We start from the raw sequence: 57,671 nt of genomic DNA, 5'->3' as shown, positions 1-57,671 counted from the left end.
GGCCGGGCTGCAAGGCAGTATCGCCCAACACGGCAATAACCAGAATGTACTGCTTCGCCAGTATCACTGATATCCACGACGTTCATTTGTGATGTACACGATAAATATCCTTTGGAGGTAATACCATGTTTAACGTAGCCCAGTTTAAAATCACGCCGGTCGCCGCGGCCATGATGACCCTGCTCAGCGTTCAGGCACTGGCAGACAACAGCACATCCACCCAGACCCAGGACGGTGCCACCAACCAGGCCACAGTGATCCAGACCGCAGCCAGCTTGAGTACCGTCACCCAGACCCAAACCGGTGATGGCAACTCGGCTACTGCCGATCAGCTAGCAGATGCGGGCAGCAGTTCAACACAGACCCAAACAGGAAACGAAAACATAGCCACCAGTGTCCAGCATAATGGCAGTGATGTCACCGCCATTCAAACCCAGACCGGTAACGAAAACGATGCTCGCTCCACCCAAAACGGGGAAACTGGAAGCATCTCTTCAACCGTGCAGAACGGCAACACCCACGACGCTTCGGTCACCCAGCTGTCCGGCAGCGTAAACCAAGTGCACATCATCCAGAATGACGACGGCAACATTGCCGCCACCGTCCAGGACTCCGAAAGCAACAGTACCATCGACCTGCAGCAGTTTGTCGATGGTAACGATGCCTATGTCGACCAGGCTGGCGGTTCGGGTAATACCGCCACAGTGCTGCAGTCCGGTACCGGCAACTACTCGGGTACATGGCAGTGGGATCAGCTGGGCAGTAATTCCACCACCACCCAGTACGGCACCGGTAACGAGGCGATTGTCGACCAGCTTGTTGGTGAATACAACCAGGCGACGGTGTGGCAGGACGGCGGCACCAATGCCGTTCTGGTAGAGCAATACGACGCTTACGGAGTCACCGCCAGCGTTAGCCAAAGTGGCGGCGATAACAACCTCAGTTACCTCTATCAGGAGGGCGATGGCCACAGCCTGACCGTCACCTCGGTTGGCTCAGACAACAAAGTCTACGCTGGTACCGAGTACGGTGATTACAATGATGGTGGCCAGTTCGGTACCGGTCAGAGCGCCACCCTGACCCAGAGCGGCGGCGAAAACCTGGTTAACCTCCATCAGACCGGCAGCTATAACGAGCTGTATTTCGACCAGAGCGGCACCGGCAACACGCTGACCGCGGTGCAAAGCGATGGCGGCGGCCTCGATGTCGGTAACTATGCCATGGGCTACAGCCACGGCGACTACAATACCGTCACTCTGGATCAGTCCGGCAGCAGCAACTGGGCCGAGATCAAACAGGAAGCAGGCAGCAGTTACAACACGGCCACTGTCACCCAGTCCAGCCTCAGCCAGACGGCCTATATCACTCAGTACGGCACCGGAAACACCGCGACCACCACCCAGAACTGAGCAGACTCCCACTCAATGCCGCCCCCCGTGGGCGGCTTTTTTTGCAGCCGCATTATTGGTTGCAAGCATTTTATGGCGGCCACTCCATTACAAGTGCTTGCCTACACAAGGTCACACCCCATGTTAGTCATGCTGTTATCCGGAGTTATGTCGACCGCAGCGGCTACCTCGCCGCCTCCTCAAGACTTTCAGACAGGAGCGTGTAAGACAGCTGTGCCGTGCAAGGCGGCCCGCTACGGGTGGAAGTCGAGCCGAATGAAGACAGGGCTTAATCTGTGGGTAGAAGGCATAGAGCAAGCCCCCGAAAACACGCGCAATAAAAAGGACAGCCCCCGTTGCGGTACAGCTCTGTCCTGAACATATAACTGCAACCCCGGATAAAAAAGCTGATTAGCCACGCTCGGCATTACGCTGCGCTTCGTCGAGGTATTTCGGGAGAGATGAAGGTTCGGAGCTGCTGTCATCGGCCACCTGCCACAGTCTCTGCTCGATACCTTGTGCCACCAGGTGCGCCACCGCCGCTTCAATTGCCGACAATACACTGAGCTGGGCCGGCTCATTGGTGGTGTAGCCCGCCTCGGCTTCCAGCAGCTCCTTGAATTCGATGAACTTGAAGACCCCCGCCTTGTACCCCACCGAGTAGATGGTTTTGCTGGTCATGACGTTGGCCAGCACTCGCCCACTGCGCACATCCACCGCGCGCAAGTTAACCGTCACCTGATCGACCCGATACTCGTGCGAGAGACTGATCCCCAGATAGGCCGCGCCCTCTCCACCACTGCGCACATTGGTGTCGTAGGCGATAATGCCGCCTTCCAGCAGCAGGTTTGCCGCCTGCAGCGGTGGTAGCGCATCCTGAATGTTAACCGGCGTGTTGGGTTTGTTCTGGGAGGCACGGATGATCTTGCGTTCGGTCAGCACGTTCTGCAGCCCTTCACGCTCCAGCACATGGAACCAGCCACTGGCTTGCAACGCATCCACCAGCATGCTGGCGGCGCCCTGGGTCACGCTGGTAGAAAATGAACTGGCCGGTGTGGGTTTATACTGACCAGTCTGGTCACGAAAACCATAGACGGCGGCCACCAGTCGCCCCTTGGGCCGGGGCAGCGCCAGCAAATCATAATAGGTAGACGCCCGTGGCGTCAGGGTCGGGGTTTCGGGTTCTATCTCCGCCTGTACTGGCTCGCGCACCGCACAACCCGACAGCGCCATTGACACTAAAGTCAGCATGATTAATCTGTTCATTGTCTCGACATCCTTGTTAGACCTTGATACAGCGGTTTATTTATAATTGATTTTACAAGCCGTTAACGACCACTTCCGATACTTCACCGGTCACCCGGTCGGTAATCATGATACTCAGAATTCCCGCGTCATCTTCAAGATTAATAATAAACGCCTCCGTGGTCAGGCTGCCGGTATTGCCGTCCTGGATATTAGTCAGCAACTGTGACAGCAGGCGCGACTCCAGCTGGGAGGTAAAGCGCTCCAGTGCCGTTGGGGTATTTCTGAGCCGACTCTCCAGCTCCGGATCCTTATGTTTATTCTGAGCCTGAGCGCTACCCAGCAAAAAAGAGCCATTCAAGGGGCTGCCACCAAAGGTGGGATTAATGGGGGTATAGACCAGCTCTGTGGCCTGAGCCGCACCGGTAACACAACTGGCGGCCAGCCAGAAGCAGACCGGAGCAGACGCCATTTTTATCTTCATAGTTCATCCCTCTCCAAATCGAATGTGTCCTGAAACAGACTTTCCAACTTCTGCCGGGCAACTTCTTCACGCACCAGATCCGCCGCTTCATGAGCAACCGACTGCAGCTGCGAAGTATTGGGGGCGAGAAAGTTACGATAAAGCGTCTTCCTTTCATACTCTACCCACACCAGGCTACCCCAGCGGGCCGAGGGTCGTTCGCGTACCACCAGATTGAAGTCCATTTTGCTGGTATCGCGCAAACGTTCGGTGAAATAGCGATAGAATTCATGCCCCACGCGAGAAATGCTGTTATCGACGATGAACCCCATCATCTCGTCCTCGTTCGCGTTCACGCTCCCTGCCGTCAACAACAGCAGTAGCAACCCCATTAATAGTGAGCGCCCTCTCAAGCGGGAACTTTTTGCTGTTTTTACACACTCGGATACGGTGACCAATAGAGCGACATCACTGGATATACAAGCATACTCCGGATGACGGTTCGCCTGACGTTTCATCTCGCTACCCCTTATCATGATTGTAGACCCCATAGCGCGGCGGGCGGATACAGTCAGTTCATTAAAAAGGACTTTTCTGCCACAAACTGCCAGTCTCGGTAGCTGCCCATGTGCTCGAACTCCACCCACTGAGCCGGAAAGTTCGCCTGCTTTAACGGCTGCGCCTGCAAGCGGCTGTAAACGCCGGCAATGCGGCCATCAACGGACAGGATCAGCCCCCAGTCATGACTTCCGGTCATTGGATCCGGGTAGAGACGGCGCAGATGGCGACGAACCTGAGGGAAGCGGGGATCCTCCAGCAGTTCTTCCAGCCGTTGCGGATACCGGGCCACGCCCGGCGAGCTGCGGTAGTAGCTGCGCAACGCCTGGGCATATTGAGTCCCTACCCATAGCAGCTCCCGTTCCTTGGCGCGCAGACTACCCTGTGACCAGAGTTGCCCGGTTCCGGCCAGCGCCAACCCCATTAACACCACCAGGAACAGCACCCCGATATAGGTAAATCCCTGTTGCCCCGCGGCCACACCGCTACCACTGCGCATACCGGCTTCCATCCCGGGCCTGGCCTGGGGCTCCGCTTTTGATATCCCCTACCCCGTTACCATCCGGCGGTGGCACTATGACCCATGAGTCACTGCGCTCGATAATAGGGTCCTGCGGCACCTTGCGCAGATAGCGCTGTTCCACCAGCTGCTCAAGGGAGTCCGGGTAACGGCCACTATCACCATAATATTGATCGAGCGCCTCACGCATTACCGACAGGCTCTGGCGGAGTGTGGTCTCCTTCGCCTTTTCCAGGCTGGTGAAATAACGCGGTCCCGCCACCGTCAGCAGCATGGCGATAATGCCCATCACTACCAGCAGTTCAATCAGGGTAAAACCCAGGTTCCGTTTCATAAATCACCATGCCCGATAGGGAATACCGTTAAGCCCCGTGCCGGGAGCCAATGAATAAACATCGAAGACATCGTCCCCGGCTCTGGGCTCATCTGCCGGGCTAACGTAAGCTCTCAGCCCCCAGTGTTCTGTCGCCTCCCGTCGTTGATCGGCAAAAGGATCCCGTGGTATGCGGCGTAAGAAGTAGATTTTCCCCCCTTTGACATCTCGTACGTCGCGTACCCCTTCCACCAGCACCTGCAGGGAGGGCGGGTAGCCACTTTCATTGGCCGACGTTTGAATATACCCGGCCGTCGCCGCCATTTTGTAGGCATCTATGGCATCACGGATCTGGTACAAGGCCGTTTTAAGCTCCTGCTCGTGGCCGCGACGGATCACGGTTTCCGTCATGGGTAATGCCATGCTGGCAAGCAGCGCCACCAGCGCCATGGTGATCACCATTTCGATCAGTGAAAACCCCCGGGATCGCTGTAACATCCTGCCCCCCTCAATATACCGGCGCGTCTCTGTTCAGCCCTTCAGAGCCAAGCGAAGATAGCGGTACCGAAACAGGTTGCAGCTGCAAGTGACTCTCGGTACCGCTCGAAAACTCCATGTCGCTGGGGCTGCGGTATGGCAGGTTGCGAACGATACGTGGAGTAATGGACAACACCAGTTCCGATTTGCCGACCGTATTCTGATTACTGCCAAACAGTCGGCCCAAACCGGGAACGTCACCGAGCCCCGGGATCTTGTTACCGCTGGAAGAATGGTCATTACGCATCAGGCCGGCCAGCAACTGGGTTTCACCATCACGCAGCCGCAGTGTGGTCATCGCATTGCGAGTATCTATCTGTACCGGAATGGTTCCCGTACTGGTGGGGCGCTGTGGCGTAGCATTGCTCACCTCCAGAGAAATTTTGATCCCCACCTCATCGTTAAGATAGATGGTCGGCTCTACATCCAGTTTCAGACCTACATCCAGATAGGTGATGGTTTCGGTAATTACCGGACCCTGAGTGGAGGGCACCGAAGTGGCGCTGATAATGGGAACTCGCTGGCCAATATGGATCTTGGCTTTCTCCTTGTTGGTCACCCGGATCACCGGGCTGGCCAGGGTATTCACGTCATTGTCCTGGGCATTAACCCTGAGCTGGGGAGAGGGTGATATGGTGATGCGCCCCGAATCAATACCCCGCAACTGATCCAGAATGCCGATAGCAGATCCATCGGCGTTAATCACGCCAAAGGTGTTGGGCCATTGCAGCCCAAGGTCGAGAATTCGCTGCTGGGATACTTCCATCACCTCCAGCTCCAGCACCACTTCGGGGCTGGCTTGATCTTGCGACAACAGCAACATTTCGGCCATGCGCACCGCGTCCTGCGAATCTCTCATGGTCAGGGTGTTGAGCCGCTCGTCAATAAAGATATCTCGGGTTTTAAGCATGGTCTTAATCAGGTTAAGCGCCGAGTTGGCATCGGTATTGGTCAGGTAGAAAGTGCGCATCACCAGATCCTGATAATCCTTCAGTTTCTGTGGCGAGTCGGGATAAATAAGAATGGTATTGTCGTTGATCACCTTCTGATGCAACTGATTCTGTTGCAACAGCAGATCAACGGCGTCTTCGATGCTGACTTGACGCACAAATATCGACGCCTTGAGATCCGGCCTGATGTCTTTATCGAAGATAAAATTCAATCCGGCCGTACTGGCCAGCACCTCGAAGATTACTTTCAGGTTGGCGTCTCTGAATTCCAGGGTAACCGGACGGCTCAAGCGAGAACGTAACTGCGGATAGGGAGTGCGAGTACGCGCCCTGAGTGTTTCGATGCTGCGCTGTAACTGTCGCCCGCCTTCATGTTTCGGATCCAGGGCGAAAATGGAGCGTACCTGCTGCTCGGCGCCACTTAAATCACCCCGACGCAGCGCCGTCTGCCCGTGCCGAAGCATGTCGCTGATATAGTGCATCTCATCCAGTTGACGCAGCCCTTCCTGGGCTCTGGCGTTATAGCGATCAATGCCCAGTACCCGTTGATAACCGAGCCGGGCATTCACGAAGTCTCGTGAAGCTCTGGCCATGTCTGCCTGACTCAACAAGGTCGTCAATACCTTCTTGCGCTGCGTTGCCAAGGCAAGCTGCAGGGCCGTATTACGTGGTTTTTCCGCGGCGCTTTGCTCGAGTTTGGCCAGCCCTTCCTCGTAGTTCCCCGACTCGATGAGCGTCACCCCCTCATGCCGGCTCACACCGGCACACCCGGCCAGCAGAACCAACCCTGCTATCATGAGCAGCCAGCGGCTCCACGAATATCCAGTCACTCTTTTCCTTACCCAAGCCTTGCCGCCGGAAACAGATTTCACCGCCGGAAAAGGCAGGCAGGCTAACGTCATTCCGTCGTCATTAACCCGTGCCGCCACTATCATAGTTTGCTCCCTACATTTAGAGACTGAGTCGCTTGCAGAGGCAGATAGACCAACGTCATCCTGTCGTCGGTCACTCCATCTACCCGATAAGTGCCGTCGATCACATCACCGACACTAACAACATGAACCTCCTCTCCTCGTTGTAAAAACACCAGCATTTTCTGGCTGTCATCCAGTTTGCCAATAAAACGAAAAGGCAGAGGGGGCGCCACAGGGCGCCGCGGCGGCGGTGAATACACGGGAACCACGGTCACCGGTGCTCGCGGCGGTGCCACATACCAGCTATGAGGGGCAAACAGATCGGTACGGGTGGCTACTGCCTGCTCTTCCCCTCTGATACGGCCTGCCTGCTTGTTCATACTCACCGACTTTTGGCCAGAACGTAATGTCGCCAGCTGTCCTTGCTCCTGCGGTGAGAAGTCCGCCCTTGTCTGGACGGGCATACTTGCGCTCTCATCGGTAAAAAAGTATTCGGGAATAATGGCAAGAACGCCAGCCAGCCCCAAGAATATCCCCCAGTAAAGTCGTTTGCGGTGTTCCATCACAACCTCGACAAATATAATGTCATACGAATTCGGCCCTCGAGTTGAGCATCGGCAATCTGCTTACGCCGAAAGTCCACCTCCTCCAGTACCACTGCGGGTAACTCGGCCAGGAGTCCATGGAGAAAACGCCGCAACTGAGGGTAGCTGCCACGCACCGGCAACAGAATTTGATAACGTACCAGCTGCGTTTTTGGATCAACCCCCAGCGCATACTCGCCACGGGACAAAGAGATGTGCTCCTGTTCGGCCAACACATAAATACGATCGATGGCGGTCGTGGCATCCATCTGTGCCGGCAAAGCCTGATAAAAATCATCCACTTGCTGTCCCGGCGCCGCTGGCGGCACTTCCAGTCCCTGCTCCAGCCGTTCGCGGTATTCAACGGCCTGGCTGGTACGCTGCTTCAGCGTCGCCAAATGCTGCCGTTCCGGCAAGAGCACCAGCCCACCGTAACCCAGCGCCAACAGCAACAGCAGCCCTCCTGTCCAACCAGGCCAGCCCAATCGTTGCCACTGCTCCTGGAGGATCAGCTTAGGGATACTCATGGTTCACCTCCCAGGTCGCCAGCAGGGTGAAGCGAATCGGCCGTTCGGCCACACTCGCCACTATCTCGTGGCTCAGCAAGGACACATCGCTTAATTCATCGCTTTGCTCCAGCTGACGGTGAAAGGCCAGCATGGCCGGCAAATCACGAGACTCGGCCGAGATGCGTAGCTGCCGTTTGTGCGCATCCGGTGCCAGCAACAGCAGGGATACATCCTCCCGAGACATGGTTTCAAGCAGGGTAAACAACCCCTCCCAGGGGCGGTTCATCTGTTCGGACACCCGGCGGATTTCTTTCAATTCAGCCTTTTTTTCGGGACTGACATAACCTGAGACAGCCCCCGCGGCTGCATTTCGCCCCGGTAAAACACCCTCTACCTGCGCGAGCTCATGCTGCTGATTTTCTATGGCGGCGGTGAGTCGCCATTGATACAGCAGACTCAAAAGGGCAACAATGACGGCCAGCAACAACAACCCCCACCCCGGCAGACTGGCCCGTGGACGAGATTGAAAGTCGAGTTCGAGTGACCGCATATCAGAGTACCGCCATTGCCATGGTATAAAGATAATCTCCCCCCACTTCGGGCAGGGGAAGAGCAAGGGGATGGGTGGGCACCGCACAAACCGGACTGGGTGGCGACTCGACTCGGCCTGGTGCATGCAGGTAAATTTGTGACGCCGGCGTGCCTTCTAGCTCCTGCAACTCCCTTTCCCGCTCAACCAGGATGCCCAGCGCCTGATCGGAGTCGTCACTCGACAACGAACGCACGTGCGCCCAGTGCCCTCCTTGTGCCAACAGCAAGGTACTGCGCTTGGGTTCCGCGAGAATAAACAAAAAGTCATCCTCGGGCAGCGCCTTGGCAAAGCGGTTGAACGCCGCCATCAGATAAGGTTGTACCGAGCCGAGTTGCCAGCCTCTGCTGCTGGCACTCTGTTGCAAACTGAAGAGCAGTTCAGCCGGCATGGCCGCTGCCAGGCGAGCCCGACCACCGGCTTCGGGCGAAAAACGAAACTGCCACTCATTATTGAGCGAGCCATAGATCTCCTCAAAACAAATACCGGCATAATTCTGCAACTCACCCGGCGAGTCGATTTGCTCACTCCAGGGAAGCAGGCAATAACGGGTAAACTGATTGGAGACCAGCACATGCAGTTTGGCTCGCCCCCGACTCGACACCTGATCAAACAAGCGCTCCAACCCCTCCAGTGCGGCTAGCCAGCCCGACTTCTCACTATCCTTGTTGTCGGCACGGCCCAGCCACACCAAACCATCCCGCGAGCTCCGGCACAAACCCACTCCTTCACCACCCAGGACGGCGATATAACGCTCAGTCGACAAAAGTGACACGGTTGATCTCCTCCAGAGTAGTTCGCCCTTCACGTACCAGCGCCAGCGCCGAGCTGCGCAACAGATGCAGCCCACGTCGACAGGCGAGTTCTTTGAGCTCGGCTACCGGTCGGCGGTCGATGATCAGCTGGCGCAGCTCATCGTCCAGCTGTAATAACTCGGCAATTGCCGTGCGGCCGTGGTAGCCAGTTCCACGACAATGGCCACAGCCGGTGCCGTGCACAAAATGAAAACCCTCGATACTGGTGCTGTCCAGACCCGAGGCTTGCAGCTCATCCTGACTGGGAGTAACGGGAGTGACACAGGACGGACACACCAGGCGAAGCAAGCGCTGGGCTAATACCGCGTTAAGCGCGGAGACGAAGCTGTAGGGATCGACCGCCATCTGGGTAAAACGACCAATAACATCAAACACGTTGTTGGCATGAATAGTGGTAAACACCAGGTGACCGGTGAGCGCAGATTGCACGGCTATTTGAGCGGTGTCGGGATCGCGAATTTCACCGACCATGATTTTGTCCGGATCGTGACGCAGAATGGAGCGCAGCCCACGAGCAAAGGTCAGTCCTTTCTTCTCGTTAACCGGGATCTGCAACACTCCGGGCAGCTGATATTCGACCGGATCCTCAATGGTGATGATCTTGTCTACGCCATGGTTGATTTCGGTCAGCATCGCATAAAGGGTGGTGGTCTTGCCGCTGCCCGTCGGCCCGGTGACCAGTACCATGCCATAGGGCTCAGCTGCCAACCGCCGCAGGTGACGCAAGGTGGCTTCTTCAAAGCCTAGCGACTCCAGGTGAACTCCCTGGGTCTTGTCCGCCAGCTCCTGCTTGTCGAGTACCCTCAATACCGCATCTTCACCGAAGATGCTGGGCATAATGGAGACTCGAAAATCTATTTGTCGCCCTTTTATCGCAATCTTGAACCGGCCATCTTGCGGTACTCGCTTCTCACCGATATCCAGTTCAGCCATCACCTTAACGCGAGAGATAACCTGCTCCGCAATATCACTGCCATGAACGCGACTGATATTATTCAATACCCCATCGATACGGTATTTAATAACCAGTCCCTGCCCCGTCATACCAATATGTATATCACTGGCATGTATTTTCAGGGCATCGTAGAGGGTTGAATTGACCAGTTTGACCACCAGGCTGGGATCTTCGCTGATACTGGTCAATGACAGGTTTTCCAGCGTGACATCACTGTCATTATGGGGCTCGGCCTCGGCATTCAGCGTACCCACGGCCTGGTATGTCTCTTCATGGCGGGCCAGATAAGCAACCAGCGCTTCTCTGTGTACCAGGTACAAGGGGGCACCATCCAGACAGGCGTCGATCCAGGCCAACCTTGCGTCGTCGAATGGGTCGGAAAAAACGCCCACCAGCTGCTGGTCCAGCAGGATCATGACAAACTCTCGTTTGAGCGCTTGTGCCAATGACACCCGCTCGAAGCAAGGCACACAGGAAAACAGGCGTTCGCCGTCCAGCACGGGGTAATGCAGGCTCTGACCCAGATGCAGCGTAAACTCATCCGGCGTCAGCGCCACCAGTTCTTCCAGCTCTACCACCAGTCGCCGTCCACTTTCAGCGGACAGGGTGCGCGCGCGACCTAATAGCCCGGCATCGAAGCGAGGCGTGACGGGTATAGCGGGTCTATCCGGTATGTCCTGATTATCAGGCTCAACTCCCATCAATAAGGATCGTCTATCCATGACCTTCCCTCACGCATTAGGTTCGACCGTTATCCTCGGTCGATTCATCTTTTGAGCAGATTTCTTCCGGAATGTCAGCCTGCTCAGACTGACGCCGTTCAGCATATACCCAGGTGCCATCATACATCTGTAATGGAAAGTCACTGCGCTGACGACGCCTGCGATCTGTTCTCTTTTCGGGCGAGCCGACATCGCAATGATTGCTCTGACTAACGTCCCTTAACGCCCCTATTGCCCGGGCCAACTCCGCCAGCGGAAAAGGTTTAAATAGAATGTAGCTTATTCCGCGCTGCACTGCCTGTTCGCGAACATCACTGATCGGATTTCCTGTCATTAATACGCAATGACCATTCCAGTATTGATGAATGGCATCCAATGCCAGGAGCCCTGCCATATCCTGCAAGCGAAAGTCGAGTACGATAATGTCTGGAGTAAAATCATTCTGCACCAGACTGATAGCACTGGCCCCGTTACTGACAACCTGAACCTCCAGCTGTTGAAATTCGAGATAAAGCTTGAGATTTTGCGCCAAAATAAGTTCATCTTCGACTATCAGCACCTTGTTATTCATAATGGAAAACTCCTATTACTTTTCAAGCGGGCCTTTTCTTGCCGCAGTTGCACGTATCCAGACATAAACATGCATACTTCACGCCAAAAAAAACTACCGTGAATTTATCCTGTATTTCATGAAAATAGCCGAAATTTTTATCAGAACTGATGCATCTATCCCCAAAATAGAGGAAAAGCTGGGTAGGTCACACTCACTTCCCCAATATTGGGGACTCTCAAGCCATTAGCGAGACAGCACTTCAATCTCGCTATCAGCTCGCAGTCGTGCCAGGGCGTCAGCGCGCGCTTCGGCCTGCTGTTGGGTGACCAGCTGCTGTCGAATCAGCTCCCGGGCCTGTTGCGCTGGCATAGAGACCGCAGGCTTGTGCTGTTCAAGCTTGATCAAATGCCAACCATACCGGGTTCGGACCGGCTCGCTGATGCCTCCCGGTACCAGAGCAAAGGCGGCAGTCTCGAAGGGCAAAACCATATCACCTCGCTGAAAATCATCCAGCAAGCCCCCCTGTTCCGCCGAGCTGTCTTGGGAATAACGGCGTGCCAGAGCGGCAAAGTCAGCACCCTGACTTAATTGCTGCTGCAGGCTTGTCAGCTGTTGATGTACCGCGGCGTCGGTCTCGCTATTCGCTCCGGCATCGACTTTCAGCAATATGTGCCGTGCCTGTAACTGTTCGGGTCGCTCAAACAGTTTCAGGTTCAATTGATAGAGTCGATTCACTTCCTCTTCGGAGGGCGAAGACACCCGAGCGAACGATTCCAGTACCATCATGGCCGCCAGCTCCTGCTCCAGATAATCCGCATAACCGGACTCATCAAAGCCATCTTTATCCAGCCGACGAGCAAAGCTCTCGGCGCTACCAAAGGCCGATTTTACTTTTTGCAGCTCCGCCTGCACTCGTGTCTGATCCACTTTAAGCCCGCGTCGTTGTGCCTCCTGCCATAGCAGCTCTTTATCGATCAGCTGTTCCAGCGCTTCGTTTTTAAACCGCTTGTAAACACTCGGGCTGCGAATAGCACCCACGCTGCGTCCTTGCGCCAGCAGATAATCGGCAAAATGGCGATCGAGGCGGAAGTTAGTGATTTCTACCCCGTTAACCCTGGCCGCCACTCCCACAACCTGAGACCAGCCGATACTCATTTGTGAACAATACAAGATGAACAACAGTCCCCATTTCATTCCCTTCATAGCGAGTCCTCTATACGAAGATAAGGCCCTAGTGGCCGAAAGCGTCGAGTTTCAAGATCCACCGTCACCACATGCGCTCCCGCGGCCCCAACCCTTTTTCCTGGCCCAAAGTTCAGGGCCGGGCTCAGCCCGGTATTAAAGCCATAAAGGGCCTCGAGAGCGGTCACCAGCTTTTTTCGGCTGGCGTCACGACCGGAACGTTTGAGACCTTCGCCGAGTAAAACGGCGGCACTATAGGCTTGCACCTGCAGCGCCGTATATCGGCCACCCAGCTGCCGGCTTTGCCGTATCGCGGCCAACTCGGCGGCCCCGGCCGAGGTCCAGTCACTGGGCAGAAAGGGATAAGCAAGAAATACCCGCTCGGAGAATGATCTCGGCAGGTTAAGCACTTCACCGGCAACCTGAGCCGACACGGCAAACAAATAAGGTCGTCGCCCCGACGCATGCCATTGCTCGGCCAGATCGACGAAGTCTTGCGAGGCGCCGATGAAAAACAGCGCCTGGTTGGGTGTCGTTATGGGCTCATCAGTCCCGCTCTGCTGGCGGTTATCCAACAGCTGTACCCGAGGCCACCCAGAGTGTCGCAGCTGCTCAGCCAGAAACTCGGCCAGCTCACGCTGGTGGGCCGGTTCCGAATAGGCGATAACGGCGCTGCGCCCATCGGGGGGCAGCATATCGCCGGCAAAGTCGCCAAGCGCCTGCAACTGCTCACGCAAGCCGGCCAGGGCCCGAAAGACCATGCTACGATGGTTGCCGTCTGCATAGGGGTCAAGCGGGCCAATCAGGGGGATACCCATGGCCTCGGCCCACTCAGCCAGCGCTCCGTCCAGCCCCGGCACCAGCGGTGCCAGCAGGGCAAAAACCGGTTCACTCTCCTGTAATTCGTCCAATGCAGCTTCGGCACTGGCCCGGGTGTCTCCGGGGTCAACGACAACCAGCTCGAGCCGACGGCCATGAATACCGCCGTTATCATTGATACGCGAAAAGACCTCCTCAAGCACACCGGCGACTGTCGCCCCCATTTCCGCCCTGGCTCCTGCTTTGGGGAGCAGGCTGCCAATACGCAAGCTGTTCTCTTTCAGTCCGGGGTCGCCATCCTCTTCCAGCCGCTTTAAATAGGCGGTCAGGTTGTTCATGTCACGCAACGACATCACAAACCGGGGCATGGCGGGATCCAGGCGTTCACCGGCAGGATCCCGCCCTTCGGTCACCGCGCGGGCAAAGGTGTGTTCGTCATAGGGCGGTCGAGTGCGCCCATGGCTCAGCCGTCCCCCATAAGCAAGGGTCAGCCGCCGCCAGAGAATGGCCGGGGGCCGCACGCCCCCTTCCGGCCGGCCTCGTCCGTCTGCCCCATGACAACTGGCACAGGGCAGGACCGAGGCGGGCAATACAGTGCCGGCGGCCCCTACCCGTGCCTGAACCAAACTGCCCCCCGCCCCTTCGCCATGCAGATACAGCCGCTTGCCCGCCGCCTCTTGCGGGTTCAGTTCGAGGCCGGTAACGGGCCCGTTCAGACACAGTAAAGCGCCAGCCAACCAGAGTCGATAGCGCATGGGGTCAGTACCTGGGTTCGGTCAACAATTGCAAACGCTGGGCAATCGCCTGTACCTGTGCATCGGGCCGGATCTTGCTCCACCGCTTGTTCGCCACATCGCCGGCGATCAGCAAGGTGGAATGGGCTTCCGGACTATCGATAAAATGTCCGAGACGCGACAACACCAGATCAACTTCGGCCTTGTCACCCGTCAGAAAACTCCAGTTCGGGCTTTCTACCCCGTGCTTGTGTATAAACTCCTGGAGCACTTCGGGATCATCGTTCACGGGATCACTGGTCACGGAAATAAAGTGCACCCGCTCGGCGGTTTGTTCGTCCATCGCTGCTCGCACCTCTTTCAGCTTGCGGGTGATCAACGGACAGGCATCTGCGCACTGGGTAAATACCACATTCAGCAGTACCACCTTGTCTTGCAACACATCGCTGTAGAAACGCACCGCCTCCCCATGCTGGTTTAGCAAAGTGGTGTCGGTAAAATAACTGCGAGCGTCTTGGGGCGCACTCACTTCAGTCTGCTCCGCCTGCGGATGCTGAGTATGAGCATCATGGTTTTCATGAGCCAGCACAGGGTTGATCATCATACTCAACAGCAGGGCGCTAAAGGGGATGTATTTCATGGTTGAGTTCCTTCATGCATAGCGGAATGGTTGTGTGCCAGCGACTGGCGAGCGCGACTGAGCTCATTGACCTTGGCGACCAGGGTCTCGGGAGACGTAAAGCCATAGAAGCGGGCCCAACGGTCGCTGCGCCCGTCACCCACCATGATCAACGGCGGGTGAGCCTCATAATCGGCTGCCCAGGCGCCCAGGCCCTTGAGGGTCTGATCGATCGACCGGGTCGTGCCGGTGAGCCAGCTCCAGCCGGTTCCCGCATTGAAGTTTTGGGAGTATTGCAGCAGCCGGCTTGGGGTATCACGCAAGGGGTCCACGCTAATGGATACCAGTTGCACTTCTTCTCCTACTCGCTCGCCAAGCTGGCTCTGCACCTGCTTCATCAACCCCGAAACGACTGGGCACACTGTGGTACAGCTGGTATAGATAAAACTCATCACCACCAGCTTGTCCGCTACCAAGTCATCTTTGAGGTTGACCGAGTGGCCTGTTTGATCGAGCAGGGATACCTCGGCGAAGTGCACCGCCGCATCTGCCGCCCGGGTCGGCTCCGCTTGTTCATGAATATGGTGCTCGGGGCTATGTGCCTGCACCGACGTTGCGAGCAGACTCGCTCCAAACAGAGCGAGTAACCTACCTGTGTTGATGTTGCATCCTTTCATCATCAGTACTCCTGTTATGCCGAGTCATTTTCTTAACGTACCTGTTCGGTCGCCACCACCCTGGGCTGGGTACGCAGGCTGGTATAAGGCAGATCATTAAATCCCAACCCAAGGGAAGCCGCGGCCACATGCAGGTAATAGGCGCCAGCCGACTCGAGAGCGACCTGGGCCTCATAAATGCCGTCACCGATCTCCAGAGCCTCGACCTCACGGGGCTGGGAGGAAGGTGCCTGAAAATAACGTATCCGCAGATCCTCGACTCCGCTCACCGGCTGGCTTTCCCGGCCCCGGGTCAATCGCAAACGCATCTTGACCGGCATACCGGCCACCAATGGCTTGTCCCACAGAAACTCCACCTGGGGTTTTTGCAACCGCTGCACCAAGGCCGTATCGGTCGCTACCTCTGCGGTAAAACAGTGCGTCAGTTCCGGTTGATTGAGCATGAGCGCCACATCGAACTTGCCGGCTGCCGGCAGCTTGACTTTGGTACTGTAAACACCGGGCTCCAGCTCTCGCAGGCTACGATCGATCACCTTGGCTGCCCGCGCCGCATGCCCACGATTCAGGTAACTGAACATGGGAGCATTCATCCCTTCGGTGTAAAAGTAGGTGCTGTTGTCTACCGGATTCACGACAAACACGGCGGCGTCTTCCCTGGCTGGTGCCAGGCTGGTGGCGAGGGGAAGGTTACCGGCCAGTTTGGGCGCCGCCGGGCCGGCTTCGAAGCTCTGTACCGTGGGCGTTTTTCCTGCCCCCAGCGATAACAGATTAATCATGGAGACTCTGGATGAAGCCAGGCCGCGGATATAAGCGTAAGAACGGGTAAACACCAGCTGATAGGGTTCGGCGGCCACCTCAACACTGTGCAGTACCTCGTCGGTCGCCGCGTCTATGATGGTCGCATTGTCTTCCATGGTGTTGAGCACTATGCCAAAGCGACCGTCCTGGCTGAAGCGCAACGGGCCTATACCCTGCCCGGCCTGAATAACCTTGCGTACCTGCAGACTGCGGGCATCAACCACAGTGACAGTGCCCTCTTTGCCGTCGCTGACATACACCGCCTGCGACAAGGGCGAAAATGCCACCGCCAGTGGATGTGGCCCTGTATTTATTTTCGCCACTTCAGTCAGGGTCGCCACATCAAATACCGTCAAGGTGCCCGCATCCCGATTGCTGACAAAGGCATGGCGGGAATCGTCACTGAAGGTAATATCATGATGCCCCGCCCCCGTGATCAGGGTTTTCAGCGGCTCCAGGCTCTGGGTATCGATGACGGTCACTCCCCCCAGCTCCTGATGCCGGCTATCGTTGCCGACCCACAGATAACGCTGATCCGGTTGCAATGCTACCCGCACCGGCTCGGGGCCGGCTGCTATATTGGTCAACACTTTGAAGTTTTCGGTATCTATCACCGCGACTTCCCCGGCATTGGGCATGGAAACATAGAGCCGTTTGTCGTTCGTTCCGACAACCCAGTCCATGGGCGCGCGTTTCAGTGCTATTCGACTCAGGGTACTGGTGATGCCTCCTACCGAAATGGAAGGGTCTATCACCGTCAGACTGGCATCCTGATTGAGTACCATCAGATAGTAGCTGTTGAAATCGATCAGGGGGCGGGCTCCCATGCGCCCCTTGAGGTAATAACCAATTTTGGCCTTGCACTGGGACTGATAATCCCCGCCCTCGGGGACACTTTGGGCAACATCGAGCCAGGCACCGGGCACCTGGCCGGAAATGGGTTGCCCCGTGGTCGCGTCGCGAAGACGAAAACGAATATCAACCAGCTTGCCTTCTGTGGGTATGGCATCATTGCCAAGCGGGACTATCTCGAAGTCGATATCGACGCCATCCCGTTGCAGGTGATGCTCTTCCCTGGTTGAGGTGTCTCGAACATGATGGGGGGCATCGCTGGCCGCCCCGGATTCTGTAGTTGTCTCGGCCGCGTGCACCTGCAGCTGGGTCATCAGCAAGGGTGTCGCGCAACACAGCACATAAAATATCGATGATAGCTTCATCGGCATATCCCTCTCGTTAAAAAAGCCCGGAATCCGCTTCCGGGCTATGTTGCTTAGTTGCTTACTACCTTCTGGTTCGCTCACGTCGAGGCGGTCTGCCATCATCTGCGGGCGGAGGTGTCTCGAGAGCCGCAACTCGCAGGATACCCCAGAGCCCGTTGGCATTACCGCCGCCGGTAAAGTCCCGGTACAGATAGTCCCCGGGTATAGCGTTACCGCCACCAGCACTGGGGAACATCATGCTGAAATGGGCTGCCGGCAATATGCTCTCCTGAACACCGGTATACATGTCCATCGGATTATAGCCGAAGGCCACAGACCCGACGCCCGGATGCTTGAGCGGGTAGCCATAACCGTCTTGCTTCTCCGATACGAAAGGCATACGTCCCCACACGTGACCGGTTAGCTGGAAGCTCCCCGCGCGCCCGGCACTGGCACCTTGCAGTACATGGGTACGGAACGGCTGTCCGGGCGCCACCGTCAACACGGGTGTTTCCGGGTCACCATTGGTCAGATCGTTACTGTAGGCCATATGGGCATTGGGAATATCTCCCCAGCCATGGCCACCGGCCCGCCCCGTGGGAGCGTCAGGCGCCTTTTTAAACCGGTACCACAGCGGTTCGCTCTTGTAGTTGATGGCCATGCCCGAGTTATCTTCGGGATCTGCGGGTACTCCGAAGCCTTCCGGCATCATGTTCTCCACCGGTCGACCATCGGCCCAGCGCATATTCAGCCCTCGCTGCCAGCTCAGGGTGAAGTCGCGATACGCCGGCTCGCCCAGAGGTTGCACGGTTGCAGAGGCTCGCGTGGCCGCATCCTCGGTCCAGGTGGATCCTAAAGGACTGATGACCATACTCGCGGACAACCCCTTCTGAGGCTGCTTGACCCTGTCGGCTTGTATCAGGTTCAAGCCACCAAACTCGATGGGAGTGGTATCGATCCGGTCGACATTACGTCCCAATCGAGAAACCGGTTGTCCTTCCCGCTCGTAGTGTCCTGCGTAGTACTGATAGCTTCTACTCGGATACTCAAGCGCTCCGGCGGCACGTGGCGGTACTGTCTGTACCGGGTTGATACCCACGTTGGTGCCATCCGAGCGGGTGATATCGTAAGCCAGCAACTGCGCATGGATACCCACATGGTTGGAAGGTCGCATCAGGTTATTATTGAAGGTGGTAGCCCCCCGCTCGCCAAAGCGATCGCGTTTGACCGTGTCTGCCATTACTGCAAAGTTGGGCAGATCCGGCATCTCCAGCGGCAAGCGGTTTTCCAGCTCGACGTTGATGCAATCACCGGCAGCAGCCCTCAGCACCAGCGGCTCGATAGGTACTCCTTCTTTAAGCTTGCCGGTCAGGGGATCCAGATCGGACTTGTGCACATACATGATGGCAGTAGGGTCGTGCAGCGGGCCTGACTGGCCGCCAATGAGGGTAGCTTCACCGGTTTCTTCGTCCAGCACACTCTCCTCGGGAATACTCACGGGTCGTGTGTTATAGACCAGAGTACCGCCATCCGGATTGAGTGGTCCCCCCACATGCAGGCCATCACCATCTGGGTCCCCTATGGTCAGTCCCAGAGGGTTACCCAGGATATCGTTGGCCAGCGCCGCTACTATTTCGTAGTTGCGCTGCGGTGTGGCCCTGGTCCCTATGCCATTGGGGTTGGGTCCATAGCGTGGGCAAGCACCGTCGAAGTCCACCGTATTGCGCGATGCCAGCGGCCGTGGGTTGTTCGGCAACGGGAACAAGTCGTTGCGACTGGTGGTGTAGTTACGCATGATCCCCCACATACCGTGCCAATAGCCCTCTACCGAGGCACTCATGGAGTACAGGTAATCGCCGGTCTCGGCATCCGAGCTCGACAGCATGGCCACCGGAGCGGCAAAGCCGAATTGCTCCGACAGGCCAACCTGCTGCGAGGCGCGCCAGCCGGCATTGGAGCTGGAGCCGACCCCGGTTCCGTTACGCAGCCACTTGATGCCGTGCAGAGTTACGTTGTGTGCCTCCTCATAGCCGCCTGCATGCACCCTTAACCGCACATTGTCTCCCGAATAGGTACGCAACATAGGGGTGAAGGGGTCACCGGGCTCGTCGCCGCCATGGTTGATATGGGGCGGGAAGGTGGTGGTGCCACCAGTCGGGCCTACGGCCGAGATAATGTCGCTGGGCGCCAGGTTCAAGGCCGGTATGGCACGGTCGGTGCGGCTTTGCAGAGCGTGCGCCAGGTCACCGGCCAGTCCTTCGGCCTGCATACCCGGTTTACCGTCAGGCGCTATGCGCTCGGGGTCATAAATGCGCAGCCCCACCGGTTCGTTACGATAGTTGACGGTGTACATTCCGGGATCTTCGACCGAAATCGCCTGAGGACAGGGTCGGCTCAGACAGCCTGGTATTTGCCCGCCTTCCACCTCGACCACCGACTCCAGCAAGGAGCTGGCACTCTGCCGTGCCGGCGGATTGATGGCATAGCGGAAGCTGTCGGCCGTTGCCGGGTAGGCTCCGGGGTTGGGCACACCATCGGGGCCGGCACCTACGTAGACACCCGCCTCGTAGGCATGCTGAAAGTCACTGTACTCCAGGAAGAACTCGCGGAAGCTGTCGTTTTTGCCATCGCCGTTGATATCTCCGGTGGCAATCACCGCCTGCCAGGAGGTCGGGCCACCATCATTACGCTCGGCGGTGTTGTACAGTCGCTCACCCGTTTCCGCGTGAAACCACTCTGAACCCGCCGGCTCGGTCAGCACGGTGGCATACAGCCCCAGTTGCTGATGGGTGGATGGTGAGAAATGGTCATGGGTAAAGATGTTGCCCAGACCACGATCGATGTTGTGCACATTGACCACAGGGTCGGCAAACCAGCGCTGCATGGTGGTTCTGGCGCCTACCCAGTCGCTGCGATTGAACTGACCAAAATAAGGATGCACCTTGGCCTCGGGGCAGGCTTCTGTTCCTTCCCGCGGGTCATTCTGCACACACTGATTATGTTCACGAATCGCATGGATACGCTCTACCACTGTGGTCGGCGCCAGCACACCGTCTTCATAGTTCCAACCATTGGCCGAGCCATCGGAAGAGGTCTGATCCCACTTGGGCAGGTGAATGTGCTGTCCCATCACATCGGTCGGCGTACGCACCTGATAGTCATCCAGCTCGAAAAAAGCCGGGATCAGGTTGGTTTGCTGGTACACGGCGCAATCGAAGGTGTTCAGACGCATGACCAGCGGCTCTGGCGGCTGCTGCTTGTTGATGATGGGCCAGGCGTCTTCCCACAACGCCAGCATCCGGGTTTGCGGATAGTGGTAACCCACCTTGTTGAACACCGCATCCACCTGAATGTTGGCCGCCTTGTAGATACGCGGATTGTCGGCGGTAAATTGCGACGAACCGGTAAATGACATGCCATCCAGCCGATCGCCACTGAAATACTCTCCTATACCTGAGGTCTGGGTCAGACGCTTTTGCTTGTCGTCAATACAGGGCTCAAAGAAAGGCGCTCCCGGCACCGGTGGTGAGCCGTTGGTCAGGAAGTTCTTCGGCTGTACGTCACCATTGGGCAACACGCTAAAACTGGCGTGCTCGGGTTGGGCATGGAATGCCATCCCTGCCTGTTCGACATCCGTGCCTTCTTCGGGAAAGAAAACCGGTTTGGCACGAGTAACAACCTTGGTGAAATCCAGAGCACTGGTGATCACTTCTGCCTCACCACCACTCGACCATCCCTCAAGGGCGTGACGGGGCAAGCCCCCATTCCAGCCATCAACCTGTGCCGGATCGAGTGACGTCCACAGGCTGTCGCCTGTATCTTTCAGGGCCTGAGCGGTCGCCGGGTCCAACATGTCCAACGGCGGCGTCGGTGCCCGCTGACCAACGGTGTGCTCTATGCCCCCAATCCAGAAGGGGAAGCCGGGGTTTTTCAGATGACCGTCGGCGTTACGGTTGGCTTCGCTGCGATCTACCAAGGCGACAGAGCCAACAAGAATAGACTCCTCACTATCTTCTGGGTCGGTAGCAAATTTAGGCACCACTGTGACCGAGCCCGGCATCGGTGGCATGGCCTTGCCCGGCAAAGGCACTATCGCCGGAATGGGCGTACCGGCCACGATTTCGCCATCCGGCAAGGCGCGTGCGCCGGCGGCAGGCAGGCCGCTGCGCAACGCAAACGGCTCTTCATGGTAACCCTCGGTCCCGTCTTCGGAGACCTGCAGGCGGGTGCCTTCTTCAAACACATCATGCACCCGCCACATGCCCCACATGCCCTGGGCAAAGTGTGGATAGAAGTGACAGTGGTAGATGGAATCACCGGCCGAGCGGTTTCGGTTGCCCGAACCGCCGTTGGTGATTTCATAGGTATAACCCGCCCCCGGGCCTAAGCCCTGCGCGTCCATGTAATCGGAGTTGTCATCATTGGGGTTGAACAGCCACTGATGGCCGTGCAAATGAAAAATATGATTCTCGATCCCCGTATGCGTGTTGCGCATTTTGACAAAATCGCCCTGATAACTGTGGCTGACGTTGGACGGTTCGGCAGGATACAGCGCCATGCTGGCCTTGATGCCGATATCGTTCTCCGACGGCACTTCCCCCGGGGCGATATTTTCCAGGCCGATGTTGGCCGGCACGTCAACCTGCATGGCGACATCACCGACGGTATGGGCACTGAGGAAAAACTCTTCATAGGCACATGACATGCAGTCATGCATGGGGCCCACCCCGAGTCGGTTGGCGATGATCTCGGAACCGAGGCCGCCGGAACCATAGTTGATCATGAAGGCATCGCGCACCGGCTCGAGCACATGGCCGAATGCCGGATCTTCCCAATAACCGGGAAATGCCTGCGCGACCGCGACTTCATCCTGAAACGCTATGGAAAAATCGCGGAACGGCTCCAGTCGGTTGGGCAAGGCGGGATTTCGCTTGCCGATGCTTTCCAGGGGATAGGTATCGGCCGGGAAGCTGCCATCGGCATTGGGCCCCATAACGACAGTATCGGTATGACTGGCAATAATCTCGTTGCCGTCAATCATATTCAAGATGGGCAGCCCGGCCTTGCCTTCGCTCAGCCAGGGCTCCCCCATGGGATAGCGGGCTTCATAATCAATGATTGGCTGACCCGCGGGAGTTCTGTCGATGGTGGCCAGGCGCATCTCTTCTTCGGTCACCGTATTTCGATAGGTTTTCGCGTGTTTGGGTAACACCACGACCTGGCCAAAGAGGCCGTTCGCCACATTACCACTGGTGCCATCACTGCCCAGGGTGGCTCCGTAACTGGTGGCGACAAAAGCGCCCTCATGCTCGGCGTAAAGGGTATAGCTGCGGCTGGCACCGGGAGCCAGCAAGGCATTGTCGTTGCGACCCACATAGGTGGCGATGTCGCCGATAGAGTTCACCGCCTGCATACCGGCGACTTCAAACCCCACATGCCGATCAGCCACCTGATCATCAATGTTCAGCGCCTCCTCGTCGGCATTGTTGGGGTTGGACTGGTGCGCCAGCAGGTTTTGCAGATTAACAGTCAGGCAGTCTCCGGCTGCCACCTTTAATACCAGTGGCCGAGGCCGCTTATCGGGCCGCAGCGTCACCTCTCCGGGTACCGCAGCCCCGCCGATAGACAGGGGCACCCCGTGATCGTCCACCACGTCCCGGCGCAGCGCAAACATCATGCCGTTGACGTTCTGAGCCCCCAGCCGATTAAACATCAGCGGTTGATCAAGGGCGACCACGTTGGCCTCCAGATTACGGGCGCAACTGATAGTGGCCTGCGCACTCTGCGGGAAAAAAAACAATGCTGCCGTCAACAATATGGGTCCGGCAATATAGGTTAATGGTTCCGATACCGATCCGCAGGGATCGGGAGTATCGGGCGCTTCCGAATTGATATTCCGTTTCATCATGACGAGCCTCCAATATGATGCTCAACACCGTCGTTACCAAGCATCTCTAGGTACAAAGCTCAGCTGCAAAATTTGTTCCAGAAGTAAAGGCAATAAAATCAAAAGCTTGCAAAGACCACTCCATTAATGGGGGTTATCTTCACCCATTAATGGGGACCTTCGCCCAAGATTGCCTGCCTCACTGTGGCTCGCCGATGGCGATAGCCACATCAATGCGGTGATGATTCAAGCGGGTAAAAAATGGCGACGATTTCAACGTCTACCAATACGAAGTGTGTTCACCAAATATGGGCGCATAGCCCCAGTCTCGGGGAAAGTCCGGGCTGAAGTCATTACTGAGGTACCGCTTGCAGCCGCCGATAATGCTCGGTCACTCGGGCTACATAGCGTTGGGTTTCCGGGAAAGGCGGGATACTGTCTCCCCTGGCTCTGACGGCACCAGGGCCCGCATTATAGGCTGCAAGCACCAAAGACAAATCGTTGTCGAACATCTTCATCAGCTGCTTCAGATAGCGCGCACCGCCACGGATATTCGACAACGGATCCCATACATCATCGACCCCAAGCTCCTGTGCCGTGGCAGGCATCAGCTGCATCAGGCCCGCCGCGCCTTTGGGGGAAAGTGCCAGTGGATTGTAGCTAGACTCGGCGTAAATCACCCCATGCAGCAGGCTCTCCGACAGTTCTTGCTCCCCGGCCACCTTGGCAATCAGCTTTGCAAAGGGGCGCTTTTGCAAGCCGGGTAACGGCGATACCTCTGGCCTGGAGCCAGGCCCAGGCCGAGCCACCACAGGTTCACGCAGCAACAGTTTGAAACGGCTCCCTTTAGACGGAATATTCGTCAGCGTGATACTGCCGTCCTGGGCGGTTGCCATGTACACGTCGGCCTGAGCCGAAGTCGTTAATCCCAGCACCAGCCAAAATAGGGTCGACACTCTCATCCTTGATCCCCGCAGCAGTGATTGAACATACCGGCCGATAGAGAAGATCCCTTCCTCGCTATGAGCATTCATGCAAGCAAATAATGTGCCCAAAATAAAAGTCTATTAAGAGAGCATCTTGCATGGTTATTGCATTAACTCACTTATGGCTACTGCGTGAGCCGGTTTTATCACCAAGGAATGGAGGACAAAATTATGGAAAGGAATTCTATGAAGGGTCCACATCAACAGCAGGGTTTTACACTGTTAGAGCTGCTGGTGGTACTGGTTGTACTCGGCCTGCTGGCCGGAATAGTAGCGCCCAAATACTTTGGTCAGCTGGGTCGCTCCGAAATCAAGGTAGCCCAGGCTCAGATTGAAGGCTTGTCCAAGGCTCTGGATCTCTATCGACTGGACGTAGGTCGTTACCCCAGTACCGAGCAAGGCCTGAACGCCCTTGTTATGGCACCGAACAACGAACCGAAATGGGGAGGCCCTTACCTGCAGAAAAAAGCGCCTCAGGATCCCTGGAGCCAGGACTACATTTATCGCTCTCCTGGTGAATATGGCGATTACGATTTGCTGTCGATGGGCAAAGATGGTCAACCCGGCGGTGATGGCGAGAATGCCGATATCACCAGCTGGCAGTAGCGAGGTAAGGCCAGATGCACTTTCATATAAAAGGGGTAAATAAACAGGCGTTGATTGTTTCCCTTACGCTGGAAGCCTCATCCGAAGCTGACGCCTTGCAGCTTGCCGAGCAGCAACAAGTACGCGTGTTGGCGATACGCCCCAAGCAGGCCTGGTCACTCGGTCGCTGGCGTCCCCGCGAGGCTTTTCCGCTGCTGCTGTTCAGCCAAGAACTTGCCACCTTGCTGAACGCTGGCCTGGCCTTGATTGATGCACTCGAAAGTCTGGCCGAAAAAGAATCGACCCCCAGGGCAAGCGATATTCTGTCGGGTCTGGTTCGTCAACTCTACGAGGGCAAATCATTTTCTTTGGCGTTGGGGAAGTTTCCTGCTGACTTCCCACCTCTCTATATTGCCTTGATCCAGTCCAGCGAAAAAACCGGTACCGTCGGTGAGTCTCTGGAGCGCTATGTCAGCTACCATCGCCGTATGGATGAAATCCGCCAAAAGATAGTCAGCGCCTCACTCTATCCGATCCTGCTGTTCGTTGTCGGTTGCGGAGTGCTGCTGTTTTTAATCGGCTATGTGGTACCCCGTTTTAGTCTGGTATTCGAAGGGGTGGGGTCTGATCTCCCCTGGCTATCACAGCTGCTGTTGCGAGCCGGGCTGTTCCTCAACCAGCATCAGGCCGGTATGCTGGGCGGCCTGATGCTGGTTATTGTGGCTTCAACCCTACTGCTCCGACAAGATAATGTGCGACAGGCCATAGTGAGACTGATTAATAAAGTACCCGCCATTCGTCGACGCCTGTTCGTCTATGAACTGGCGCGTTTTTACCGTTCACTGGGGATTCTGTTGCAAGGAGGAATACCCATTCTGACCGCCATGAACATGGTGCGCGGCCTACTGGGAATCGTGTCGCGTCAACAACTGGATCAGGCGATCCTGGGCATTCAAGAGGGTCATGCCTTGTCGGAGTCACTGGCGCAAAAAGGGCTGACGACCCCGGTCGCCCTGCGCATGCTGCGTGCAGGTGAACGGTCGGGTAATCTCGGGGAAATGATGGAACGTACGGCAGACTTTTATGATGAGGAAAACAATCGCTGGGTCGAATGGTTCGTACGCTTGTTCGAGCCGTTACTGATGACCTTTATCGGCCTGCTGATCGGCGTGATTGTGGTACTGATGTATATGCCCATTTTCGATCTGGCTTCAAGCATCCAGTAACAGCATGAGCAGCATGAGCAGACAAGCTCGATGCCACTCATGAACCTTCTCCGGTCACTAGCCGCGCACTGGACGGCTCAGGCCCAGACGATCAATACGATAACGCAGCATATCCCGCGTAATACCTAACAGACGAGCAGATTTAGTCACATTCCAGTCGGTCTTGTTGAGTGTCTTGATAACCAGACTTCGTTCAATTTCCGGCAGGCTGGCTTCGCTCGGTTCCTCCTCAGCCACATGTTCCTGAGAGGGCGGAGATTCGCTCTGGCTCGGGCAGATCGCCAGCTGGCTGGGCATAATGAGCGCCCCTTGAGCCAGCAGCACCGCCTGCTCCACTATATTGCGCAACTCTCGCACATTTCCCGGCCAATGATACTCTTTGAGCAATGCTTCCGTTTCGGCCGTAAATTTCAAGCCCGTCTTGCCATAACGCTTGCCATGCAGGTTCAAAAAGTGGCGGGCCAGCAACAGAATATCATCACCACGGGATGACAGGCTCGGCACCTTAATGGAAATGATCCGCAGACGATAAAACAAATCACGTCGAAAGGTACCCTCTTGCACCATTTGCTCAAGGTTACGGTTGGTCGCACTGATAATACGAAGGTTGATTTTGCGCTCTTTTACCGAGCCGATGCGACGGATGGTGCGGTCTTCGAGTAATTTAAGCAACTTGGCCTGCAAGGCGAGGTCCATCTCACCCACCTCGTCCAGAAATAAAGAGCCACCGTCCGCCGCTTCCACCAATCCGATTCGACGTTCCTTGGCATCGGTAAATGCCCCTTTTTCATGACCGAACAATTCGGCTTCCAGCAAATGTGCGGGGATCGAAGCACAATTAAACTCGATAAAGGGTTCCTTGTGCCTGACACCGTCGACATGTAGTGCCCGAGCCACCAACTCTTTTCCGGTGCCGGTATCGCCTTCAATTAACACACTTGGCAAATCTGCGTCTGTCATGCGGCTTTCGGCACTCAGCAATTGACGTATCATTTGCTTAACCCCCTGCATGGCCGACGAGTTGCCAATCATGGCCTCCAGCCCCGAATTCTTTACATCGCGACTCTGATAAAAAGACAACTGGTGTTCCATACGCTGGGCAGCCAGGGTTTTATCGAGCAACAGTTTAAGCTCCGCCAGAACAACAGGTTTGGTCAAATAATGAAAGGCGCCAGCCTTCATTGCCTCAACAGCATCTTCTATGTTGCCAAAGCCGGTCATCATAATTACTTTGAGTAGCGGGTCACTGAGGTGAATGTGCCGGATCAACTCTACCCCACTCTGGCCCGGCAGCGAATTATCAGTCAGTACTACATCTGGATGATGCGTTTTCAATCGTTCAATCGCCTCTTCGGCCGAGTGACACACCGTCACCTCAAACTGTTTGAGTTCAAGGTAGTTCTGAATATTCTCCGCCAGCATCACGTCATCTTCGACGATCAGTATACTGTACTCCATTGCTTGCCTCCCGTGGCTACCTTGAAACGCAGACTCACCTTAGTACCTTCTTGTTCGCAAGAAGTCAGTTTAACCTGTCCACCAAAGCGCTCCATTAAACGCTTCACCAGCATCAACCCGACTCCGACCCCCCCTTGTTTGGTGGTATAGAATGGTTTGAACGCCATGATTCTTTGCCGCTGGGACATGCCTTTTCCACTATCACTGATGGTCAGGTGCAAGCACCGCTGACTACTATCCTGCTCTATCGTAATGCGTAGCAGACCACCATCAGGCATTGCCTCAATGGCATTCGCTATCAGGCTATTAAAGACTTGTGTGAGTAATACTCGTCGGCTAACCACCAGGGGGGGTTGTTTTATGTCGCATTCAACCTGAATGTTTGCGCTTTTTATTTGCGGCTCGAAGGCAAGCAGGGCTTCCTGGATCACTGCCAGTGGATCCACCGCTTCGCTATCGCCATTAAGGGAAGGAGATGATACCAGCAAGTCGCGAATCCACTGGGACATGCGATCAACCTGGTTAATGATATCGTTGATGTTTTTATGGATTGGCGGAGCAGATAGCTCTAGCGTCAGTTCGGCGCTGGAGCGAATTGCGGCCAAGGGGTTGCGCAGGCTGTGAGCCACGGCAGAAGACATTTCGCCCAGGGCGACAAATGTTTCATTCGCGATCAGCTGCTGCTGCTGCGAGGCCATCAGGCCGGACGCCCGGTAGGCGATCCAGAACAGACCGAGATACATCAAAACGCCGCCGAGGGCGACTGACTGCCAGATCAGCACATAGCCGCGCTGAATCCGTGCATTAAGATCCTTGGGCTCCTTGTAGATTTCCACCACGGATACCACGTTACCGTCGAAATCAAGCAGCGGAACATAGTTCTCTATATACAGTTCTTCGGGTAACCAGCGAAACTGTTGTTCGATGCGCTGGTTATCCACTTTAATGCGGCTGGATGCCACTGTATGCCTGGTGGTAAACGCGTCTTCCAGTTCGTGATTATTGGGGATGTGTTGACCGATTAACGCAGGATTGGTTGACCAGACAAGCGTTCGATCCGATGTATAGACATTGGCCAACAAGACATCCGGCAAGTGGGCAACATGATCCAGAAACTCATTGCGCGTCTTTTTTATCCGCTCATCTACAGCAACAACCGAGCCGTCAGGAGCAGACTGGGGAGTATAAGCAAGCAACTCTCCCATGCTGGACAGCAAGGGGACGCCGGCATGGTTAACTTCTGCGTCGGCAATGCTTTGTATGAATTGGGCGGTCAGCATTGAATCTCGTTCTATGCTTTCTCGCAGCAGAAACTGGGTGACGATGTAGCCCACACCGAGCGCAACAACAGCGATTAACACTGCACTAAGCAATGAAAACCAGCGAATAAAGCTGAATTTAGAGTCACATCGTTCATCACCAAAGCGGTTCTGAACTTTAGCTTTTTCAAGTAAATATCGCATAGGACTTCCTGTCCATTGTTTATTATAAGTGCCACTTATCCATTTTTTCGTTTCGGTTACTTTATGGAAAAGTGTAGAACAACCGCCTGGCTGCCCACCCTGCCCGCAATTTACCTCGCTCAAGCCGTAATTTTAGAACAGCTTAAGCTTTTCGCCCAATTATTCACTCAGGATTCAACTTTAAACACAAATAGGCATCACTACCGAGTAAGTGATGCCTATTCGCTCCCTCTAAATATCTAACCAACATGGCCAGCGGAGATGCCAACACCGGAGAAATCTTACTGGCATCGACGCGGATGGCCCCCTTTTCTCTCATCGGCAATGACATGCTCTGTTGGTGCTGTTGACGAACCATTATTTTAATAGCGTCTTTAATGCCGCCTCGGCGCAGGCTTGATCCAGGTGCCCACCGGGAGCCCCACCGACGCCAATACCCGCCACCAGCTGATCATCGATGCGTACTGGCACTCCCCCGCCCAAAATCAGGATATCCGGATGCATATCGCGCAAGCCGGATAACGCCGGTTTGTCGGCAATATTATTCGCCATATCGGTCGTGTTCACCCCCATGGAAGCGGAGGTAAAGGCTTTTTTACGGGCACTTTCTATCGTATGGGGTCCTGCCAGCTCATCCCGAGCCAACGCCTTGAGTACACCTGAACGATCAACGACAGCAACGGTTACATGATAACCGTCCTTGGTACATTGCTTGAGGCCCGCAGCCACCATTTTCTGGGCAGCATCAGTGCTAAGTACAGAGTAACTCCGAGTTTGAGCCTGTGTGCCAAGAGCAACCAAAGCCAATAACATCAGGCATTTATTCATCATTTTCTCTCCTGCTACTTGCCAAAGGTCATCTTCACTATAGCCACTCCCATTGCTGTCACTCCAATTTATAGCTGCCGGATCCAACGTCTCGCTCGGCAGCCTTTCTCTGTCAGTAAACACCCGACTATCATGCACACCTTCAAACAACACAGCGCCTTTCAGACTCTGAGGGGGGAGAGAACCCAGCTTGATACGGGACGATCGCTCTTCAGTTGCCGGAGAGGGGTTGCCATAATCAAACCTGTGCAGTTTACGGAGGAAGGTATTTCCTAAGCCCTCGAGGGCGGCACCAACAGGAATACTCTGTATAACGAGACAGCTACCAGGGTTGAGCTGAAGGGTGATGGAAGTCCTGTGTCAAAATCCGGGTATTCAGAAGAGGGGGCGGTTTGAGCTTGATGACAGGGATGATAAATCAAGGGAACGATAATATAATACCTCCCGACACCCCACACTTAACCGTTAACTCCATTTCAATACGCCATAAAACGCCTGCAATAAAACACCACATGCAAGCCTTTATTTTTATTTGATATTCAAAGACCTTGCGATTTTTCGGAGGCAATGTATTTATAAATAACAATACGGTATCTGTCTGACTATTATCTAGTCGTAGTCGCATATTCCGCTTAGCTACAGAGGCATAAATGATAGAAAATCGAATCAAGTTCCGGCACCTGCAGTGTTTTATCGAAATCGCTCGCCAGAACAGCGTTACTCGCGCCGCCGATGTACTATCGTTGACTCAGCCGGCAGTATCCAAAAGCCTGAAAGAGCTGGAAGAAATGCTGGAAGTGAAACTGATGAACCGTAGCAAAAAAGGCATTGAGCTGACCCAGTTCGGCAAAGTGTTTCTCAAGTATGCCGGGGCCAGTCTGTCCGCCCTGCGCGAAGGTACCGACAGCATCATTCAGGCGCAGATGAAAGGAAGTATGCGTATCAGCGTCGGCGTACTGCCCACGGTAGCCGCCAGTGTGTTGCCGGGCGCGGTGATCAACTTCAGACAGTCTGGGATGGATGTCACCCTTAATCTGACTTCGGGCCCCAATACGCTGCTGCTCAGTCAGCTGAGAGTCGGCGAGCTGGATCTGGTGGTCGGTCGACTGGCCGAGCCCGAACTGATGACCGGACTGTCTTTTCAACACCTCTATTCGGAGCGCGTGGCCTTCGTTGTTCGCCCCGGCCATCCCCTGCTTGACCGTACCCCGTTCAATATTCAGGAGATACAACAGTTCAATGTCCTGTTTCCGACCAAAGACTCTATTATTGCCGGATCTGCCGAGCGCTTTCTGATCTCTCAGGGCATAGGCCTGTTGTCTGATCGTATAGAGACGATCTCGGGTTCGTTCGGCAAGGAATATATCCGCCAGACCGATGCCATCTGGATCATCTCCCGAGGGGTGGTGGCGCGTGAAATAGAAGAAGGGGAGCTGATGGAGTTGCCGCTGGACACCAAGGAGACCCTGGGACCCGTGGGCCTGACCACCCGGGCCGATCCCCTTCCCACCCCGGCGGTGCAGATGTTCATGAACAGTATCCGCAGCGCGGCCGCCTCGGTCGCCGACAAGAACGGAGAGCTGTAATAAAAAGAGGGCGCTAAGCGCCCTCTTCGTCAACAAGCAAACAGCCCTTACTCGTAAATATCCAGATCGCTGGCCAGCACAAATGTGCCATCGTAATGCTGTGCTAGTTCCGCCACCATGTCTTCATCTGTCTTGCCGAAAAACAGCGGGTGGTTCATGACCAAGAGGCCGGGCTTGACCTCTTTGGCGATCTCAGCCAGCTGGCGAGTGCTGGTATGGGCATGGTACATGTACTTCTGCCAGTCTTCCGGCATGCGGGAGATGGCGCCCTCGTGCATCACCTCGTGGATCAGGATATCGGCCCCCTTGAAATGCTCGTAGTTGGCTTCGTCCATGCGGGTATCGCCGCTGATCACTATGGTTTTGGTGGGGGTTTCCACCCGGTAACCGAAGGACATGTCCTCATCCCAGCTGCCGTGGGGCACCCGGAACGCCGTCACCGTCACCTTGTTATCCTGGTGCACTATCTGGGTGTCACTGATCTCGGTCACTTCACCCTTATAGCCGTCGGCATTGGCCGGCTGGGTGCCATAAAGGCGGTGATCGAGATCATCCTTGAATGCCGCCAGGCTGTTATCAACCAGCCCCTGAGTGCCCTTGGGGCCAATCACCTTCATCGGTTGATCCCGGCCCAGCACCCAGGGACGCAGCAGCAACTCGGGCAGACCCAGCACGTGATCGGAATCGAGATGGGTAATAAACACCTTGTCCAGGCCGCCATACATGGAGTCATTGGTAAACATCACATCAGGCGGCATAAAGTCCTTGCCGGACAGCGCCTTGAGATTGCGTACAAAGCCGGGGCCCGCATCGAACAGGTACATTTCCTTGTCGACCACTACCAGGATGGCCTGACCGGCCCGCTTGTGCTGCAGAGTCGGAGTGCCGGTACCAAGCATCACCACATGGGTCTGGCTCTGTTCCTTCACCTCGGCGGCCGAAGCCGACTGGCTCTCGGCCAGGGCGGCGGTGGGTGCCAGACCAGCCACAGCCAAGGCCAGAATCAAAGGTTTGAGGATTCCTTTCATGAAATATTCCTTATTGTCTCAATTTGATGATCCGTTTCGGGCGGATGTTTTTCATCAACTTCCCGAATCTAGGGTACAAAAAACCGGAGCCTGTTTTTCTCGTATTAATAACGAGATAAAACCGACTCCGGATAAAGAGTTATCAAAATAATGTCATCGCAACGATGTCATCAACACCGTTGGTTGCTTACCAGTCGGTGAACTTGTCCAGATCGATACCGGACTTGCCCGGCGCCAGTATATTGTTCGGATCCAGAGCCTTCTTGAGGGTATGCTCCAGACGGCGCTTGACTGGACCGTAGCTGTCGGCTACCCGATCCATGAAGCGGGTGTTGACCCGATAGACGGCATAGCCGCGCTTCTCGAACTCGTCGAGCAGCTCGTTGAAGCAGGCATCGGCACGCTTGGTCTCTTCCGGATTGGTGCGGTCATAGAGTACGTCGATGACATGATGCATGTCGCGCCAGCCAACGATAAACTCGCCCACGTAGTCCAGGCCGTGCTTGTTGAGGATGCTCTTCGCCAAATCGTACTGCTTGTCGCACTCGGCCCCCTTGGCCTGGCTGACCGGGGCAAACCACATGGAGCCACCGCCCCCACGCCAGTTGTACAGACCGAATTCCTGCAGGTTCGGGATGCCTTTCATCATCTCGGACCGGTACTTGAAGGGCTGGGTATTGCCCGCCTCTTTCTCGGTGACCAGCTTGCCCTTGCCGAGCTTCTTCAGCGCGTCAGTGACGATCTTGAAGTTGACGTCGATCTGCTCCTGGGTGCCGTACAGGCACGCGTAGACGTTCCAGGCGCCCAGGTCCTTGTCCTTCTGGATCTGCTTGAGGATGGCGTCCGGGGTGGCGCCCGGCTCGCTGGTGTAGTCCGAGCGACGCACGCCTGCGGCTGCAGCTTCCCAGATGGTGGCGGCGATCACCACGGAGTTGGGGATGATCTGGGCGAGACGCAGCGGACGAATAAACTCGACGATCTCGGCGATATCGGTTTCTTCCTCAAACTTGATCTCGAACGGCTTGTACACCGGCGGCTTGGGCATCAGCCAGAAGCCCATCTTGGTGCAGATGCCGTAGTTGGCCTGGGTGAACATGCCGTCCAGGGTCGGGCCGTAACCCCACTTGAATACCTGCCAGGCGTTGTCGCCCTTCACGCCGCCCATACCGGTGCGGTAAATATCGCCGTTGGCCAGCACCAGTTCCATGCCGCACTGCATCAGGAAGTGCTCGCCGTAGGGGGTGTAGCCCACGCCGCGGTCCATGGTGTTGCCCAGGGGACCGGCAATGGCGGACGGCGCCGAGAACGACAGCATCAGCGGAATGTTGTTTTCCTGCAGGTAGTCGTACAGCTGCTGGTAGGTCACGCCCGGCTCGACCAGGGCCGTACCCAGCTCCGCGTCCACCTCGAGGATCTTGTTCATCTTTTTCAGATCGAGAATGATCTGGCCGCGGTGATGGGGCGCGGTGCTGCCGTAGCCGAAGTTACGGCCGGTAGACACTGTCCACACCGGGATCTTGTACTCGTTACAGATCTTCACCACGCCCTGGATCTGCTCGACGGTAGTGGCGGTCACGGCGGCGGACGGCGTGTGCTCGGCGTCCTCGCTGGGCATCATGATCTTGTTGTAGGGCTTGAGCTGGGCCTCTTCCACCAGCACATTCTCGTCACCCAGCAGGGCACGAAACTTCTCGATGGCCTGATGGAAGTCACCCTGCTCAACACCGGTAGGCAATACCTTGTAGTTTTGTTCACTCATAATATGGGGATCCTTCAGGTCTCAATGGAAAATGAAACATAGTGGCCGGTCAAAGCCGCGGCCTGAGTCGGTGGTGTGGCACGCAGATAGCGGCGACCCGGCTCGGGTGACGCCAGGGCAAAGCCCAGCGCCGGTACCCACTGGTGGCTGGCGGCCAGGATCAGATCCTCGCTGGCCGACGGCGTGGCACACCCCTCGCTCAGGGCCATGAACTGATGGCCGCAGGCGGCGGAGCTCTGGGTGACCGACAACCGGTGGCGAGACTGGCCGTTTTCGGTGACATGCTGACCGGACCAATGCAGACGAGCGCCAGCACTACGGGCCAGGTCCAGAATAAGCGTGCCGTTGGCATCGTCAACCAGACCTATGATGCGCTCGCCGGAAGACGCCTTCAGCCTCCGCTGCAGGGCGGAGATGAATTCCAGCCCATGATCGGTACGCAATACGGTGGTGGCACCTGCAGCCGGGTGCGCCTGAGCACCGCCGGCAAACACGGCTTCGGCTTCGGCTCCACTCACCAGTACCAGGAGGGGCTTGCGGGTCACGGCCTTGGCAGCCTGACTGGCACTAACCAGGCCGGTATGGCCCAGAGTCAGACCAGCCAGACCGCCCAGCGCCATGCCCTTGAGTACGGAACGACGTTCAATGCTCATGGTTACTCCTGAGCCGGGGCCGGCAGTTGCTGGATGTACTCGCCAACCTGCTGCAGCGAGGCGTCATCGATAAAGGAAGCCGGGAACGCCGGCATGGCCCGGAAGCCATGACGCACTATGGTAGAGATATAGGCCGGCGGCAGGCCGCGACCGGCCAGCACGGGGCCGATGGCGCCATTGGTTTCATGGCAATGGCCACAGACCTTCTGGTAGACGTGCTCGCCGCCCTTCCACTGGCCGTCGCCGCTGGCACTGGCCGAGAAGCTGGCCAGGGCCGCCGGCAGTACCAGGCAGGCTGCGGCAACGGATTTGACCTTGATAGATGAAAACATGGATGCTCCTTGCTTAAACAGGCAATGGGTTCAATCAGAACGGATAACGGCGCGGCTCGTGCTGCACTGTGATCCAGTGGTCGGTGGTAAACTCTTCGATTGCCCACTCACCGTTGAAGCGTCCCAACCCAGAACTCTTCTCGCCACCAAAGGCGGCGTTGGGGGCATCATTGACCGGCATGTCGTTGATATGCGTCATGCCCGCCTGAATGCCCTGAGCAAAACGTACGCCCCGCTCCAGACTGCCGGTAAAGACGGCGCTGGACAGGCCATATTCGCTCTGGTTGGCCAACTCCAGGGCATGCTGCTCGTCGCGTGCAGTCTGAATGCCCACCAGAGGGCCAAAAATTTCTTCGCGAGCGATCTCCATGTCGGCGGTGACGTTACCGAATACATGGGGCGGCAGCACATTACCCTGCGCCTCACCACCCACCAGCACACTGGCACCTTCGGCCTTGGCAGTTTCAATTTTAGTCAGCAGACCCTGCAGCTGTTTGCTGTTGATCACCGGACCTACCACTGTCTCGGGCTTGCTCGGATCCCCGTAAGGCAGCGCCTTGACCCGCTCCGCATAGCGGCGGCTAAACTCTTCTACCAGCGGCTGTTCGACAATGATGCGGTTGATCGCCATGCAGATCTGGCCCTGATGCAGGAACTTGCCCACTACGGCGGCATTGACAGCCTGCTCCACATCGGCATCGGCCAACACCACGAAAGGGCTATTGCCACCCAGTTCCAGCGCTACATGTTTGAGGTGCTTGCCGCCACTGGCCAGACGACCAATATTGAGGCCGATCTCGCTCGAGCCGGTAAAGGAAATAAAACCGGGGACCGGATGCTCGACAAAAGCATCACCTATTTCGGCTCCGGAACCTATCACCACACTCAATACACCTGCCGGCAGGCCGGCTTCTTCGAAAATATGAGCCAGCAGCAGACCACCGGTGATCGGCGTATCGCTGGCCGGCTTGACTACCACGGCATTCCCCAGAGCCAGGGCTGGCGCTAGCGAGCGCTGAGTCAGGTGCAGGGGGAAGTTCCAGGGGCTGATCACACCCACCACACCCAGCGGCTTGCGATAGACTCGGCTTTCTTTGCCCGGAATGTCGTTAGGCAGAATGCGGCCGTGCACCCGGGATGGAAAGCTGGCGGCTTCCAGGGTAATGGCGCGGGCCGCTCCCCACTCAATTTGTGCCTTGATCCGGGTACTGCCTGACTCCTTGATGATCCACTCGACAATCTCTTCCTTGCGTTTATCAAAGATCTCCACCGCTTTCAGCATAACAGCGGCACGGGCAGCCGGTGCCATAGCCGCCCAGTTTACTTGGGCTTCGCGCGCGGTAATAAAGGCTTCGTCAAGATCCTCTGGGGTGGCAAGGTTCAGTTCCAGCAGGGTCTGCTGATTGTAAGGGTTAACGACTTGCAGCTTGCGTTCTGAGCGTCCGGGCCGCCACTGACCCGCCAGAGGCTGCAACTCAAGGTTCTGATAAGAACTGGTAGTCATAAAACATCCTTTCTTTAGATTGGTATCAGCAGTGACAGACTGCCGGTTACGCAGAGAATGACCTTAATCGAGATTGACCACCTGGGTCACGACGTCCTCCGCCAGTAAACAGTTATGCTCCAGAGCAGATACTAATGTTATGTCAATGTTACCCAAGAGTAGTTATTAATAACGGGGGTTAAAAATGAAATTTAGGCTAAAACACATATCAAAAACGATATACATAAAGCCAAGCTGCACTATTTTTTATGCTGTTCACCATCTGACGACCAGAAAAACTAATCCACCGGCTTCCTGATAAGATCCCCCTGGAGCTAAAATTGCAAATCCGTTTCTGTTACCGAACCGTCTCATTACCTAACACGAACACATGCCATATCATTTTCAATATACTAAACTGACAAACCCTCATTTTACATAAGCGTTACTTTGGGCAACATTGAGTTTAATATTTTCTGTCGCCAACACAGGCCCACACCATGACACAGACCCAGACAATCAACGGAGTCATGCTCCACTACCGACTGGAAGGTCCGAGCCACCTGCCCTTGCTGGTCTTTTCCAATTCTCTTGGCACCGATATGCGGGTATGGGAACCACTGCTCCCCCTGCTGGCCGGGCAATACCGCTTTTTACGGTATGACAAACGCGGCCACGGCCTGTCGGATTGTCCGCCGGCTCCTTACCATATCGATGACCACATCCATGATTTGATTGGCCTGCTCGACGCACTCGAGCTGAGCCAGGTGGCCTTGTGCGGCCTGTCGGTCGGCGGCATCATCGCCCAGGGTGTGGCGGCCCGCCGGCCGGAGCTGGTGAAAGCGTTGATCCTGTGTGACACCGCCCACAAGATAGGCCCCGCCCAGGGCTGGGATGATCGCATCAAGACCATCCGCGACAAGGGGATCGACTTCATCGCCGACGCCGTGCTGGAACGCTGGTTTGCCACCGGGTTTCGCCACCAGAAGCCGCTAGAACTGGCCCTGTGGCGCAACATGCTGACCCGTACCCCGATGGAAGGTTATATAGGTACCTGCGCCGCCATCCGTGATGCAGATCTAACCGACAGCTCGGCGCGTCTGACCCAGCCTGCCCTGTGTGTGGTCGGTGATCAGGATGGCGCCACCCCGCCGGATTTGGTGCAAAGCACCGCCGAGCTGATCCCGGGCAGCCGCTTCGAAGTCATCAAAAACGCCGGCCACCTGCCCTGCGTTGAGCAACCGGCCGCGCTGGCCGCCCTTGTCATCGATTTTCTCAATCAGCATAACCCCGAGCCGAGCCGCTTTGAGCAGGGCATGAGGGTGCGCCGCTCCGTGCTGGGCAATGCCCATGTCGATCGGGCCAATGCCAATAAAAGCGTCTTCGACGAGCCCTTTCAGACCTTTATTACCGAAGGCGCCTGGGGCTCGGTCTGGAGCCGCCCTGGCCTGAGCAAGCGGGACCGCAGCCTGCTGACCATCGCCTTGATGGCCTCGCTGGGCCATGAAGAAGAGCTGGCCATGCATATTCGTGCTACCCGCAACACCGGCGCCAGCAAGGCGGAAGTACAGGAAACCCTGCTCCACCTTGCCGTTTATGCCGGCGTGCCATTCTCGAATGTCGCCTTCCGCATCGCCAAGGAAGTCTATAACGAACTCGAAAACCAAGAGGAACAATGATCATGAGCAGCATTACCCAAAGGGACTGGTCCAGCCATCCCGCCTACCTCTCGCCAGAATACAAGTCGTCCACCCTGCGGGGGGTGTCCCGGAACCTGGTGAAGATCGATCCCGAGCTGGCCGAACTGACCGGCCCGGCCTTTGGCCCGGAAGTAGTAGGACCGCTGGATCACGATCTGACCAAAAACGGCCAGGTCAACGGCGAGCCCATCGGCGAGCGCATTGTGGTGACCGGCCAGGTATTCGACGAGTTCGGCCAGCCGGTCGCCAACACCCTGGTTGAAATCTGGCAGGCCAACGCCGCCGGCCGCTATGTGCACAAGGCAGACCAGCACGATGCGCCGCTGGATCCCAACTTCCTGGGATCCGGTCGCTGCCTGACCGACGCCGAAGGCCGCTACAAGTTCTATACCATCAAGCCTGGCGCCTACCCCTGGGGCAACCACTCCAATGCCTGGCGCCCGAATCACATCCACTTTTCCTTGTTCGGACCGTCCATTGCCACCCGTATCGTGACCCAGATGTACTTCCCTGGCGATCCCCTGCTGCCCCTGGATCCCATCCTTGAAGCCACCCCGGCGGAAGCCCGTGACCGGCTGGTCAGCGATTTTTCACTGGATGTGACCGAAGAAGGCTTCGCCCTGGGTTATATCTTCAACATTGTGCTGCGTGGTGTAAACGCCACTCCTGTGGAGGCCTGAGCCATGACCATGAAACAAACCCCCTCACAAACCGTGGGTCCCTACTTCGCCTACGGCCTGACTGCCCAGCAGTATCACTACCCTTATTCCCAGGTAGCCGGCAGTCAGCTGGTGCAGGGCGAGGTTCAGGGTGAACGCATTCGTCTCACCGGTCAGGTATTCGACGGCCAGGGAGCTGTCGTGGACGATGCCATGATCGAAATCTGGCAGGCCAATGCCGCCGGTCGCTTCAACCATCCGCTGGATAACCGCGCCGCCAGGCCGCTGGATGAGAGCTTTCTGGGTTTTGGCCGCTGTGGCACAGGCACCAGCACAGATCTAAGCTTCAGCTTCGACACCATCAAGCCGGGTGCTGCCCAGGATGGTCACGCCCCCTTCATCACTGTGATGGTGTTTCTGCGTGGTCTGCTGAGCCATGCCTACACTCGCGTCTACTTTGCCGATGAAGCCGCAGCCAACCAGGACGATCCTGTGCTGAGCAAGGTGCCCGCCGAGCGTCGCCAGACCCTGATCGCCCAGCGTAAAGAAACCGGTAGCGGTGTGGAGTATCGCTTCGATATTCACATGCAGGGCGACAAAGAAACCGTGTTCTTCGAGGTGTAATCAAAATGGCCATACCTGCTTGCGGGTCGGTATGGCTATGTACCAGCCCCACCACCCTGTACCATTAACGCCGTCATTGCAGCGAGGCCGCCATGTTTCCCATCTCTCCTTTTGATTCCGCCCTGTTCCGGGAGCTGCTATCCAACCCGGATGCGGCGCGCTGGCTGGGTGATGACGCCCAAATTCGCGCCATGCTGAAGGTCGAGGGCGAACTGGCTCTGGCCCAGGCCGACTGCGGACTGATCCCCGCCGACGCCGCCGAGGCCATCGCCCGGGCCGCCGCCGAGCTGGAGTTGCCTGCCATCAAGCTGGCATCTGGCACCGCCGCGGCCGGGGTACCGGTGCCAGCTCTGGTCAAGGCGCTAAAGCAGGCCCTGCCCGCCGACCAGGCACGTTGGGTGCACTTCGGTGCCACCAGTCAGGATATTGTCGATACCGCCCTGGTGCTGAACTGCCGGGAGCTGATCGTCCTCTATGAAGCCCGCCTGACGCAGATTATCAATCAGCTGGCCCGACTGGCCCGGGCCCATCGCCATAGCCTGACCGCAGGCCGTACTCGTACCCAGCAGGCAGTACCCATGAGCTTCGGCTTCAAGGTCGCCAACTGGCTGCAACCCTTGCTGCGCCAGCAGGAGCGGTTGCAACAACTGAAACCGCGCCTGCTCAAGCTGCAGCTGGCCGGAGCGGTCGGCACCCTGGCCGCCATGGGGAAGCAGGCCCCGGCCATCGCCATCCGGCTGGCCGAACGACTGAATCTGGCAGTCGGCCGCAACTGGCATACCCAGCGCGACAGCCTGGTAGAGCTGGCCAACTGGCTGGCTATGACCACTGGGCTACTCGGAAAAATTGGTCAGGACTGGCTGTGGCTGAGCCAGACCGAAGTCGGTGAAATCACCTTCACCAATGGCGGCGGTTCGTCCACCATGCCCCAGAAATGCAACCCGGTGAACGCCGAGATCCTGGTCGCCATGGCACGTCACAACGCCGGACAGGTAGGACAAATGCACCAGGCCATGGTGCAGGAGCACGAACGCAGCGGCAGCGCCTGGACTCAGGAATGGCTGGTATTGCCCACCATGCTGATGTGTACGGCTGTGGCCCTGCATCACGCCGAAGACGCGCTCAACCACCTGGTGGTCAACACCAACCGATTGCAGGCCAACCTGGAGTTGTATAACGGGGTGATTTTCGCCGAGGCTGCCACCTTCGCCCTGGCCCGCCAAATGCCACGGGATCAGGCAACAGATCTGGTTAAAGCGGCCTGCAAGCAGGCTATCGGTGGGGATCGCCACCTGTTTTCGCTCATCAAGGAGCAATGCGGCATCGAATTGAATCTGGCTCAACTGCAGCAGCATCTGCTGGAAGGGGGGGCTACCTCTGCCTGGTTCGAAGAGATACTGGCTGACGCCGGCCACTGAATGAATCGCTCACATAAACGGAGATGCCTTTGCTGGCTATAGTGTCCATTACCGCCCCTATTTTCCTGCTGATTGCTATCGGCTACGTCGCCGTACGCTGGCGCATGCTCCCCCATGAGGCCATTCCCGGCCTGGGTCGCTTTGTGCTCTACTTTGCCATGCCGGGGCTGATCCTGAGTACCCTGAGTTCCATGCACATCGAAGAGATCATCGAGCCCGGCTTCATACTGGCCTATGGTCTGGGCACCCTGCTGATGATGGGGCTGGGGTTGTTGTTGACCTTGAGGGTGCTGAAAAATGAACCGGTGCTCGCTTCCCTGAAGGCCATCGGCATGACCATGCCCAACACCCCCTATTTCGGCTTTCCCGTGCTGTTACAGCTAGCGGAGAGCAGCGCCAGCAAGGCCTTTGCCATGGCCTTGCTGGTCGAGGCCCTGCTGATCATCCCCTTATCCATGACGCTGCTGCAGTTTCATGCCTCACGCAGTACCGGCCTGCCCCTGGGCCGAGTCTTGCTCAAGTTGCCCAAGCAAGTACTGCGCAACCCTCTGGTCATCGCCATCGCCGTCGGCCTCCTGATTTCGACCCTGGACATTACCCTGCCACAACCGGTCAACACCACCCTGGAAATGCTGGGCCGGTCCTCGGCCACGATCGCCCTGTTCATGATCGGCGCCTCTCTGGTCGGCAGTCCGATCAAGGGCAAGCTCGTCGGCATCACGCCGGTGCTGGTCGGCAAGCTGCTGATCCATCCCTTGCTGGTAGCGTTGCTGATCTGGTTGCTGCCGCCCTTCGATCCCGAGCTGCAGCTGGCAGCCATCCTGCTGGCGGCCATGCCGATGATGAGCATCTATCCCATTTTCGGCAGTCAGTACGGCCACCGAAACTTCACCGCCAGCGCCCTGATGCTGACCACAGTCACCGCCTTCTTCACCATTTCGGCGCTGTTGCTGTTTCTCCGCTAACCTGCATCTGGCACCGCCTTTAGCCCTTGCCTATATCGAAACCAATATAGAAAAGGGCCAATTATTCATTATTCATCCCTGATTGATTGTTTTAGCTTTGTTGCTCCAATGAGAAATTAATGTTTATGACGTTGCAGTTATTCGGCAACTGCCAGGACGCTGATAATCAACATCATTGTTAATCGCCTTCCCGGCGCTGGCGGTGGGCCTCCTCTGACGGCCTGATGGTCATAACAATACTGGCAGGTTCGAGCCCTGCCTTGGTCAACTAACAACAAGGAATGTTTATGAGTATTTTACGTTCTCCCGCTTCACGTAACAATAAAGCCCGCGCCCTCACGCCTCTGGCCGCCGCCGTGCTGCTGGCCTCTCCGGCTGCTCTAGCGGTAACCGGACACTATGTTCCCGGGGTCGAAGGGATCAAGGGCTCCTCCGTACCACCGCCCGGCACCTACTATCGCGGCTATGCGGTACAATATGAAATCGACCAGCTCAATGACGACAACGGCGACGCCCTGCCCGGCAGCAACACCGGCTCGGTGACCGCCCTGGCCAACCGCTTAATCCATATTACCGACAAGAAGTTTCTCAATGCCGACTACGGCTTCGAGACCATAATCCCGATCCAGCATACCTCGCTGGATTTCAATATCGCCGGCCTCGATAGCTCCGAAAGCGGTGTCGGTGATATCTTTATCGGCCCTGTGGTCCTCGGCTGGCACGGCCAGCAGTGGGATGCGGTGTTTGCCTCCGGGGTCTGGTTCGACACCGCCAGTAGCTCCGAGCCCGCCTCTCCCGGCAAGGGCTACAAGAGCGCCATGATCACCCTGGGCGGCACCTTCTATCCGGACGCCGCCAAGAGCTGGTCCTTCTCGGCCCTGTCCCGCTACGAAATCAACTTCGATGACAAGGACGACATCGACCGCGGTGACAGCTGGCAGGTGGAGTGGGGCCTGGGCAAGCGCCTGGATAACGGCATAGAACTGGGACTTATCGGCTACGACGGCTGGCAGCTGGAAGAAAATGAAGGGGCGGGTCCCAGATTCACGCCAGGCAAGGTAGAGAAGCACGCTCTGGGCCTGGAGGCCGGCTACTTCTGGCCTAGCCTCGGCTTTGGCATGGCCGCCGCCTACCTGAACGAGTATCAGGTCAAGAACGGCCCCCAGGGGGATATGTTCCGTATAAATATGACCAAGGTATTCTGAACTCCGCCGGCCCCACCCAAAGCGGGGCCGCTAACTGCCCACGCTTTCATCCCGGCTGCACTCCAGTACCGTATTGATAAAATTCTGCAGGGCCGGGGACTGGTTGTGGGTGTTCCATGCAAAGGACACCGACATGTCGCATTGAGTCAGCTCCGGCATCTCGATGAAGCGCACTCCGGGTGGTGAAAACCATTTACAGGTGTCTGGGACGATGGAAATACCCAGGCCGGCGGCCAGATGTTTGTGATAGTGCCGGTTGAAGTAATCAACCATCACCGGAGGCATCGTCTCCGGTGAGTATCTGTGCCAGAATTTTAACAGGCCGAGCCGGTCACGCTTCTCAAGAGCGCGCCGTAGCCGGCTGGGAAAATGACGGGTGGACGTGCAAGAGGCGAAGTCGATAATGGCAGGGCTGGCACCGTCGCGGACCAGGATGTTGCCACTGTTGCCCAGATCCAGATGCACAAAATCATGGCGGTGTATATTTGTCACCAGGTCCCACAGGTCTGTGAAAAACGCTTTGGGCAGCGGTGAGTTGCCACCGGCTTGGCGCAGGGTGAGCCCCTCTATGTAACGGTAACTGATGGTGTGGGGGGTTCTTGTGTCTTGCCTGCTGAGGGATGCCTTCCTGGCCCGCGAGGCTTTGGAGTGCATGATGCTCTCGATTGGGAACTAGTCGCCCGTAGATTAATGTGCCGGGAAAACCACATTTGCTATAGTCCTTGACCACTATTGCACCTGCAGGGTGGGTCTCCTTTTCCACAAGCGCCTGACCCCACCTGCGCTTGTAAAGACGCTCGCTTGTCGTCACGGTTCTGATCTCCTAATACAGCTGCCTGATGTAGGCTAGCAATGGTAATGCCGCTGGTTGCTACACGCCCTACGCAACTAGTTCCGGAAGTGCTCGGGGTACCACATAGCCTAAAGGCTGATACAGTCGTTCTGCGTAGTGGTACCGGATCCAGCGATTTATAACTGCTCTGACTTGGCCCAGTGATTCGAACCGATTGAGCATGGCGGTGGGCCGCGCCGTCCCTATGATCGGTTTTTTGAAATTACGCCCCATGAACGGGGCGTAATTTCCACCGAGTTCATGCCGCGGCCAAGGTTGCGCAAGGGCCGAGGCTCCGGTACATATCAGGATGGATGACTGCCCCCTCCGAGAGCACGGAACAGACTGATTTCGGCAGCAAGCTGGTTGAACCGGTCAGACAACAATTGTTGTCGGGCGCTGAAGTACTGGCGCTGAGCATCCAGTACCGTCAAGTAGTTGTCGACGCCCGCATTGTAGCGATTTTGGGCCAACTCAAAGTATTCACTGTTTGCGTCGACCAATGCCTGCTGCGCATCAACTTGAACCTTGTAGGTTTCGCGCGCGGCAAGGCTGTCGGCCACATCACGAAATGCCTGTTGGACGGTTTGCTGGTACTCAGCCACACGAATGTCGCGAGTGGTTTCTGCCACTTCCAACCCCGCCTTTAACCGACCACCGGTGAAAATGGGCAGATTGATTTGCGGGGCGAACAGCCACGCGCCACTGCCGCCTTCAAACAAACCGGACAGCTCACTGCTTGCGACCCCAGCATTGGCGGTTAGCGTAATGCTGGGGAAGAATGCCGCTCGGGCAGCGCCAATATCTGCATAGGCTGCCCGTAGTTTGTGTTCTGCTTCCAGGATGTCTGACCGGCGGGTAAGCAGGCTTGATGGCAAGCCTGCTTCAATGTGGCCCATGGCTATCGGGATGGAGCTTCTGGACTCCGTTATAGTCGAAGGCAAGTTGTGACCCGTAAAGAAAGCCAGTGCGTTGAGCTCCTGCTTTACCAACCGATCGAAACGTGCGACTTGAGTTCTGGCCTGGTGCACCAGTGTCTGGGCCTGGGTCACGTCCAGCGACGAAGCAACATCGCCTTCAAACCGTTGTCTGATCAGATTGAGATTTTCTTCATAACTGTCGAGTGTTGCCTCGGCCAGCTTCAGTTGATCCCGGTTCGTGAGCCAGGACAGGTAGGCCGTGGACACTTCACTGATCAACGACGTTTGCAAGCTCCGTTGTGCGTACTCGGTCGCCAGATAGGTCTCAAGAGCCGCCGCCGAAAGGTTGCGAACCCTACCAAAGAAGTCGACTTCATAGGTGCTCAAGCCCACGGCTGCATCGTAACGACCCGAAGTTGCCGCACTGCCGGAAGGGGACAGATCTGCGGGCAGTCGTTGGCGTGTGCTGCCGCCGCCAATGGCGAGGTTCGGGTACAGTGCAGACCGCTCTATCTGATACCTGGCGCGCAGCACCTCGACGCTCAGGGCAGCCGCGCGCAGATCCTGATTGTGTTCCAAGGTGGCGGAAATCAATTGTTGCAAACCGGTATCGGTAAAAAAGTCCCGCCACTGAATGTCGGTGCTTGCCAGCGACAGCTCGGCGCCGGCCCCCTCTCCATCGTCGGTCGCCAGCCACTTCTCAGGCACCGCTGGCGAAGGCTGCTGATACTGCGGCGCCGTTGAGCAGGCGGCAAGCAGGCTGGCACACGTAGCCGCCAGAATAACTCGACTCAGCTTGTTCATGGGGTCACACCTTCCACTTTCGCTGTGTTGTGTTTGCGGGCCACCAAGCCGGTAACAAACACATAAAACAGCGGCACAAAGTAAATCGCCAGAATAGTGGCCGCCAGAGTACCACCTACCACAGCCGTACCTATGGCGTGCTGGCTGGCGCTGGAGGCACCACTGGCAAGCGCCATGGGCAGCACACCGAAGATGAACGCCAGCGAGGTCATGATGATCGGCCGCAAACGCAGGCGGGCGGCTTCTGCGGTGGCTTGCAGCAGTGGCTTGCCTTCCTCTTCATACAACTGGCGGGCGAACTCCACGATCAGGATGGCGTTTTTCGCCGCCAGCCCCATGGTGGTCAGCATGCCCACCTGGAAGAACACATCGTTCGAAAAGCCCCGGGCCAGAGTGGCTAGCACGGCACCCAGTACCCCCAAAGGCACCAGCATGATCACCGCAAACGGAATGGACCAGCTTTCATAGAGGGCCGCCAGACACAGGAACACCACCAGAATCGATAACAGGTACAACTGCATGGCTTGACTGCCCGCCTGTTTTTCCTCGTAAGACAGGCCGGTGTATTCCAGACCGATCCCCGGCGGCAGTTCCTGCGCTAACCGCTCCAGCACCATCATGGCATCGCCGGTAGCGTAGCCCGGAGCCGGGGCGCCCTGGACCTGCACGGCTGGCACACCCTGGTAACGCTGCAGGCGTGGTGAACCAAAGACCCACTCGCCGGTGGCGAAGGCGGCAAACGGCACCATTTCGCCCTGGGCGTTGCGTACGAACCATTTGTCAAAGTCTTCCGGCGCCAGGCGGGACTCCTGAGTAGCCTGTACATACACCTTCTTGACCCTGCCATTGTGCAGGAAATCGTTAACGTAACTGGAACCCCAGGCCGCAGACATGGTGGCGTTAATGTCGGCAATGGATACCTGCAGCAAGCGGGCCTTTTCGTCGTCGATGATCACCTGGTATTGAGGCTCATCTGGCAGGCCATTATGGCGCACCATCATCAGTTCAGGGGCGGCATTGGCCGCTTCAAGGAATTGCCCCATGGCGGCCATCAGGCCCTCGTGGCCGATCGAACCATCGTCCTTCAGGTAGAGATCAAAGCCGGTGGCGTTACCCAGCTCTAGAATGGCCGGCGGCACAATCGGGAACACGATGGCATCTTTGATCTGGGCAAAACGGCCACCGGCCCGTTCAGCCAGCATGAACACACTCTTGGCAAACTCTTTCCGGTCGGCGAAGGGCTTCAAGTCCACAAATAGAATGCCCGAATTCTGGCCACGGCCGGCAAAGTTGAACCCCCGCACCGCCATGACGCCTTTCACGACCTCGGATTCCTGCTCCAGCAGGTAGTTCTGCGCTTCCTCCAGTACGGCCTCCGTACGCTCAGCGGTGGCATTGGTTGGCAGTTGCACCATCACGATCATCGTGCCCTGATCTTCATCCGGCAGGAAGGAAGTGGGCAGACTGGTGTACAGGAAGCCAACGCCCGCCACCAACAGCAAGTACACACCCATAAATCGGATTTTGCGGCCAATGATGTAGCTCACGCCTTTTTTGTAACGGTCGGCGTTACGATTGAAGGTACGGTTAAACCAGCCAAAGAACCCTTTCTTCTCATGCTGTGTATGTGGCTTGAGCATGGTGGCGCACAGGGCGGGGGTCAGAATGAAGGCGATCAGTACCGAGAACGACATGGCAGAAATAATGGTGACCGAGAATTGGCGGTAGATCACTCCGGTGGAGCCGCCAAAGAAGGCCATGGGCAGGAACACCGCGGATATCACCAGGCCGATGCCCAGCAGGGCGCCGGAAATCTGATCCATGGATTTCTTGGCGGCCTCTTTCGGCGACAACCCTTCCTCTTCCATCAGCCGTTCCACGTTCTCCACCACCACAATGGCATCGTCGACCAGCAGGCCGATGGCCAGTACCATGGCGAACATGGTCATCACGTTGATGGTAAAGCCGAATGCAAACAGCACACCGAAGGTCGCCAGCAACACCACCGGCACCGCCAGGGTGGGGATCAGGGTCGCGCGCCAGCTCTGCAGAAACAGAAACATCACCAGGAACACCAGCACGATGGCTTCGAGCAGCGTCATCACCACGGTTTCGATGGAAGCCGTAACGACTGGCGTGGTGTCATAGGGGAAGACAATCTTCATGCCCTCAGGCAGGAAGGCTTCCAGTTCCGTGAGGGTATCCTTGACCCGGGTGGCGGTTTCCAGTTGGTTGGCCCCGGTGGCGAGGCGCAGGGCCATACCGGCGGCCGGTTTGCCGTTGTGTTTACCGGTAACGGCGTAGTTTTCGTTACCCAGACTGATATCCGCAACGTCGCTCAGGCGTACCTGGGAGCCATCGGCGTTGACCTTCAGCAGAATGTTTTCGAACTCTTCGGGGGTTTTCATGCGCTGCTTGCCGATCACCGTGGCCTGCAGTTGCACACCGTCGGCGGTGGGTAGTCCACCCAGCTGACCGGCCGAGACCTGGACGTTCTGGGCGCGCACGGCGCTGATGACGTCTTGCGGGGTAAGCTGATAGCTGTTCAGCTTTTCCGGGTCCAGCCACAAGCGCATGGCGTACTGGGAGCCGAACAGCAGGAAGTCGCCCACACCCTGGGTGCGGGCAATCGGATCTTGTATGTTAGACACGATGTAGTCGGCAAGATCGCCCTGATTGTACTCGCCGGTCTCACTCACCAGCGCAACCATCAGCATGAAGTTGACCTTGTACTTCGACACCCGAATACCCTGGCGTTGCACTTCTTCAGGCAACAGGGGGGTGGCCAGCTGCAGTTTGTTCTGCACCTGCACCTGGGCAATGTCCGGATCGGTGCCCTGTTCGAAGGTCGCGATGATCTCCATGCTGCCATCCGTGTTACTCTCGGAGGAGATGTAACGCAGTCCATCCAAGCCATTCAGTTGCTGTTCAATGACCTGAACCACGGTGTCCTGGACGGTTTGCGCCGAGGCTCCCGGGTAAATAACGGATAGCGCGATGGCCGGTGGCGCAACATCCGGAAACTGGTTTACGGGCAGGCTCTTGATGGCCAGACCACCACCCAGCATCAGCAGCAGCGCGATCACCCACGCAAAAATGGGGCGCTCAATAAAGAAATGAGGCATACAGGGAGCTCCTTACTGTGCGCTGGTGCGAAGGTCGGTATTAATGGCGAGATTTTCGGCAGGAGAGGCCACTACCGGAATCCCCGGCGCCAGGCGCTGCACACCTTCAACCACCACGTTCTCACCGGCTGTAAGGCCGCTGTTAACCAGCCAGGTATTGCCAACCGTCCCGGCGAGTTCCAGGTCGCGGCGCTGAACGGTGTTGTCGTCACTGACGACCCAAACGGCCGGCACGCCACGGGTGTCGCGGGTTACCGCCTGCTGTGGAACCAGAATGGCATTCTGGCGTACGCCCTCGGTCACCAATGCGCGCACAAACATGCCCGGCAACAACTTGTCGTTGGGGTTGGAGAATTCGGCGCGCAGCGTCACCGAACCGGTGCCCTCATCAACCACCACTTCGGAGAATTTGAGTACACCGGAATGGGGGTATTCCTGGCCGTTTTCCAGCACCAGAGACACGTCAACATTGTCGTTCTCATCCGCCTCGATCAGACCTGTTTCAATGGCGTGTTTCATATCCAGCAACTTGGTGACAGGCTGAACGATGTCCACGTAGATCGGGTCAAGCTGTGTGATCGTCGCCAGCTCCTGCGATTGGCCATTGGTGACCAGCGCACCTTCGCTTACCCGGGTTCGACTGATTTTACCGGTGATCGGGGCTTTGACGTCAGTGTAAGCCTGGTTGATGCGGGCAGATTCGTATTCCGCTTCGGCACTGCGCAGGCCGGCCAGGGCATCGTCGTATTGCTGGCGACTGATCGCACGGCTGCCCAGCAGGTTTTCATAGCGGCTGGCCAGATTGCGGGCGTTCACCAAACTGGCGTTGGCGCGAGCCAGAGCCGCCCGGTAGGGGGCATCGTCAATGCGATACAGAACCGTGCCTTCTTCCACCACGGAACCCTCGGTAAACAGGCGTTCCTGAATAATGCCATTGACCTGTGGCCGGACTTCCGCGGTGCGCCAGGCCCGCGTTCGGCCGGGCAACTCGGAGGTCAGCGCCAAGGGCTGTTCAGTGACTTTGTAAATGCCGACCTGGGGCGCGGGCCGCTCGATTTGTTGCTGTTGTGATGCTTGGTCACTGCAACCGGCGACAATGAGTGCGGTAAAAAGCAGGGTGACGAGCTTGCCTATACTGGCTGATAAGGTTTTTGGATTCACGTATTCAGTCCCATGTGGTGTTTGTGTTTATGTTCGTGTACTGAAAGGCGGCATTGTAACCGCATAGTGGTACACAAGGCAACGTCGGTTTATACTGTACTGGCTCGGATACTTGACACTACGAAGTGGGGCAAGCGTAATAACGGGCTAACGAAAAGCGGGAGACGCAGAGATTAATGAAAGCGACACAGCAGAGTGGCCAGATCGAAAATCGACACGGGGGAATTCAGGTGATCGCTCGTGCAGCGGCAATATTGCGTGAACTGGGCGACCATCCCAAAGGTCTGAGCCTCGCAGAGATTGCCAAAGCGGTCGACCTGCCAAGGTCAACGATTCAACGTATTATTGCGGCACTTGAGACAGAGGGTTTCGTGGAGATGGTCGGGAGCCAGGGTGGCCACCGGCTTGGCCCTGAACTGGGGCGGCTGCTTTATCACACGCACATTGATGTAATTTCGGTGGTTCGTCCTTTACTGGCGGACCTTTGTCACGAAGTGGATGAAACTTTGGTGTTTTGCGGTGTTGAGCACTATCAGGTTCTGGTGCTTGAGCGGGTGGTTTCGGAGCAGGAGCTGCGTGTGGTGCCGTCCATGGGAAGGTTGCATGTGCCGTTCCACTCGACCTCCGTCGGGAAGGCTCTGCTGGCAATCATGACGGACGATGCTGTCGCAAAAATACTGAACAAAACTCTTGCAACAGACAAACCAGGGGGAACCGATAGAGAGGCGCTTATGGAGGACATCCGGCACATTCGCAGTGCAGGATATGCAGAAGATTATGAAGAATATATGGCGGGCCTAGCTTCGTTTGCTGTCTCGCTGGATACTTATTTCGGTAAGTTCGCCGTGGCGATTGTAGCTCCAGTCAGCCGTGCATTAACCCGCAAGCCGGAGTACATCGAGCCGCTTAAAGCTTTCAAAATGGAGGTGGAAGCTAAAATTGGCCAGAGTTATGGAGAGCCCAGAGATACTTGAGGAAAAGATCAACAAAACCTACATAAGCACTTTGCGTGGACGTCTATCTAGACGTCTAGCAGCCTGCCGGATTTGCGCTTGACAGGCGTCGTTTTAAGTGGTTTTGTGCATTTGGCTCCCGGCTTTGACCGTTAGCGACTGTTCAGTGAGCCCAGGATGGTGACAGGGTGACAGGGGCGCTGGAATTTCTCGAATCTTGAGCCCCGTCCTGTCACACGCCCGGTGAACGGGAAATCCCCCCGCTCACCGGGCGTGACGACACCATGCCAGTCATTCACACTGAAGTCTATTGACCAGACAGCGTCAGCAACAGGCTGACGCTGTTTTTTACGGTGTGGCATTATTGAGCGCCTTGCACCCCGTCTGACAGCTGCCCGACACCCGCCTCTCGAAACGCTTTGGGAGAACACCCGGTCAGCCTGCGAAAGAAACGGGAAAAATAAGCCGGCTCACTGAAGCCCAGGCTATCGGAGACCTGGGCTATGGTCATGGCGGTGTAAATCAGATTACGCTTCGCCTCCAGTAACAGTCGTTGGTGAATAAACTGCAACGCCGTTTGCTGGCCCAGCTGATGACAGATGCCATTCAGGCGCACCACCGAGATCCCCAGGGTGGCGGCATACTTCTGAACCGGCCATTGTTCATGATAATGGCGTTCAACCATGCTGGAAAAACGGGAAAAATAGGCATGTCCCTTCGAACGCAGCTCGCTGAATGCATGCTGCTCTATGCTTCTCCGTTGCACCCAGGTCAACAACAGATTGACCCAGGCCTCCAGCGCCAGCTCCCTTCCCGATGCATGATGGCCGTACTCCCGCTCCAATGAAGTAAACAGGGTGTCGAGAAACGCCTTGTCCTCTCCCAACTCCAGGCTGAGTGAAGAAGAGCCAAAGGCGAGTGGCATGTTCATGGCCAGTTCGAAACGGGACACCAGGGGAGTCGCCAGGGTCAGAACACAGCCACGCACATCCTGAGAAAAGCGGAAACCATGCACACACAAAGGCGTGACCCACTGCAGTACAGGCTCTTCGACTACGCTGACATTTCCCTCGATATTCAGCTCGACCTGCCCCCGCTGCACATAGAGCAGCTGATAAAAGTCACTGTGCCGGTGTGGCTTGATTTCCCAGTCATGCAGGCTGCTGCGCTGGGCGATAGACTCATAGTGCAGCAGATCGGGAGTCACCCAATGCCCCTGCTCTCCATAGAGCTTAAAAACCGGTATCTCTCCTCCCACGCCTTCTCCCTATGTTTTAAAAAGTCCAACTATAACCATCAATAGTCCCTGTTTATTAGCTCTATTTTAACTAAAAATACAACTTAATAACATAGGGGTAACCGGTTGATGCCGGCCATGGAGGAAAGACATGAAAACACAAGTCGCTATTATTGGAGCCGGCCCCGCAGGTCTGCTGCTGGGTCAGTTGCTGCACAAGGCAGGCATCGACAATGTGATTGTCGAGCGCCAGACACCGGAGTATGTACTGGGGCGAATCCGTGCCGGCGTACTTGAGCAAGGTATGGTTGACCTGCTGCGCGAAGCCGGTGTCAGCGAACGGATGGATGCCGAAGGCCTGGTGCACGATGGCTTTGAGTTGGCGCTCGATGGCCGACTGGAGCATATCGATCTGAAAGCCCTGACTGGCGGCAAGACAGTGATGGTCTACGGCCAGACCGAGGTTACCCGTGATCTGATGGCCGCCCGCGAAGCCTGCGGCGCCAAGTCCATCTATCAGGCCAGCAACGTTCAGCCTCATGGCATGAAGAGTTATAGCCCGTATATCACCTTTGAAAAAGACGGTGAAACCTATCGCCTGGAATGTGACTATATCGCCGGGTGCGACGGTTTTCACGGGGTGTCGCGCAAGTCGATCCCGTCCGAGGTGCTGACCGAATTTGAACGGGTCTATCCTTTCGGCTGGCTGGGCCTACTGGCAGATACCCCGCCGGTACACGACGAGCTGATCTACGCGCGTCATGAGCGTGGTTTCGCGCTGTGCAGCATGCGTTCCTCTACCCGTACTCGTTATTATGTACAGGTGCCGGCGACAGAGAAAGTGGAAGACTGGTCCGACGAACGCTTCTGGGAAGAGCTCCGCAGTCGTCTGCCCGCCGAGCAGGCCGCAAAGCTGGTGACCGGCCCCTCACTGGAGAAAAGCATAGCGCCGCTGCGCAGCTTTGTAGTGGAGCCCATGCAATACGGCAAATTGTTCCTGCTCGGCGATGCCGCCCACATAGTACCGCCAACCGGCGCCAAGGGGCTGAACCTGGCCGCCAGTGATGTGAATACCATGTACCGTATCCTGGTCAAGGTTTATCAGGAAGGCCGTACCGATCTGCTGGAGAAATACTCCGAAATCTGTCTGCGCCGCATCTGGAAAGCAGAACGCTTCTCCTGGTGGATGACCAGCATGCTGCACGACTTCCCGGAAAATGATGCCTTCACCAAACGTATGTTACAGACCGAGCTGGAGTATTTCGTCGGCTCCGAGGCCGGGCGAAAGACCATAGCGGAAAACTACGTGGGCCTGCCCTACGAAGACATAGAATAAATTGTTAATTGAAACCACCGTTCAGATTATCATCGGCCGGAATGATAGGGGAAAGTCCCGGCAGCCGATATGAAGAGCGGTTGTTTCCTATATACTTTACGGTTTCTGAAGCAGAAACATAGGTATTGTATTCCCTGCATGCCCTGACGGCGCAGGTATCGGACATTAAAGTGGAGATGGACTTATGGGACTGGGTGGTGTTAGTGCATGGCAGCTTCTTATTGTGGTCTTGATTCTGGTGCTGTTATTCGGCTCAAAAAAGCTTCGCGGTCTAGGGAATGATCTAGGCAGCTCCATCAACGGCTTCAGGAGAACCATAAAAGAAGATGATAAATAAAGACTACCGATTACCGTTATCTATGCTCTTTACCCTCACATAAGCGCCTGAACTTAAACAGTTCACACAAGATGGTAAGGAGGCAGCACAGCCTCCTTCCACAACTTGCGGTTTCCAGCACCCGTTCATCACTGCACACGATTGAAACTATCGTACGGCGGCTTATGGAAGCCTGTACCTCCGACTCCCACACGACTCTGACCAGTCTCTGCTGAATCCGCTTCAAATCTTGGATCAAACCTCAGGATCCAGCGTCACGCTCGGCGGCCTTGCTCTGTTCGCTTGAGCCCGGACCATATCTATACCCGCTTGATCGACCTGCATCGAGTAGACGACGTGGAGCGTAGTCTGCGGATCAATGCCAGACTTATCTTATTACTGGCCAATCATATTGGTGATGCTCAGGTGCTCGAGCAGGCTTTTGAGATAGCCAGCTCAATGGAAATGCAAGGAGAGAAGACTCATGCGTAAATGGTTCCAATTCCCTATTCGTGAGGGAAACACCTCTCGTCAGGCCCACTGCGACATGCCTGAAGGTACTTTCGAGCGGGAGATCGGCAAAGAGGGCTTTTTCGGCCCGGCAACCCATATGTATCACAGCCATGCTCCCACCGGCTGGAGTGACTGGGAAGGACCGCTGCGCCCCCGGGCTTTCGACACCAATCTTCTGCAGCAGCCGGGCCAGACGCCCTGGGATGCCTCCCCTCTGCTGAATAATGCCAACGTCCGGGTACGCATCTGGAAGAGCAACCAGTCGATGGATCATCTGGTACGCAACGGTGATGGCGACGAGTGCCTGTTTATCCACCAGGGCAGTGGTCACCTTTATTGCGACTACGGCCATATGACCTTTCGTGACGGCGACTATATTATTCTGCCTCGCTCCACCAGCTGGCGGCTGGAGCTGGATGAGCCGGTCACCATGCTGATGATTGAAGCCACCGGCGGCTCTTACATGACCGCCGAACGCGGGCTGGTTGGCCCCCATGCGGTGTTCGATCCGGCCATTCTCGAATATCCGCATATCGATGACGCCTTCAAGGACCAGCAGGCCAGGGCCGGTGACTGGCGGGTACTGCTCAAGGCACGAGAACAGATGAACTGCATCACCTTCCCTTTTAACCCTCTGGATGCCCAGGGATGGAAAGGGGATCTGACGGTGTTCAAACTCAACTGGCGTGACATACGTCCGCTGATGAGCCACCGCTATCATCTGCCGCCTTCCGCCCACACTACCTTTGTGGCCAATGGCTTCGTGATCTGTACCTTCGTGCCCCGTCCAATAGAGTCCGATCCCGGTGCGCTCAAGGTGCCCTTCTACCACAACAACGATGACTACGATGAAGTGATCTTCTACCACAAGGGCAACTTCTTCAGTCGGGACAATATCGAGGCGGGCATGGTGACCCTGCACCCCTGCGGCTTTACCCACGGACCTCACCCCAAGGCCTTCGCCGCCGGCGCCAAGCATGCCAGAACCGAGACCGATGAAGTGGCGGTAATGATCGACAGCCGACTGCCGCTGAATGTGGCCGAGCTGCCGGAAGGCGTTGAGAACATCGACTATGTGAACTCCTGGCAGGTAAAAACATAAAGACGGCCAGGAGCCAGGCTCTAAAGCCATCAGCCCTGAATAAAAACATGATTTTAAAACTGAACACAGGTCAAAGATGCAACCCGTTCGGTGTTAATTCATTTTGATAACGATAGCGTTACTTCAAGGAGATTATTGTGAAATTAGCCTCTCTGAAACAGGGCCGCGACGGCCAGCTTGTGGTGGTATCTCGGGATCTGAGCCGAGCGGTCAAGGCCACACAGATCGCCGCTACCCTGCAGGCCGCACTGGATAACTGGGCAGATACCGAGCCGGCCTTGCAGGCGCTGTATCAGCAACTGAACGATGGGTCATGCGCCGACAGCTTTGCGTTTGTTCAGGCCGCATGTGCCTCGCCCCTGCCCCGCGCCTATCAATGGGCCGACGGCAGCGCCTATGTCAACCATGTTGAGCTGGTGCGCAAGGCCCGTGGCGCCGAGATGCCGGCCAGTTTCTGGACCGATCCGCTGATGTATCAGGGTATGTCCGACGGCTTTATTGGCCCCCGTGAAGACATTCGGCTGGCCGACGAAGCCTGGGGTATCGACTTTGAAGGCGAAATTGCGGTAATAACCGACGATGTGCCCATGGGCACCGGCGTCGAACAGGCCGGCTCCCATATCAAGCTGCTGATGCTGGTCAACGATGTGTCCCTGCGCAACCTGATCCCGGGCGAGCTGGGCAAGGGCTTCGGCTTCTTCCAGGCCAAACCGGCCTCTTCCTTCTCGCCGGTGGCGATCACCCCGGACGAGCTGGGAGATGCCTGGCAAGACACCAAGGTGCACCACCGTCTGCGGGTTCATCTGAACGGTGAGCTGTTCGGCGAACCGGATGCGGGCACCGACATGACCTTCAACTTCGCCCGGCTGCTCGCTCATGTCAGCTTCAACCGGGCGCTGTGCGCTGGCAGCATTATCGGCTCGGGCACCGTTTCGAATCTGGATCGTAGCACCGGATCCTGCTGTCTGGCCGAACGCCGCATGCTGGAGATCATCGAGCAGGGAGCAGCCAAAACGCCTTTCATGAAGTTCGGCGACCGGGTGAAAATCGAGATGCTGGATCAACAAGGGCAATCTATTTTCGGCGCCATCGATCAGCAGGTAGTGAAACATGAAACTCTATGATTATGCTCGCTCTTCCGCGGCCTACCGGGTACGCATCGCGCTTAATCTGAAAGGGGTGGCCTATGAGGCCACCTCCATCTCCTTGCTGGATGGTGCCCAGCAAAGCGATGATTACCGCGCACTCAACGCCACCGGTCTGGTGCCCAGCCTGGCTATTGACGATCAAGGAAGCGGAGAAAGCATTCTCGGCCAGTCACTGGCCATTATCGAATACCTGAACGAATGCTATCCCGATCCCCCCCTGCTGCCGGGCACCCCGCTGGAACGGGCCCGCACCCGGGCGCTGGCGCTACAGGTAGCCTGCGATATTCATCCAATCAACAACCTGAGGGTGCTCAAGTACCTGACCGGCGAGCTCGGACTCAGCGAAGAGCAGAAAACCACCTGGTATCACCACTGGTTGAAGCAGGGACTGGCGCCCCTGGAGCAGCAACTGAGCGGCAGCGACACCCCGTTCTGCTGCGGCAACACGCCGACGCTGGCGGATATCTGCCTGATACCTCAGCTCTATAATGCCCACCGCTTCAAGCTGGACATGAGCCCTTATCCCAGGCTCCTCGCCATCGAGCAGGCCTGCAACCGGCTCGACGCATTCAGTCGAGCTCACCCGGAGAGGTAATGAAGTTCAGTCCTCGAGCCATAACGAAAAAACCCCAGCATTTCTGCTGGGGTTTTGATGTTAATGGCGGAGTGGACGGGACTCGAACCCGCGACCCCCGGCGTGACAGGCCGGTATTCTAACCAACTGAACTACCACTCC

The 57,671-nt window shown here is 56.7% G+C and carries 52 protein-coding genes and 1 tRNA gene (1 of these 53 running past the window's edge); 19 read left to right on the top strand and 34 right to left on the bottom strand.

Annotated elements, in window-relative coordinates; genetic code table 11:
* Positions 1 to 70, top strand: partial view of a hypothetical protein gene (locus ACN0VL_RS05930; RefSeq protein ID WP_417615473.1) — the 3' end only. 431 nt of this gene lie to the left of the window's left edge; 70 of the gene's 501 nt are visible here — the last part of the coding sequence; its start codon lies off the left edge, out of view; it ends in the stop codon at positions 68 to 70.
* 55 nt (positions 71 to 125) lie between these two features.
* Positions 126 to 1,409 (top strand): hypothetical protein, encoded by a 1,284-nt coding sequence (locus tag ACN0VL_RS05925; RefSeq protein WP_417615471.1) that lies wholly within the window; start codon positions 126 to 128, stop codon positions 1,407 to 1,409.
* A gap of 390 nt (positions 1,410 to 1,799) precedes the next feature.
* Here the strand turns inward: ACN0VL_RS05925 and ACN0VL_RS05920 are convergent, their stop codons facing one another.
* The 20 genes from ACN0VL_RS05920 to ACN0VL_RS05825 form a co-directional block, all read right to left on the bottom strand.
* Positions 1,800 to 2,654 (bottom strand): CsgG/HfaB family protein, encoded by an 855-nt coding sequence (locus ACN0VL_RS05920; RefSeq protein ID WP_417615469.1) that lies wholly within the window; start codon positions 2,652 to 2,654, stop codon positions 1,800 to 1,802.
* Positions 2,655 to 2,706: 52 nt separating this feature from the next.
* Positions 2,707 to 3,117, bottom strand: coding sequence for a curli assembly protein CsgF (locus ACN0VL_RS05915; protein ID WP_417615467.1), 411 nt, complete (start codon positions 3,115 to 3,117; stop codon positions 2,707 to 2,709).
* Positions 3,114 to 3,488, bottom strand: a complete 375-nt coding sequence (gene csgE / locus ACN0VL_RS05910; RefSeq protein WP_417615465.1) for a curli production assembly/transport protein CsgE — start codon at positions 3,486 to 3,488, stop codon at positions 3,114 to 3,116. Before csgE ends, ACN0VL_RS05915 begins: the two co-directional genes overlap by 4 nt.
* A gap of 179 nt (positions 3,489 to 3,667) precedes the next feature.
* Entirely contained in the window at positions 3,668 to 4,153 is a 486-nt protein-coding gene (locus tag ACN0VL_RS05905) for a type II secretion system protein (RefSeq protein WP_417615463.1), read from the bottom strand.
* The gene (locus ACN0VL_RS05900) at positions 4,140 to 4,508 is read right to left on the bottom strand and encodes a type II secretion system protein (protein WP_417615461.1); all 369 of its coding nucleotides are present in this window, start codon (positions 4,506 to 4,508) and stop codon (positions 4,140 to 4,142) included. The genes ACN0VL_RS05905 and ACN0VL_RS05900 overlap by 14 nt, the downstream gene beginning before the upstream one ends.
* Before the next feature lie 3 nt (positions 4,509 to 4,511).
* Positions 4,512 to 4,985: a type II secretion system protein gene (locus tag ACN0VL_RS05895; protein WP_417615459.1), complete on the bottom strand. Its 474-nt coding sequence runs from the start codon at positions 4,983 to 4,985 to the stop codon at positions 4,512 to 4,514.
* A 10-nt stretch (positions 4,986 to 4,995) separates the two neighbouring features.
* Positions 4,996 to 6,804 carry a secretin N-terminal domain-containing protein gene (locus tag ACN0VL_RS05890; protein ID WP_417615457.1) on the bottom strand — a complete coding sequence of 603 codons (1,809 nt, stop codon included), beginning with the start codon at positions 6,802 to 6,804 and terminating at the stop codon, positions 4,996 to 4,998.
* Positions 6,805 to 6,905: 101 nt separating this feature from the next.
* A complete protein-coding gene (locus ACN0VL_RS05885; RefSeq protein WP_417615455.1) occupies positions 6,906 to 7,451 on the bottom strand; it encodes a hypothetical protein in 546 nt (181 codons plus the stop codon).
* Entirely contained in the window at positions 7,451 to 7,999 is a 549-nt protein-coding gene (locus tag ACN0VL_RS05880; RefSeq protein WP_417615453.1) for a GspMb/PilO family protein, read from the bottom strand. The genes ACN0VL_RS05885 and ACN0VL_RS05880 overlap by 1 nt, the downstream gene beginning before the upstream one ends.
* Complete coding sequence (locus tag ACN0VL_RS05875) at positions 7,986 to 8,531, bottom strand: hypothetical protein (protein ID WP_417615451.1); 546 nt, start codon at positions 8,529 to 8,531, stop codon at positions 7,986 to 7,988. Before ACN0VL_RS05875 ends, ACN0VL_RS05880 begins: the two co-directional genes overlap by 14 nt.
* Before the next feature lies 1 nt (position 8,532).
* Positions 8,533 to 9,345, bottom strand: coding sequence for a hypothetical protein (locus tag ACN0VL_RS05870; protein ID WP_417615449.1), 813 nt, complete (start codon positions 9,343 to 9,345; stop codon positions 8,533 to 8,535).
* Entirely contained in the window at positions 9,326 to 11,062 is a 1,737-nt protein-coding gene (locus tag ACN0VL_RS05865) for a GspE/PulE family protein (RefSeq protein WP_417615447.1), read from the bottom strand. The genes ACN0VL_RS05870 and ACN0VL_RS05865 overlap by 20 nt, the downstream gene beginning before the upstream one ends.
* 16 nt (positions 11,063 to 11,078) lie before the next feature.
* Positions 11,079 to 11,633 carry a response regulator gene (locus ACN0VL_RS05860; RefSeq protein WP_417615445.1) on the bottom strand — a complete coding sequence of 185 codons (555 nt, stop codon included), beginning with the start codon at positions 11,631 to 11,633 and terminating at the stop codon, positions 11,079 to 11,081.
* A gap of 225 nt (positions 11,634 to 11,858) precedes the next feature.
* A complete protein-coding gene (locus tag ACN0VL_RS05855) occupies positions 11,859 to 12,818 on the bottom strand; it encodes a peptidylprolyl isomerase (protein ID WP_417615443.1) in 960 nt (319 codons plus the stop codon).
* Positions 12,815 to 14,371, bottom strand: a complete 1,557-nt coding sequence (locus tag ACN0VL_RS05850; protein WP_417615441.1) for an ABC transporter substrate-binding protein — start codon at positions 14,369 to 14,371, stop codon at positions 12,815 to 12,817. Before ACN0VL_RS05850 ends, ACN0VL_RS05855 begins: the two co-directional genes overlap by 4 nt.
* Before the next feature lie 4 nt (positions 14,372 to 14,375).
* Entirely contained in the window at positions 14,376 to 14,990 is a 615-nt protein-coding gene (locus ACN0VL_RS05845; RefSeq protein ID WP_417615439.1) for an SCO family protein, read from the bottom strand.
* Positions 14,987 to 15,649: an SCO family protein gene (locus tag ACN0VL_RS05840; RefSeq protein ID WP_417615437.1), complete on the bottom strand. Its 663-nt coding sequence runs from the start codon at positions 15,647 to 15,649 to the stop codon at positions 14,987 to 14,989. The genes ACN0VL_RS05845 and ACN0VL_RS05840 overlap by 4 nt, the downstream gene beginning before the upstream one ends.
* 29 nt (positions 15,650 to 15,678) lie before the next feature.
* Positions 15,679 to 17,661 (bottom strand): cytochrome D1 domain-containing protein, encoded by a 1,983-nt coding sequence (locus ACN0VL_RS05835; RefSeq protein WP_417615435.1) that lies wholly within the window; start codon positions 17,659 to 17,661, stop codon positions 15,679 to 15,681.
* A 64-nt stretch (positions 17,662 to 17,725) separates the two neighbouring features.
* Positions 17,726 to 23,551 (bottom strand): manganese-oxidizing multicopper oxidase MnxG, encoded by a 5,826-nt coding sequence (mnxG, locus tag ACN0VL_RS05830; RefSeq protein WP_417615433.1) that lies wholly within the window; start codon positions 23,549 to 23,551, stop codon positions 17,726 to 17,728.
* A gap of 332 nt (positions 23,552 to 23,883) precedes the next feature.
* Positions 23,884 to 24,486 carry a lytic transglycosylase domain-containing protein gene (locus tag ACN0VL_RS05825; protein WP_417615431.1) on the bottom strand — a complete coding sequence of 201 codons (603 nt, stop codon included), beginning with the start codon at positions 24,484 to 24,486 and terminating at the stop codon, positions 23,884 to 23,886.
* Positions 24,487 to 24,702: 216 nt separating this feature from the next.
* Here ACN0VL_RS05825 and gspG point away from each other — a divergent pair, with 216 nt between their 5' ends.
* Together gspG and ACN0VL_RS05815 are read left to right on the top strand one after the other, a co-directional pair.
* Complete coding sequence (gene gspG, locus ACN0VL_RS05820; RefSeq protein ID WP_417615429.1) at positions 24,703 to 25,122, top strand: type II secretion system major pseudopilin GspG; 420 nt, start codon at positions 24,703 to 24,705, stop codon at positions 25,120 to 25,122.
* Positions 25,123 to 25,136: 14 nt separating this feature from the next.
* Positions 25,137 to 26,327 (top strand): type II secretion system F family protein, encoded by a 1,191-nt coding sequence (locus tag ACN0VL_RS05815; RefSeq protein WP_417615427.1) that lies wholly within the window; start codon positions 25,137 to 25,139, stop codon positions 26,325 to 26,327.
* A 57-nt stretch (positions 26,328 to 26,384) separates the two neighbouring features.
* Here the strand turns inward: ACN0VL_RS05815 and ACN0VL_RS05810 are convergent, their stop codons facing one another.
* The 3 genes from ACN0VL_RS05810 to ACN0VL_RS05800 form a co-directional block, all read right to left on the bottom strand.
* Complete coding sequence (locus ACN0VL_RS05810; RefSeq protein WP_417615425.1) at positions 26,385 to 27,785, bottom strand: sigma-54-dependent transcriptional regulator; 1,401 nt, start codon at positions 27,783 to 27,785, stop codon at positions 26,385 to 26,387.
* Positions 27,767 to 29,248 carry a sensor histidine kinase gene (locus ACN0VL_RS05805; RefSeq protein ID WP_417615423.1) on the bottom strand — a complete coding sequence of 494 codons (1,482 nt, stop codon included), beginning with the start codon at positions 29,246 to 29,248 and terminating at the stop codon, positions 27,767 to 27,769. Before ACN0VL_RS05805 ends, ACN0VL_RS05810 begins: the two co-directional genes overlap by 19 nt.
* Positions 29,249 to 29,605: 357 nt before the next feature.
* A complete protein-coding gene (locus ACN0VL_RS05800) occupies positions 29,606 to 30,079 on the bottom strand; it encodes a GlcG/HbpS family heme-binding protein (RefSeq protein ID WP_417615421.1) in 474 nt (157 codons plus the stop codon).
* Positions 30,080 to 30,726: 647 nt separating this feature from the next.
* On the opposite strand from ACN0VL_RS05800, the gene pcaQ reads away from it, so the two are divergent.
* Complete coding sequence (gene pcaQ, locus ACN0VL_RS05795) at positions 30,727 to 31,662, top strand: pca operon transcription factor PcaQ (protein WP_417615419.1); 936 nt, start codon at positions 30,727 to 30,729, stop codon at positions 31,660 to 31,662.
* Positions 31,663 to 31,709: 47 nt separating this feature from the next.
* Here the strand turns inward: pcaQ and ACN0VL_RS05790 are convergent, their stop codons facing one another.
* Entirely contained in the window at positions 31,710 to 32,690 is a 981-nt protein-coding gene (locus ACN0VL_RS05790) for an MBL fold metallo-hydrolase (RefSeq protein WP_417615417.1), read from the bottom strand.
* Here ACN0VL_RS05790 and ACN0VL_RS05785 point away from each other — a divergent pair.
* Positions 32,689 to 32,841: a hypothetical protein gene (locus ACN0VL_RS05785; RefSeq protein WP_417615415.1), complete on the top strand. Its 153-nt coding sequence runs from the start codon at positions 32,689 to 32,691 to the stop codon at positions 32,839 to 32,841. The two genes, ACN0VL_RS05790 and ACN0VL_RS05785, sit on opposite strands and share 2 nt — an antisense overlap.
* 36 nt (positions 32,842 to 32,877) lie before the next feature.
* On the opposite strand, the gene ACN0VL_RS05780 is transcribed toward ACN0VL_RS05785, so the two are convergent.
* Genes ACN0VL_RS05780 through ACN0VL_RS05765 form a run of 4 tightly spaced genes read right to left on the bottom strand, consistent with a single transcriptional unit; the run spans position 32,878 to position 36,938 of the window.
* Positions 32,878 to 34,449: an FAD-binding oxidoreductase gene (locus tag ACN0VL_RS05780; RefSeq protein ID WP_417615413.1), complete on the bottom strand. Its 1,572-nt coding sequence runs from the start codon at positions 34,447 to 34,449 to the stop codon at positions 32,878 to 32,880.
* Between the two features lie 14 nt (positions 34,450 to 34,463).
* A complete protein-coding gene (locus tag ACN0VL_RS05775) occupies positions 34,464 to 35,102 on the bottom strand; it encodes a hypothetical protein (protein ID WP_417615411.1) in 639 nt (212 codons plus the stop codon).
* Between the two features lie 2 nt (positions 35,103 to 35,104).
* The gene (locus ACN0VL_RS05770; protein WP_417615409.1) at positions 35,105 to 35,434 is read right to left on the bottom strand and encodes a c-type cytochrome; all 330 of its coding nucleotides are present in this window, start codon (positions 35,432 to 35,434) and stop codon (positions 35,105 to 35,107) included.
* Positions 35,435 to 35,468: 34 nt separating this feature from the next.
* Complete coding sequence (locus ACN0VL_RS05765; protein ID WP_417615407.1) at positions 35,469 to 36,938, bottom strand: aldehyde dehydrogenase family protein; 1,470 nt, start codon at positions 36,936 to 36,938, stop codon at positions 35,469 to 35,471.
* 479 nt (positions 36,939 to 37,417) lie between these two features.
* Between ACN0VL_RS05765 and pcaD the strand changes: the two genes are divergently transcribed.
* The 6 genes from pcaD (at position 37,418) to ACN0VL_RS05735 (ending at position 43,488) form a co-directional block, all read left to right on the top strand.
* A complete protein-coding gene (gene pcaD, locus ACN0VL_RS05760; protein ID WP_417615405.1) occupies positions 37,418 to 38,596 on the top strand; it encodes a 3-oxoadipate enol-lactonase in 1,179 nt (392 codons plus the stop codon).
* A 2-nt stretch (positions 38,597 to 38,598) separates the two neighbouring features.
* Positions 38,599 to 39,297: a protocatechuate 3,4-dioxygenase subunit beta gene (gene pcaH / locus ACN0VL_RS05755; protein WP_417615403.1), complete on the top strand. Its 699-nt coding sequence runs from the start codon at positions 38,599 to 38,601 to the stop codon at positions 39,295 to 39,297.
* Between the two features lie 3 nt (positions 39,298 to 39,300).
* Positions 39,301 to 39,900 (top strand): protocatechuate 3,4-dioxygenase subunit alpha, encoded by a 600-nt coding sequence (pcaG, locus tag ACN0VL_RS05750; RefSeq protein WP_417615401.1) that lies wholly within the window; start codon positions 39,301 to 39,303, stop codon positions 39,898 to 39,900.
* A gap of 92 nt (positions 39,901 to 39,992) precedes the next feature.
* Positions 39,993 to 41,318 carry a 3-carboxy-cis,cis-muconate cycloisomerase gene (pcaB, locus tag ACN0VL_RS05745; protein ID WP_417615399.1) on the top strand — a complete coding sequence of 442 codons (1,326 nt, stop codon included), beginning with the start codon at positions 39,993 to 39,995 and terminating at the stop codon, positions 41,316 to 41,318.
* 29 nt (positions 41,319 to 41,347) lie between these two features.
* Complete coding sequence (locus ACN0VL_RS05740) at positions 41,348 to 42,283, top strand: AEC family transporter (RefSeq protein ID WP_417615397.1); 936 nt, start codon at positions 41,348 to 41,350, stop codon at positions 42,281 to 42,283.
* Positions 42,284 to 42,570: 287 nt separating this feature from the next.
* Positions 42,571 to 43,488, top strand: coding sequence for a SphA family protein (locus ACN0VL_RS05735; RefSeq protein WP_417615395.1), 918 nt, complete (start codon positions 42,571 to 42,573; stop codon positions 43,486 to 43,488).
* A 30-nt stretch (positions 43,489 to 43,518) separates the two neighbouring features.
* Here the strand turns inward: ACN0VL_RS05735 and ACN0VL_RS05730 are convergent, their stop codons facing one another.
* The 4 genes from ACN0VL_RS05730 to ACN0VL_RS05715 form a co-directional block, all read right to left on the bottom strand.
* Positions 43,519 to 43,980, bottom strand: coding sequence for a hypothetical protein (locus ACN0VL_RS05730; RefSeq protein ID WP_417615393.1), 462 nt, complete (start codon positions 43,978 to 43,980; stop codon positions 43,519 to 43,521).
* A gap of 645 nt (positions 43,981 to 44,625) precedes the next feature.
* On the bottom strand, positions 44,626 to 46,044 hold the full coding sequence (locus ACN0VL_RS05725; protein ID WP_417615391.1) for an efflux transporter outer membrane subunit: 1,419 nt from the start codon (positions 46,042 to 46,044) through the stop codon (positions 44,626 to 44,628).
* The gene (locus ACN0VL_RS05720) at positions 46,041 to 49,169 is read right to left on the bottom strand and encodes an efflux RND transporter permease subunit (protein WP_417615389.1); all 3,129 of its coding nucleotides are present in this window, start codon (positions 49,167 to 49,169) and stop codon (positions 46,041 to 46,043) included. The genes ACN0VL_RS05725 and ACN0VL_RS05720 overlap by 4 nt, the downstream gene beginning before the upstream one ends.
* A 12-nt stretch (positions 49,170 to 49,181) precedes the next feature.
* A complete protein-coding gene (locus ACN0VL_RS05715; RefSeq protein WP_417615387.1) occupies positions 49,182 to 50,330 on the bottom strand; it encodes an efflux RND transporter periplasmic adaptor subunit in 1,149 nt (382 codons plus the stop codon).
* A 176-nt stretch (positions 50,331 to 50,506) separates the two neighbouring features.
* Between ACN0VL_RS05715 and ACN0VL_RS05710 the strand changes: the two genes are divergently transcribed.
* A complete protein-coding gene (locus tag ACN0VL_RS05710) occupies positions 50,507 to 51,304 on the top strand; it encodes an IclR family transcriptional regulator (RefSeq protein WP_417615385.1) in 798 nt (265 codons plus the stop codon).
* Between the two features lie 340 nt (positions 51,305 to 51,644).
* On the opposite strand, the gene ACN0VL_RS05705 is transcribed toward ACN0VL_RS05710, so the two are convergent.
* A complete protein-coding gene (locus ACN0VL_RS05705) occupies positions 51,645 to 52,541 on the bottom strand; it encodes a helix-turn-helix domain-containing protein (protein WP_417615383.1) in 897 nt (298 codons plus the stop codon).
* A 130-nt stretch (positions 52,542 to 52,671) separates the two neighbouring features.
* Here ACN0VL_RS05705 and pobA point away from each other — a divergent pair, with 130 nt between their 5' ends.
* The 6 genes from pobA to maiA all read left to right on the top strand — a co-directional run bounded on the left by pobA (position 52,672) and on the right by maiA (position 57,530).
* Positions 52,672 to 53,856 (top strand): 4-hydroxybenzoate 3-monooxygenase, encoded by a 1,185-nt coding sequence (gene pobA, locus ACN0VL_RS05700; protein ID WP_417615381.1) that lies wholly within the window; start codon positions 52,672 to 52,674, stop codon positions 53,854 to 53,856.
* Positions 53,857 to 54,040: 184 nt separating this feature from the next.
* Positions 54,041 to 54,193 carry a twin-arginine translocase TatA/TatE family subunit gene (gene tatA, locus ACN0VL_RS05695; protein ID WP_417615379.1) on the top strand — a complete coding sequence of 51 codons (153 nt, stop codon included), beginning with the start codon at positions 54,041 to 54,043 and terminating at the stop codon, positions 54,191 to 54,193.
* A gap of 282 nt (positions 54,194 to 54,475) precedes the next feature.
* A complete protein-coding gene (locus ACN0VL_RS05690) occupies positions 54,476 to 54,664 on the top strand; it encodes a DUF2783 domain-containing protein (protein WP_417615377.1) in 189 nt (62 codons plus the stop codon).
* Entirely contained in the window at positions 54,657 to 55,787 is a 1,131-nt protein-coding gene (locus ACN0VL_RS05685) for a homogentisate 1,2-dioxygenase (RefSeq protein WP_417615375.1), read from the top strand. The genes ACN0VL_RS05690 and ACN0VL_RS05685 overlap by 8 nt, the downstream gene beginning before the upstream one ends.
* A 137-nt stretch (positions 55,788 to 55,924) precedes the next feature.
* Positions 55,925 to 56,911, top strand: coding sequence for a fumarylacetoacetate hydrolase family protein (locus tag ACN0VL_RS05680; RefSeq protein ID WP_417615373.1), 987 nt, complete (start codon positions 55,925 to 55,927; stop codon positions 56,909 to 56,911).
* Positions 56,898 to 57,530 carry a maleylacetoacetate isomerase gene (gene maiA, locus ACN0VL_RS05675; RefSeq protein WP_417615370.1) on the top strand — a complete coding sequence of 211 codons (633 nt, stop codon included), beginning with the start codon at positions 56,898 to 56,900 and terminating at the stop codon, positions 57,528 to 57,530. The genes ACN0VL_RS05680 and maiA overlap by 14 nt, the downstream gene beginning before the upstream one ends.
* Positions 57,531 to 57,594: 64 nt before the next feature.
* Here maiA and ACN0VL_RS05670 read toward each other — a convergent pair.
* Positions 57,595 to 57,671, bottom strand: a tRNA-Asp gene (locus ACN0VL_RS05670).

Source organism: Oceanisphaera sp. (assembly GCF_048268965.1).
Classification (GTDB): Bacteria; Pseudomonadota; Gammaproteobacteria; order Enterobacterales; family Aeromonadaceae; genus Oceanimonas.
The sequence above is the reverse complement of the archived record's forward strand: the minus strand, read 5'-3'. Positions and strand labels throughout refer to the sequence as shown.

What these genes read in the sequence shown, in the direction of transcription:
- ACN0VL_RS05925 (WP_417615471.1), top strand. Translation starts at nt 126, where the DNA reads ATGTTTAACGTAGCCCAGTTTAAAATCACGCCGGTCGCCGCGGCCATG.
- ACN0VL_RS05920 (WP_417615469.1), bottom strand. Translation starts at nt 2,654, where the DNA reads ATGAACAGATTAATCATGCTGACTTTAGTGTCAATGGCGCTGTCGGGT.
- ACN0VL_RS05915 (WP_417615467.1), bottom strand. Translation starts at nt 3,117, where the DNA reads ATGAAGATAAAAATGGCGTCTGCTCCGGTCTGCTTCTGGCTGGCCGCC.
- csgE (WP_417615465.1), bottom strand. Translation starts at nt 3,488, where the DNA reads ATGGGGTTGCTACTGCTGTTGTTGACGGCAGGGAGCGTGAACGCGAAC.
- ACN0VL_RS05905 (WP_417615463.1), bottom strand. Translation starts at nt 4,153, where the DNA reads ATGCGCAGTGGTAGCGGTGTGGCCGCGGGGCAACAGGGATTTACCTAT.
- ACN0VL_RS05900 (WP_417615461.1), bottom strand. Translation starts at nt 4,508, where the DNA reads ATGAAACGGAACCTGGGTTTTACCCTGATTGAACTGCTGGTAGTGATG.
- ACN0VL_RS05895 (WP_417615459.1), bottom strand. Translation starts at nt 4,985, where the DNA reads ATGTTACAGCGATCCCGGGGGTTTTCACTGATCGAAATGGTGATCACC.
- ACN0VL_RS05885 (WP_417615455.1), bottom strand. Translation starts at nt 7,451, where the DNA reads ATGGAACACCGCAAACGACTTTACTGGGGGATATTCTTGGGGCTGGCT.
- ACN0VL_RS05880 (WP_417615453.1), bottom strand. Translation starts at nt 7,999, where the DNA reads ATGAGTATCCCTAAGCTGATCCTCCAGGAGCAGTGGCAACGATTGGGC.
- ACN0VL_RS05875 (WP_417615451.1), bottom strand. Translation starts at nt 8,531, where the DNA reads ATGCGGTCACTCGAACTCGACTTTCAATCTCGTCCACGGGCCAGTCTG.
- ACN0VL_RS05865 (WP_417615447.1), bottom strand. Translation starts at nt 11,062, where the DNA reads ATGGATAGACGATCCTTATTGATGGGAGTTGAGCCTGATAATCAGGAC.
- ACN0VL_RS05860 (WP_417615445.1), bottom strand. Translation starts at nt 11,633, where the DNA reads ATGAATAACAAGGTGCTGATAGTCGAAGATGAACTTATTTTGGCGCAA.
- ACN0VL_RS05855 (WP_417615443.1), bottom strand. Translation starts at nt 12,818, where the DNA reads ATGAAGGGAATGAAATGGGGACTGTTGTTCATCTTGTATTGTTCACAA.
- ACN0VL_RS05850 (WP_417615441.1), bottom strand. Translation starts at nt 14,371, where the DNA reads ATGCGCTATCGACTCTGGTTGGCTGGCGCTTTACTGTGTCTGAACGGG.
- ACN0VL_RS05845 (WP_417615439.1), bottom strand. Translation starts at nt 14,990, where the DNA reads ATGAAATACATCCCCTTTAGCGCCCTGCTGTTGAGTATGATGATCAAC.
- ACN0VL_RS05840 (WP_417615437.1), bottom strand. Translation starts at nt 15,649, where the DNA reads ATGATGAAAGGATGCAACATCAACACAGGTAGGTTACTCGCTCTGTTT.
- ACN0VL_RS05835 (WP_417615435.1), bottom strand. Translation starts at nt 17,661, where the DNA reads ATGAAGCTATCATCGATATTTTATGTGCTGTGTTGCGCGACACCCTTG.
- mnxG (WP_417615433.1), bottom strand. Translation starts at nt 23,551, where the DNA reads ATGATGAAACGGAATATCAATTCGGAAGCGCCCGATACTCCCGATCCC.
- gspG (WP_417615429.1), top strand. Translation starts at nt 24,703, where the DNA reads ATGAAGGGTCCACATCAACAGCAGGGTTTTACACTGTTAGAGCTGCTG.
- ACN0VL_RS05815 (WP_417615427.1), top strand. Translation starts at nt 25,137, where the DNA reads ATGCACTTTCATATAAAAGGGGTAAATAAACAGGCGTTGATTGTTTCC.
- ACN0VL_RS05810 (WP_417615425.1), bottom strand. Translation starts at nt 27,785, where the DNA reads ATGGAGTACAGTATACTGATCGTCGAAGATGACGTGATGCTGGCGGAG.
- ACN0VL_RS05805 (WP_417615423.1), bottom strand. Translation starts at nt 29,248, where the DNA reads ATGCGATATTTACTTGAAAAAGCTAAAGTTCAGAACCGCTTTGGTGAT.
- ACN0VL_RS05800 (WP_417615421.1), bottom strand. Translation starts at nt 30,079, where the DNA reads ATGATGAATAAATGCCTGATGTTATTGGCTTTGGTTGCTCTTGGCACA.
- pcaQ (WP_417615419.1), top strand. Translation starts at nt 30,727, where the DNA reads ATGATAGAAAATCGAATCAAGTTCCGGCACCTGCAGTGTTTTATCGAA.
- ACN0VL_RS05785 (WP_417615415.1), top strand. Translation starts at nt 32,689, where the DNA reads ATGAAATATTCCTTATTGTCTCAATTTGATGATCCGTTTCGGGCGGAT.
- ACN0VL_RS05790 (WP_417615417.1), bottom strand. Translation starts at nt 32,690, where the DNA reads ATGAAAGGAATCCTCAAACCTTTGATTCTGGCCTTGGCTGTGGCTGGT.
- ACN0VL_RS05780 (WP_417615413.1), bottom strand. Translation starts at nt 34,449, where the DNA reads ATGAGTGAACAAAACTACAAGGTATTGCCTACCGGTGTTGAGCAGGGT.
- ACN0VL_RS05775 (WP_417615411.1), bottom strand. Translation starts at nt 35,102, where the DNA reads ATGAGCATTGAACGTCGTTCCGTACTCAAGGGCATGGCGCTGGGCGGT.
- ACN0VL_RS05770 (WP_417615409.1), bottom strand. Translation starts at nt 35,434, where the DNA reads ATGTTTTCATCTATCAAGGTCAAATCCGTTGCCGCAGCCTGCCTGGTA.
- ACN0VL_RS05765 (WP_417615407.1), bottom strand. Translation starts at nt 36,938, where the DNA reads ATGACTACCAGTTCTTATCAGAACCTTGAGTTGCAGCCTCTGGCGGGT.
- pcaD (WP_417615405.1), top strand. Translation starts at nt 37,418, where the DNA reads ATGACACAGACCCAGACAATCAACGGAGTCATGCTCCACTACCGACTG.
- pcaH (WP_417615403.1), top strand. Translation starts at nt 38,599, where the DNA reads ATGAGCAGCATTACCCAAAGGGACTGGTCCAGCCATCCCGCCTACCTC.
- pcaG (WP_417615401.1), top strand. Translation starts at nt 39,301, where the DNA reads ATGACCATGAAACAAACCCCCTCACAAACCGTGGGTCCCTACTTCGCC.
- pcaB (WP_417615399.1), top strand. Translation starts at nt 39,993, where the DNA reads ATGTTTCCCATCTCTCCTTTTGATTCCGCCCTGTTCCGGGAGCTGCTA.
- ACN0VL_RS05735 (WP_417615395.1), top strand. Translation starts at nt 42,571, where the DNA reads ATGAGTATTTTACGTTCTCCCGCTTCACGTAACAATAAAGCCCGCGCC.
- ACN0VL_RS05725 (WP_417615391.1), bottom strand. Translation starts at nt 46,044, where the DNA reads ATGAACAAGCTGAGTCGAGTTATTCTGGCGGCTACGTGTGCCAGCCTG.
- ACN0VL_RS05720 (WP_417615389.1), bottom strand. Translation starts at nt 49,169, where the DNA reads ATGCCTCATTTCTTTATTGAGCGCCCCATTTTTGCGTGGGTGATCGCG.
- ACN0VL_RS05710 (WP_417615385.1), top strand. Translation starts at nt 50,507, where the DNA reads ATGAAAGCGACACAGCAGAGTGGCCAGATCGAAAATCGACACGGGGGA.
- pobA (WP_417615381.1), top strand. Translation starts at nt 52,672, where the DNA reads ATGAAAACACAAGTCGCTATTATTGGAGCCGGCCCCGCAGGTCTGCTG.
- tatA (WP_417615379.1), top strand. Translation starts at nt 54,041, where the DNA reads ATGGGACTGGGTGGTGTTAGTGCATGGCAGCTTCTTATTGTGGTCTTG.
- ACN0VL_RS05685 (WP_417615375.1), top strand. Translation starts at nt 54,657, where the DNA reads ATGCGTAAATGGTTCCAATTCCCTATTCGTGAGGGAAACACCTCTCGT.
- maiA (WP_417615370.1), top strand. Translation starts at nt 56,898, where the DNA reads ATGAAACTCTATGATTATGCTCGCTCTTCCGCGGCCTACCGGGTACGC.